The organism is Komagataeibacter ossonobensis (assembly GCF_057359305.1).
In genome coordinates this window covers 56,018-99,889 of record NZ_JBXAYQ010000007.1, presented here as the reverse complement: position 1 = coordinate 99,889, position 43,872 = coordinate 56,018, and the positions used below count along the sequence as shown (strand labels likewise).

The 43,872-nt window shown below is 63.0% G+C and carries 50 protein-coding genes and 1 tRNA gene (1 of these 51 running past the window's edge); 21 read left to right on the top strand and 30 right to left on the bottom strand.

Annotated features, from left to right (window positions below):
- Positions 1-66 precede the first annotated feature (66 nt).
- From AC1RQ9_RS07300 to AC1RQ9_RS07290, 3 genes are all read right to left on the bottom strand, one after another.
- Positions 67-579, bottom strand: coding sequence for a DUF192 domain-containing protein (locus AC1RQ9_RS07300; RefSeq protein WP_485986192.1), 513 nt, complete (start codon positions 577-579; stop codon positions 67-69).
- A 38-nt stretch (positions 580-617) separates the two neighbouring features.
- A complete protein-coding gene (locus AC1RQ9_RS07295; RefSeq protein ID WP_485986191.1) occupies positions 618-1,277 on the bottom strand; it encodes an MBL fold metallo-hydrolase in 660 nt (219 codons plus the stop codon).
- Positions 1,278-1,346: 69 nt separating this feature from the next.
- A complete protein-coding gene (locus AC1RQ9_RS07290; protein WP_193733442.1) occupies positions 1,347-1,727 on the bottom strand; it encodes a baeRF12 domain-containing protein in 381 nt (126 codons plus the stop codon).
- A gap of 127 nt (positions 1,728-1,854) precedes the next feature.
- On the opposite strand from AC1RQ9_RS07290, the gene AC1RQ9_RS07285 reads away from it, so the two are divergent.
- The 4 genes from AC1RQ9_RS07285 to AC1RQ9_RS07270 all read left to right on the top strand — a co-directional run bounded on the left by AC1RQ9_RS07285 (position 1,855) and on the right by AC1RQ9_RS07270 (position 5,085).
- On the top strand, positions 1,855-2,937 hold the full coding sequence (locus AC1RQ9_RS07285) for an XdhC family protein (protein WP_485986190.1): 1,083 nt from the start codon (positions 1,855-1,857) through the stop codon (positions 2,935-2,937).
- Positions 2,934-3,572, top strand: coding sequence for a nucleotidyltransferase family protein (locus tag AC1RQ9_RS07280; protein WP_485986189.1), 639 nt, complete (start codon positions 2,934-2,936; stop codon positions 3,570-3,572). Before AC1RQ9_RS07285 ends, AC1RQ9_RS07280 begins: the two co-directional genes overlap by 4 nt.
- Positions 3,573-3,652: 80 nt before the next feature.
- On the top strand, positions 3,653-4,003 hold the full coding sequence (locus tag AC1RQ9_RS07275) for a RidA family protein (RefSeq protein ID WP_025439552.1): 351 nt from the start codon (positions 3,653-3,655) through the stop codon (positions 4,001-4,003).
- A gap of 335 nt (positions 4,004-4,338) precedes the next feature.
- Positions 4,339-5,085 (top strand): CHAP domain-containing protein, encoded by a 747-nt coding sequence (locus AC1RQ9_RS07270; protein WP_485986188.1) that lies wholly within the window; start codon positions 4,339-4,341, stop codon positions 5,083-5,085.
- A 28-nt stretch (positions 5,086-5,113) separates the two neighbouring features.
- Here the strand turns inward: AC1RQ9_RS07270 and AC1RQ9_RS07265 are convergent, their stop codons facing one another.
- From AC1RQ9_RS07265 to rfaD, 14 genes are all read right to left on the bottom strand, one after another.
- A complete protein-coding gene (locus AC1RQ9_RS07265) occupies positions 5,114-5,572 on the bottom strand; it encodes a 23S rRNA (pseudouridine(1915)-N(3))-methyltransferase RlmH (protein WP_193733438.1) in 459 nt (152 codons plus the stop codon).
- Positions 5,573-5,575: 3 nt separating this feature from the next.
- Positions 5,576-6,025 carry a ribosome silencing factor gene (gene rsfS / locus AC1RQ9_RS07260; RefSeq protein ID WP_485986187.1) on the bottom strand — a complete coding sequence of 150 codons (450 nt, stop codon included), beginning with the start codon at positions 6,023-6,025 and terminating at the stop codon, positions 5,576-5,578.
- Between the two features lie 95 nt (positions 6,026-6,120).
- Positions 6,121-6,762, bottom strand: a complete 642-nt coding sequence (locus tag AC1RQ9_RS07255; RefSeq protein ID WP_485986186.1) for a nicotinate-nucleotide adenylyltransferase — start codon at positions 6,760-6,762, stop codon at positions 6,121-6,123.
- 6 nt (positions 6,763-6,768) lie between these two features.
- A complete protein-coding gene (locus AC1RQ9_RS07250) occupies positions 6,769-8,052 on the bottom strand; it encodes a glutamate-5-semialdehyde dehydrogenase (protein WP_193733435.1) in 1,284 nt (427 codons plus the stop codon).
- 47 nt (positions 8,053-8,099) lie between these two features.
- A complete protein-coding gene (ychF, locus tag AC1RQ9_RS07245; protein WP_193733434.1) occupies positions 8,100-9,194 on the bottom strand; it encodes a redox-regulated ATPase YchF in 1,095 nt (364 codons plus the stop codon).
- Between the two features lie 6 nt (positions 9,195-9,200).
- The gene (gene pth / locus AC1RQ9_RS07240) at positions 9,201-9,773 is read right to left on the bottom strand and encodes an aminoacyl-tRNA hydrolase (RefSeq protein WP_193733433.1); all 573 of its coding nucleotides are present in this window, start codon (positions 9,771-9,773) and stop codon (positions 9,201-9,203) included.
- Between the two features lie 40 nt (positions 9,774-9,813).
- Positions 9,814-10,434: a 50S ribosomal protein L25/general stress protein Ctc gene (locus AC1RQ9_RS07235; RefSeq protein ID WP_485986185.1), complete on the bottom strand. Its 621-nt coding sequence runs from the start codon at positions 10,432-10,434 to the stop codon at positions 9,814-9,816.
- A 114-nt stretch (positions 10,435-10,548) separates the two neighbouring features.
- Entirely contained in the window at positions 10,549-11,139 is a 591-nt protein-coding gene (locus AC1RQ9_RS07230) for a histidine phosphatase family protein (protein WP_193733431.1), read from the bottom strand.
- Positions 11,140-11,209: 70 nt separating this feature from the next.
- Complete coding sequence (locus AC1RQ9_RS07225) at positions 11,210-12,199, bottom strand: ribose-phosphate pyrophosphokinase (RefSeq protein ID WP_025439562.1); 990 nt, start codon at positions 12,197-12,199, stop codon at positions 11,210-11,212.
- A gap of 153 nt (positions 12,200-12,352) precedes the next feature.
- The gene (locus tag AC1RQ9_RS07220; protein ID WP_485986184.1) at positions 12,353-13,771 is read right to left on the bottom strand and encodes a hypothetical protein; all 1,419 of its coding nucleotides are present in this window, start codon (positions 13,769-13,771) and stop codon (positions 12,353-12,355) included.
- Between the two features lie 89 nt (positions 13,772-13,860).
- The gene (gene pgeF, locus AC1RQ9_RS07215; RefSeq protein ID WP_485986183.1) at positions 13,861-14,655 is read right to left on the bottom strand and encodes a peptidoglycan editing factor PgeF; all 795 of its coding nucleotides are present in this window, start codon (positions 14,653-14,655) and stop codon (positions 13,861-13,863) included.
- On the bottom strand, positions 14,652-15,701 hold the full coding sequence (locus AC1RQ9_RS07210) for a class I SAM-dependent methyltransferase (protein ID WP_485986182.1): 1,050 nt from the start codon (positions 15,699-15,701) through the stop codon (positions 14,652-14,654). Before AC1RQ9_RS07210 ends, pgeF begins: the two co-directional genes overlap by 4 nt.
- Entirely contained in the window at positions 15,698-16,561 is an 864-nt protein-coding gene (gene lgt / locus AC1RQ9_RS07205) for a prolipoprotein diacylglyceryl transferase (RefSeq protein ID WP_485986181.1), read from the bottom strand. Before lgt ends, AC1RQ9_RS07210 begins: the two co-directional genes overlap by 4 nt.
- A gap of 41 nt (positions 16,562-16,602) precedes the next feature.
- Entirely contained in the window at positions 16,603-17,583 is a 981-nt protein-coding gene (gene rfaD, locus AC1RQ9_RS07200) for an ADP-glyceromanno-heptose 6-epimerase (RefSeq protein ID WP_485986180.1), read from the bottom strand.
- 165 nt (positions 17,584-17,748) lie between these two features.
- Here rfaD and AC1RQ9_RS07195 point away from each other — a divergent pair, with 165 nt between their 5' ends.
- The 5 genes from AC1RQ9_RS07195 (at position 17,749) to AC1RQ9_RS07175 (ending at position 20,399) form a co-directional block, all read left to right on the top strand.
- The gene (locus AC1RQ9_RS07195) at positions 17,749-18,036 is read left to right on the top strand and encodes an accessory factor UbiK family protein (protein WP_010508799.1); all 288 of its coding nucleotides are present in this window, start codon (positions 17,749-17,751) and stop codon (positions 18,034-18,036) included.
- Between the two features lie 151 nt (positions 18,037-18,187).
- Positions 18,188-18,691: a type III secretion system chaperone family protein gene (locus AC1RQ9_RS07190; protein ID WP_026019653.1), complete on the top strand. Its 504-nt coding sequence runs from the start codon at positions 18,188-18,190 to the stop codon at positions 18,689-18,691.
- On the top strand, positions 18,691-19,527 hold the full coding sequence (proC, locus tag AC1RQ9_RS07185) for a pyrroline-5-carboxylate reductase (RefSeq protein WP_485986179.1): 837 nt from the start codon (positions 18,691-18,693) through the stop codon (positions 19,525-19,527). Before AC1RQ9_RS07190 ends, proC begins: the two co-directional genes overlap by 1 nt.
- 57 nt (positions 19,528-19,584) lie before the next feature.
- The gene (locus tag AC1RQ9_RS07180) at positions 19,585-20,226 is read left to right on the top strand and encodes a TetR family transcriptional regulator (RefSeq protein ID WP_485986177.1); all 642 of its coding nucleotides are present in this window, start codon (positions 19,585-19,587) and stop codon (positions 20,224-20,226) included.
- 98 nt (positions 20,227-20,324) lie between these two features.
- Positions 20,325-20,399: transfer RNA gene (locus AC1RQ9_RS07175), tRNA-Gln, on the top strand.
- Between the two features lie 172 nt (positions 20,400-20,571).
- Here AC1RQ9_RS07175 and AC1RQ9_RS07170 read toward each other — a convergent pair.
- Together AC1RQ9_RS07170 and AC1RQ9_RS07165 are read right to left on the bottom strand one after the other, a co-directional pair.
- Positions 20,572-21,627: an alpha-E domain-containing protein gene (locus tag AC1RQ9_RS07170; RefSeq protein ID WP_485986176.1), complete on the bottom strand. Its 1,056-nt coding sequence runs from the start codon at positions 21,625-21,627 to the stop codon at positions 20,572-20,574.
- On the bottom strand, positions 21,609-23,075 hold the full coding sequence (locus AC1RQ9_RS07165; protein ID WP_485986175.1) for a circularly permuted type 2 ATP-grasp protein: 1,467 nt from the start codon (positions 23,073-23,075) through the stop codon (positions 21,609-21,611). Before AC1RQ9_RS07165 ends, AC1RQ9_RS07170 begins: the two co-directional genes overlap by 19 nt.
- Positions 23,076-23,120: 45 nt before the next feature.
- Between AC1RQ9_RS07165 and AC1RQ9_RS07160 the strand changes: the two genes are divergently transcribed.
- Genes AC1RQ9_RS07160 through AC1RQ9_RS07150 form a run of 3 tightly spaced genes read left to right on the top strand, consistent with a single transcriptional unit; the run spans position 23,121 to position 25,356 of the window.
- Positions 23,121-23,354, top strand: a complete 234-nt coding sequence (locus AC1RQ9_RS07160; RefSeq protein ID WP_193733421.1) for a hypothetical protein — start codon at positions 23,121-23,123, stop codon at positions 23,352-23,354.
- 5 nt (positions 23,355-23,359) lie between these two features.
- Positions 23,360-24,277 carry a transglutaminase family protein gene (locus AC1RQ9_RS07155; protein WP_485986174.1) on the top strand — a complete coding sequence of 306 codons (918 nt, stop codon included), beginning with the start codon at positions 23,360-23,362 and terminating at the stop codon, positions 24,275-24,277.
- Positions 24,274-25,356, top strand: coding sequence for a zinc-binding metallopeptidase family protein (locus AC1RQ9_RS07150; protein ID WP_485986172.1), 1,083 nt, complete (start codon positions 24,274-24,276; stop codon positions 25,354-25,356). The genes AC1RQ9_RS07155 and AC1RQ9_RS07150 overlap by 4 nt, the downstream gene beginning before the upstream one ends.
- A 90-nt stretch (positions 25,357-25,446) precedes the next feature.
- Here AC1RQ9_RS07150 and AC1RQ9_RS07145 read toward each other — a convergent pair whose 3' ends face one another.
- Complete coding sequence (locus AC1RQ9_RS07145; RefSeq protein ID WP_485986170.1) at positions 25,447-26,394, bottom strand: LysR family transcriptional regulator; 948 nt, start codon at positions 26,392-26,394, stop codon at positions 25,447-25,449.
- 106 nt (positions 26,395-26,500) lie between these two features.
- On the opposite strand from AC1RQ9_RS07145, the gene AC1RQ9_RS07140 reads away from it, so the two are divergent.
- The 3 genes from AC1RQ9_RS07140 to AC1RQ9_RS07130 are packed head-to-tail and all read left to right on the top strand — an operon-like array spanning position 26,501 to position 29,237.
- A complete protein-coding gene (locus AC1RQ9_RS07140; protein ID WP_193733417.1) occupies positions 26,501-27,244 on the top strand; it encodes a (Fe-S)-binding protein in 744 nt (247 codons plus the stop codon).
- Positions 27,241-28,653 carry a lactate utilization protein B gene (locus AC1RQ9_RS07135; RefSeq protein WP_193733416.1) on the top strand — a complete coding sequence of 471 codons (1,413 nt, stop codon included), beginning with the start codon at positions 27,241-27,243 and terminating at the stop codon, positions 28,651-28,653. Before AC1RQ9_RS07140 ends, AC1RQ9_RS07135 begins: the two co-directional genes overlap by 4 nt.
- Entirely contained in the window at positions 28,650-29,237 is a 588-nt protein-coding gene (locus AC1RQ9_RS07130) for a LutC/YkgG family protein (protein ID WP_485986169.1), read from the top strand. Before AC1RQ9_RS07135 ends, AC1RQ9_RS07130 begins: the two co-directional genes overlap by 4 nt.
- A 57-nt stretch (positions 29,238-29,294) precedes the next feature.
- On the opposite strand, the gene AC1RQ9_RS07125 is transcribed toward AC1RQ9_RS07130, so the two are convergent.
- The 3 genes from AC1RQ9_RS07125 to AC1RQ9_RS07115 all read right to left on the bottom strand — a co-directional run bounded on the left by AC1RQ9_RS07125 (position 29,295) and on the right by AC1RQ9_RS07115 (position 33,824).
- Positions 29,295-29,564 (bottom strand): HU family DNA-binding protein, encoded by a 270-nt coding sequence (locus tag AC1RQ9_RS07125; RefSeq protein WP_010508825.1) that lies wholly within the window; start codon positions 29,562-29,564, stop codon positions 29,295-29,297.
- 345 nt (positions 29,565-29,909) lie between these two features.
- Positions 29,910-31,598, bottom strand: coding sequence for a hypothetical protein (locus AC1RQ9_RS07120; RefSeq protein WP_485986168.1), 1,689 nt, complete (start codon positions 31,596-31,598; stop codon positions 29,910-29,912).
- 165 nt (positions 31,599-31,763) lie between these two features.
- The gene (locus AC1RQ9_RS07115; RefSeq protein WP_485986167.1) at positions 31,764-33,824 is read right to left on the bottom strand and encodes an NAD(+) synthase; all 2,061 of its coding nucleotides are present in this window, start codon (positions 33,822-33,824) and stop codon (positions 31,764-31,766) included.
- A gap of 125 nt (positions 33,825-33,949) precedes the next feature.
- Here AC1RQ9_RS07115 and AC1RQ9_RS07110 point away from each other — a divergent pair, with 125 nt between their 5' ends.
- The gene (locus AC1RQ9_RS07110) at positions 33,950-34,126 is read left to right on the top strand and encodes a DUF1328 domain-containing protein (protein ID WP_010508831.1); all 177 of its coding nucleotides are present in this window, start codon (positions 33,950-33,952) and stop codon (positions 34,124-34,126) included.
- Here the strand turns inward: AC1RQ9_RS07110 and AC1RQ9_RS07105 are convergent.
- The 7 genes from AC1RQ9_RS07105 to AC1RQ9_RS07075 form a co-directional block, all read right to left on the bottom strand.
- Positions 34,080-34,589 carry a disulfide bond formation protein B gene (locus AC1RQ9_RS07105; RefSeq protein ID WP_485986166.1) on the bottom strand — a complete coding sequence of 170 codons (510 nt, stop codon included), beginning with the start codon at positions 34,587-34,589 and terminating at the stop codon, positions 34,080-34,082. The two genes, AC1RQ9_RS07110 and AC1RQ9_RS07105, sit on opposite strands and share 47 nt — an antisense overlap.
- A 6-nt stretch (positions 34,590-34,595) precedes the next feature.
- Entirely contained in the window at positions 34,596-35,948 is a 1,353-nt protein-coding gene (locus AC1RQ9_RS07100; protein ID WP_485986165.1) for an alpha,alpha-trehalose-phosphate synthase (UDP-forming), read from the bottom strand.
- Entirely contained in the window at positions 35,936-36,691 is a 756-nt protein-coding gene (otsB, locus tag AC1RQ9_RS07095; protein ID WP_485986164.1) for a trehalose-phosphatase, read from the bottom strand. The genes AC1RQ9_RS07100 and otsB overlap by 13 nt, the downstream gene beginning before the upstream one ends.
- A 96-nt stretch (positions 36,692-36,787) precedes the next feature.
- Positions 36,788-37,438: a DUF2155 domain-containing protein gene (locus tag AC1RQ9_RS07090; protein WP_485986163.1), complete on the bottom strand. Its 651-nt coding sequence runs from the start codon at positions 37,436-37,438 to the stop codon at positions 36,788-36,790.
- Positions 37,435-37,665 carry a hypothetical protein gene (locus AC1RQ9_RS07085; protein WP_485986162.1) on the bottom strand — a complete coding sequence of 77 codons (231 nt, stop codon included), beginning with the start codon at positions 37,663-37,665 and terminating at the stop codon, positions 37,435-37,437. The genes AC1RQ9_RS07090 and AC1RQ9_RS07085 overlap by 4 nt, the downstream gene beginning before the upstream one ends.
- A complete protein-coding gene (gene mlaD / locus AC1RQ9_RS07080; protein WP_193733408.1) occupies positions 37,662-38,207 on the bottom strand; it encodes an outer membrane lipid asymmetry maintenance protein MlaD in 546 nt (181 codons plus the stop codon). The genes AC1RQ9_RS07085 and mlaD overlap by 4 nt, the downstream gene beginning before the upstream one ends.
- A 59-nt stretch (positions 38,208-38,266) precedes the next feature.
- On the bottom strand, positions 38,267-38,635 hold the full coding sequence (locus tag AC1RQ9_RS07075; protein ID WP_485986160.1) for an NADH-ubiquinone oxidoreductase subunit NDUFA12 family protein: 369 nt from the start codon (positions 38,633-38,635) through the stop codon (positions 38,267-38,269).
- 327 nt (positions 38,636-38,962) lie between these two features.
- Between AC1RQ9_RS07075 and AC1RQ9_RS07070 the strand changes: the two genes are divergently transcribed.
- From AC1RQ9_RS07070 to AC1RQ9_RS07050, 5 genes are all read left to right on the top strand, one after another.
- The gene (locus tag AC1RQ9_RS07070) at positions 38,963-40,558 is read left to right on the top strand and encodes a TSCPD domain-containing protein (protein ID WP_485986159.1); all 1,596 of its coding nucleotides are present in this window, start codon (positions 38,963-38,965) and stop codon (positions 40,556-40,558) included.
- A 45-nt stretch (positions 40,559-40,603) separates the two neighbouring features.
- Positions 40,604-41,071, top strand: a complete 468-nt coding sequence (locus AC1RQ9_RS07065) for a RidA family protein (protein WP_019086492.1) — start codon at positions 40,604-40,606, stop codon at positions 41,069-41,071.
- 78 nt (positions 41,072-41,149) lie between these two features.
- The gene (locus AC1RQ9_RS07060) at positions 41,150-42,304 is read left to right on the top strand and encodes a GNAT family N-acetyltransferase (RefSeq protein ID WP_485986158.1); all 1,155 of its coding nucleotides are present in this window, start codon (positions 41,150-41,152) and stop codon (positions 42,302-42,304) included.
- Positions 42,305-42,410: 106 nt separating this feature from the next.
- The gene (locus AC1RQ9_RS07055) at positions 42,411-43,397 is read left to right on the top strand and encodes a zinc-dependent alcohol dehydrogenase family protein (RefSeq protein WP_193733397.1); all 987 of its coding nucleotides are present in this window, start codon (positions 42,411-42,413) and stop codon (positions 43,395-43,397) included.
- Between the two features lie 318 nt (positions 43,398-43,715).
- Positions 43,716-43,872 carry the beginning of a DEAD/DEAH box helicase gene (locus AC1RQ9_RS07050; protein WP_485986157.1) on the top strand. It continues 1,619 nt past the right edge of the window, so only the first 157 of its 1,776 coding nucleotides appear in the window; it begins with the start codon at positions 43,716-43,718; its stop codon lies off the right edge, out of view.

Here is a 43,872-nt window from a genome sequence, read left to right as displayed (position 1 = left end):
TCACAAAAAAATGGAAACTTTCATCCGGAAAATAAAAAAATCCCGGAAAACCGGGATATTATAGAATCACTTGGCTGATGGGCCAGCATTCAGCACAGCCGAATCAACGCGATCACCCACGACGATTCCCAATTTTTCGGTAATCCCGGCCTGCAATTCCAACGTAGCGCGAACCGGACCATGACTGCTGATCCGCGCCAGGCTAAGCGGCACGGCATTTTCCACGATGGAAGACACGCGATTATCCGCACCGATAAAGACGATATCGAGTGGCGCCTGCGTATGCTGCATCCACATGTCGCTCTGGCGGGGGTAGGACCAGACAAAGATCATGCCGCCATCGGCGGGCACTGACGGGCGGAACATTTCGCCCACCTGCTGCTCCCGCGGGGTCATGGCCTTTTCCACGGTAAAGGCATGCTTGACGCCATCGGCAGATGTAATGGTCAGCGGCACCGTTGGCAGTGCGGGCTGGGCGCGGGTCGGCTCACCCGTTTCTTCCGCCGCCATGGCCGGAACGGATACAGCCGCCATGCATGCGGCCAGCGCCAGCCACCGGCCTGCCTTGAAGGACATCATAAGCAAATTCTCTCCTGCACCCTTACTTTATCTATCTGTCAGTTCAGGAAGGGATTGCCCTTCCGCTCCGCGCCGATTGTCGTCGCGGGACCATGACCGGGCAGGATCGTGACATCATCGCCCAGCGGAAGCAATTCCCGCCGTATGGCATCAATCAGCTGGTCATGATCACCATAGGGGAAGTCAGTGCGCCCCACCCCGCCACGGAACAGGGTATCGCCCACGAAGGCAAAGCGGGATTCGGGATCATGAAAGATGACATGGCCGGGGGTATGGCCGGGCACATGACGGACCTCGAAACGATGCCCGAGCGCATTCAGCGTCTCACCATGCTTTACAAACCTGTCCGGGGTTACGTTTTCCAGCCCGCTCAGCCCAAACAGGGCAGCCTGCTGGGTAATGGAGGACAGCAGCGCATCATCCGCCCGGTCCGGTCCGATAACCTGCACCGGGGTCCCCTGCCGTGTGGACAGTTCCTGCCGCAGCGCATCCGCCCCACCGGCATGGTCCAGATGGCCATGGGTCAGCCAGATGGCGTCAACCGACAGCCCCTCCTGCGTGATGAACGCCATGATACGCGGCACATCGCCACCCGGATCGACCACGACGGCATGACGGGTGTCGGGATTCCATAATATGGAACAGTTCTGGCCAAAGGCGGTGACGGGCACGATTTCAAGGGAAAGAGGTGTCGGCATGCGCGGGACCCTACATATAAAAAAAGCGCCCCACGTTACCGCGGGGCGCAACAGGCGACCAGTAGCCGATCAGCCCGCGTTGGACAGGGGCCAGCCGGTGGCCGGAATGTCGAAATGCTTGGCCAGGTCGTGGTCGGGGGTGTTGGTCAGGTCACGCTCCAGTTCCTTGACCACCAGCGGGCGGGTATGCACGTCCAGATGCGCGCGAATCTGGTGCATGACATCACCGGGGGCTGCAATCGCGATGGCCGGTACCTTCTTCTGGCGCACGACCGTGTTCAGGAATTCCGCGATCACCTTGCCATAGGCACCGTTACGCGGGGCATCCATGCCTTTTGCATCGTCACTTTTGAGATGCTCGAACGTCGCAAGGCCATGTTCGCCATGCTTCAGGATACGGGCATGAATGTTATCGGCAACAACATACCAGGCAGGATCGACATAACTCATTTATATTACTCCATTCATGCGCGCCCCACGTCGGGGTGGCGTTATGTTATTGCAATATATGGGATGCCTGTTCGTACATGTCCACCGGGTGGTGCGCGTGTATGCGTGCTGATAGAGTAGTCCTGCTATGACACAGGTTTCATCCACGCGGGATCCCCTGGATCTCCTGATCGAATGGGCGCGGGCGGGTCTGCCCTGCGCGCTGGCGACCGTTACATCGACCTGGGGCAGCTCCCCCCGGCCAGCTGGCAGCATGATGGCGGTCTGCGCCAATGGCCGCATCGAGGGATCGGTCAGTGGCGGCTGCGTGGAGGGCGCGGTGATCGAGGAAGCCGGGAGCGTCATGACCACCGGCCATCCCGCCGCCCTGTCCTATGGTGTATCCAGCGATGATGCATGGGCGGTCGGCCTGGCCTGTGGCGGCCTGCTGGATGTGTATGTCGCTGCCGTGCGCACGCCCACGCATCCGCAGGGCACGCTGGATCTGACCATGCTGGAAACCGTGGCGAAAAAACGCCGTGCCCGCATTCCGGTCATCGTGGCGACCGAACTGGCGACGGGGGCATCGCGCCTGCTGTACCAGACGGATGCCGCATCCGGTGCGTCGTCCGATCCGGATGCACGGCTTGCCGCCCGCGCGCGGGACGTATTCGAAACCGGCCGCAGCCTGCGGCTGGAAGATGAAGAGGGGCAGGCCCTGTGGTTCCTGCACCTTATTCCCATGCCGCCCCGTCTGCTGATCGCGGGTGCCGTGCATATCGCGCAGGTACTGGCCCCCATGGCGCAGACCACCGGTTTCAGCGTGACGGTCATCGACCCCCGCACGCAACTGGCGACTGCCGAACGTTTCCCCGGCATCACGCTGGAAACAGACTGGCCGGATGAAACGCTGGCGCGTCTGGGGGTGGATAACCAGACCGCCATCGTGACATTGACGCATGATGCCAAGCTGGATGATCCCACCCTGCAGTACGCGCTGAATGGCGACGCCTTCTATATTGGCGCGCTGGGATCGCGCAAAACACAGGCATCGCGTGTTGAACGGTTGCGCGAGGCCGGTTTTTCCGCCGAGCAGATCGCCCGCATCCATGGTCCCGTCGGCCTGGCCATCGGGGCTGTGGGGGCGGCTGAAATCGCCCTGTCCATTCTGGCTGAAATCGTGGCCGTGCGTCATAACAGACCGCTGGGGCGGATATCGGGCTGGGCATGATGCAGGCCGGGCCGCGCATCGCGGCCATCGTGCTGGCGGCGGGCAGTTCCAGCCGTACAACCCCCCTGCACAAGCTACTGATGCCCGATGCCACGGGGCTGCCCATGATCGCCCGCACCCTGCGCGCCATTACCGCAAGCCGGGCCAATCCGGTAATTGTCGTGCTGGGACACCGAGCAGCTGAAATCCGGGCCGCCGCGTCCATGGACAGGCAGGCGGAAAATTCTCCCCGATTCATTACAGCCCCCAACCATGCATGCGGCCTGTCCCGCACACTGGCGGCAGGCATCCGCGCCGCCAGCGCCTATCCGGGTGTCGCAGGTGCGCTGGTCTGCCTGGGGGACATGCCGCTGATCGGCACGGACCTGATCGACCGCATGATCGCGACTTTTCTGGCCCATACCGACCGGTCCGGCGTGGTGCCGGTGCATGAAGGCAGGCGCGGCAACCCGGTCCTGTGGAGCCGTACCTTATTCCCTGCCCTGCTGACCCTGACGGGGGATCAGGGTGCGCGCGCGCTCCTGCGCCAGCATGAAACCGACATGACGCGCGTTGCGGCCGGAGCGGAAATTACGGCGGACTTCGATACGCCGGCCCGGCTGGCCGATTTCGCGCGCTGTTTTGCAGACGGTTGACCTGAGCCTGCACCGGCGCAAAGAGAGAAGGCACGCCCTGCGGTCCACCGCAGGGCGTGACAACCAACCAGGATCAAGACATGAGCAAGATTATCCGCACCGAACCCAACGCCATCCTGTCCAAGGTGGTGGAATACCATGGCTTCCTGTTCACACAGGGATTCGTCGCCCGTGACCTGTCCGCCGACATCACCGCGCAGACCAAGGACATTCTGGCCCAGATTGACGAGGCGCTGGAACTGCACGGCACCGACAACACCCGCCTGCTTCAGGCCCAGATCTGGCTGAAGGACATCAATGACCGTGACGCGCTGAACGCGGTATGGGGCCCGTGGCTGCCCAAGGATGGCGCGCCCGCGCGTGCCTGCGTCGAAGCCAAGATGGCCCACCCCGACGTACTGGTCGAGATCATGGTGATCGCCACCAAGTAAGACGGATGGGGTGCGGGAAAGTCAGCTGATAAACATGTCACATTTTTGCAACTTTCCCGCCTCCCAAGAATCATTCCACTTATGTTCTCCCCTTTGATTTCTCACACATAAGCGCCTGAAAAACAGGCAATAAATGGTCCGATTAAAGAATATATTCCTATTTTTTGTTTGAAATGAAGTTTTTGGGTGAAATATGCAGTGTTGCTGTTCATCCTTCACAGCGCAGGCTTGTCAGACTTGCAATGGGCTTGCTACTCGATGAACACGATGTGAGCGGGTTATCAAAGAATCACCCCAATGCGGTGGAGAGATTGCGGAAAATGTGGATCAGAAACATGAAGCGTGGCGTTTTGCTGTCCGTTCTTGGTGCCACGTTCGGATTCATGTTTTCGGAACAGGGACATGCAAGGCCGGTCCGGCATGTTCATCCTGTCGCGGCGCACCCTGCCGCCACGCATCATTCCCTGCACCACGCCAGCTATCATCGCACCGTGCATACCACGCATGAACGCGGGCATGTGATCCAGTGCGTAGCCTTCGCCAAATCGGCATCGGATGTTGAAATCCGCGGCAATGCGGTTGACTGGTGGTATAACGCCGCCGGGCGCTATGCCCGCGGCAGTGCGCCGGAAGAAGGCAGTGTCCTGAACTTCCGCGGCACCCGCCGCATGCCGCTGGGCCATGTGGCCGTGGTGCGCCAGGTGGTCAACAGCCGTACCATTGTCATTGACCAGTCCCACTGGGGCCAGCGCGGGATCAGCCGTGACGTTCCGGTGATTGACGTATCGCCCAACAATGACTGGTCCGCCGTGCGCGTGGCGCTGAACAGTGGCAACGGTGCATTTGGCAGCATTTATCCGACCTACGGCTTCATCTATGCCCGTCCGGATACAACATCCAACATGATGCTGAGTACCTACCAGAAGGCCATGCGCAACCCGGCTACCATGGCGCGGACAACCGGTCATGCAGTGGCACGCCACAACAGCACGGAAGTAGCTGAAGCGCCCGAGGGAATTGCCGGTCACGTCTCTTCATCCCTGGCCTATACGGATGACGCGCCGAATCGTTCCGTCCGGTAATCAAATAAAAGTCGTTGTGGCCCTGTAATCAGGGCCGTCCGGCCCGGTGATACGGATGACCTGATGAGATGGCGCGGGCACGATAAAGCTGTTCCGCCAGCATGCCGCGCACCAGCATGTGTGGCCATGTCATCTTGCCCAGTGAAAGCGTATGGTCGGCACGCTGTATGACTGTCGCATCCAGCCCTTCCGCCCCACCAATGACAAAACACAGCGGGCGTGGCGTTTCGACCCATTGTTCCACCGCGCGTGAAAAAGCCAGACTGTCATATGTCCGGCCACCTTCATCCATGGCTACCACAATGGCGCGGTCAGGCAATGCGGCCAGGATCGCCTGCCCTTCCCTACGCTTGATTTCATTGGGTGCGCCGCGCCCTTCAGCCAGTTCAACCAGCTTGATGCGCGGCGAAAGCCGGTTGGCATAACGATCAAACAGGTCGCGTTCCACCCGGTCCTTCATGCGGCCCACCGCAATCAGATGGAACACCGGTCAGTCCACCGGTGTCGCTGGCGCCTCCGGCGGGACATCCAGATCCGCACCCCACATCCGTTCCAGACCGTACAGCGCACGTGCCTCCGGCTTGAACAGATGCACGACAATATCCCCCGCATCCAGCAGCACCCAGTCGGAACCCGAGGCCCCTTCGGTCCGCACGCGCTTGTGCCCGACCTCACCCAGCTTGCGATCGATATGGGCCGCCATGGCCGCGATCTGCCGGTCCGCCAGACCCGTCGCGATCACCATCCGGTCGGCAAAGGATGCGCGGCCCGTCAGATCAATGACCACGATATCCTCGGCCTTGTCATCTTCCAGGCTGGTGGTGATGATTTCCAGAAACTGTTCCACGCGCGGGTCGGCCTCACGCATGTCAGTGGACACCGGGCCAGCCACGGCGGCCTTCTTGCGCGGCGTGCCCGGCACCTGCACGGCACTGCCCAATGACGCCGCGTTGACGCGTGGCTGTCCCGCGGAAAGGGTGCTGCCGGTCCGGCGCTTGGCGCCATTCTCGGCTGAAGGCTTCCTGGTTATGACTGTTACTCCCGTCCGTGGCCTGAATTGGCCTGCGATGCACGTATTTGTGTTGCTGATATAGCGTTCTGCGGCGCGGGAAGAAAGACCCATGCCGGTGGCCTGCATGTGGCCAGTATGCCTGCCTGTCGTGCCGGCCGCCGCCAGCGCGCAAGCCTGCGGGCAATCTGACCGTGCAATGCGGCAGGATTATAGCCAGGTCGTGGTAGAATCGCGAGTGGAACCATACGCACGATGTCCTGCCACCGCCGCCACCGCCCCATATGCGCCAGTCCGTCCGCCCCCATCAACCAGACAAAATGCACATGCGGGAAAAGCTGTTTCAGGCGGTGCAGTGTATCAACGGTGTACCGTGTGCCGATCCGGCTTTCGATATCGGTAGCCAGCAATCCGCGCCCCCGCAGGCCCTGGATACGCGCACGCACCATTGCCAGCCGCTGCGACATGGGCGCCATGCCCGCCACCGGCTTGAGCGGATTGCCCGGCGAGACAAGGAACCACACCTGATCCAGCTTCAGCTGCCGCAGCGCCCGGCAGGCAAGCTGGATGTGACCGTCATGCACCGGATTGAACGAACCGCCCAGCAGGCCGACACGCATATGCCGCCCGTCGCCACAGGCCGGCAGGACATCACCCACGCCCGTCAACAAGGATCAGGGCCGGACCTGTCCGGTGCCGATCACCTCGTACCGATAGGTTGTCAGCTGCTCCAGCCCGACGGGGCCACGGGCATGGAAACGCCCGGTGGCAATGCCGATTTCGGCACCGAACCCGAATTCCCCCCCATCGCAGAACTGGGTGGAGGCATTCCACATGACCACGGCACTATCCGTCCCGTTCAGGAAGGTGGTCGCGGCCACCTCGTCCTCGGTCACGATCGCTTCGGTATGGGCGCTGCCGTAACGCGCGATATGGGCCAGCGCATCTTCCACGCCATCCACCACCCCGACGGACAGGACCGCATCCAGCCATTCGGTGGCGAAATCATCCTCTGTCGCGGCGGGCAGGTCAGGCACGATCTCACGCGCACGGGCATCTGCGCGGAACGTGCAGCCACGGGTGGCCAGGTCCTCGATCAGGCCGGGCAGGATCTTGGGCGCAATCGCCTGATCCACCAGCAGCGTTTCAGTCGCGCCACAGATGCCCGGACGGCGCAGCTTGGCGTTCAGCACGATCCGCCGCGCCATTTCCAGATCGGCGGCGGCATGGACATAGGTGTGGCACAGCCCTTCGGCATGGGCCAGAACGGGCACGCGGGCCTCGGCACAGACACGCTCGACCAGTGACTTGCCGCCACGGGGAATGATCAGGTCAATCAGGCCAGCAGCCCCCAGCATGGACGCGACATGCGCGCGGTCGGCATCGGGCGGGATCTGCACGCATGCCACCGGCAGGCCAGCAGCCGCAAGCCCCGCCTGCATGGCAGCATGAATGACGCGCGCGCTGTTCAGGCTGTCCGATCCGCCGCGCAGGATCACGGCATTGCCGGACTTGATGCACAGGGCGGCGGCGTCGGCCCCCACATTGGGACGGCTTTCGTAAATCATGCCGATCACGCCCACCGGGGTCGCAACGCGACGGATGCGCAGGCCGTTGGGCCGGTCCCATTCCGCCATGACATGGCCAACCGGGTCGGGCAGGCTGGCGACCTGCTCCAGCCCCTTCGCCATCGCCTCGACCCGTTCGGGGTTGAGGGTCAGCCGGTCACGGAATGCAGCCGCCCCGGTAAAGGCCGCCACGTCACGCGCATTGGCCGCCAGCAGTTCAGTCTGACTGGCACGCAGGGCATCAGCCGCCGCCATCAGGGCCCGGTTCCGGGTTTCGGTCGTGCTGCGCGCCAGCACGCGGCCTGCGGCGCGGGCGGTAATGGCCATGGTGCGGATCACATCCGGCTGCGGTGCGTCAGCCCGCATGGGGGTTGCAACAGCCTGGTCCATGATCCGTCACTCCTTCAGTTCATTCCTGAACGGGCAATATGCCCGTATCAGACGTTAAAGCGGAACAGCAGGACATCACCATCCTGCACCACGTAATCCCGCCCTTCGATCCGCAGCTTGCCCGCTTCACGCGCGCCCGCTTCACCATTGCAGGCAATGTAATCATCATACGCGATGGTTTCGCAGGCAATGAAGCCACGTTCAAAATCGTTGTGGATGACAGCAGCGGCCTGCGGGGCCTTGGTGCCTTCGGTAATGGTCCAGGCCCGCGTTTCCTTCGGCCCCACGGTAAAGTAGGTACTCAGGCCCAGCAGGCGGTAGCCGGCGGCGATCACGCGGTCCAGCCCGCTATCCTTCAGGCCAAGCCCTTCGAGGAACTCCGCCCGGTCTTCCGCGCCAAGCTGGCTGACCTCGGCCTCGATCGCGGCGGAAACCACGACCATGGCGGCCCCTTCCTCCTCCGCGCGGGCACGGACGCGTTCGGAAAATTCATTACCCGTCGCAGCCGAGCCTTCGTCCACGTTGCACACATACAGCACGGGCTTCGACGTCATGAGCTGGAGGCGGCGCACCGCTTCCTCCTGTCCTGCCGGGATGGCCTTGCGTGCGGGCTTTCCTTCACGCAGCGCCTCGATCAGCGGTTCCATCAGTTCGACCTGGGCCGCAGCTTCGCGGTCATTGCCACGTGCCTTCTTCTGCAACGCCACGATCCGCTTTTCCAGCGATTCGAGGTCGGCCAGCATCAGTTCGGTCTCGATGATTTCCGCATCACGGATGGGGTCGACACCACCCTCGACATGCGTGATGTCGTCATCTTCAAAACAGCGCAGGACGTGGATGATCGCATCCACCTCACGGATATTGGCCAGGAACTGGTTGCCCAGCCCTTCCCCGCGCGATGCACCGCGGACCAGGCCCGCGATATCGACGAATTCAAGGCTGGTGGGCAGGATCTTCTGCGACTTGCCGATACGCGCCAGATTGGCCAGCCGCTCATCCGGCACGGCGACACGGCCCACATTCGGCTCGATGGTGCAGAACGGATAGTTCGCGGCCTGCGCCGACGCCGTTTCCGTCAGGGCGTTGAACAGCGTGGATTTACCCACATTCGGCAGGCCCACGATGCCACAGTTAAAGCCCATACGCCCTTACTCCCCGGCCTGCGCGGCCATTCTTGTCATGAACAGTTCCGGCTTCCCGTCCGCCAGCAGCACGGCCTCATCAGCCAGCGTATCAAGCATCGGGTCCAGCCACTCGCGGTCCGTGCGGGAGAAGTCACCCAGCACATGGCCTGTCACGCGTTCACGGCTGCCGGGATGCCCGATGCCCAGCCGCACGCGCCAGTATTCTTTCGTACCCAGCATACGGTCCATCGACCGCAGGCCGTTATGCCCTGCCGCCCCGCCGCCACGCTTTACGCGGATGCGTCCGGGTTCAAGGTCCAGTTCATCATGGAATGCCGTAATGGCATCGGCTGGCAGCTTGTAGAAAGCGGCTGCCTGCTGAACGCTCTCACCCGAGAGGTTCATATACGTCATGGGCTTGAGCAGCAGCACCTTGTGCCGCCCGATCATCCCTTCCGCAACTTCACCGCGAAAGCGCTTCCGCCACGGGGCGAACCCGTGGCGGTCGGCAATCCGGTCCACCGCCATGAACCCGACATTGTGACGATTCCGGCTCATCCCCGTCTCGGGGTTACCAAGACCGGTCCAGAGCAGCATCGTTCATTCTCCTGTCAGGTCAGCACGGCGGTGGGAGGGATCAGCCCTCGGCTTCGCCTTCGGCGGCTTCGGCAGCTTCGGCATCTTCGTCAACACTCGGCGGTGCGACGTTGGCGATCACGAAGTTGTTGTCCTGCAGCACCGGGGTCACATGTTCCGTGCCCTTCAGGTCTTCCCAGCGCACGTTGTCGTGGAAGTCGAGCTTGGACAGGTCGGCGGTGAAGAATTCCGGAATGTTGGCCGGATCAACCACCACGTCCACCGTGTGGCGGACGATGTTCATCACGCCACCGCGCTTGACACCGGGGGAGACTTCTTCACCCGTGAAGCGGACTTCCACTTCCACGTGCACCTTGTGGCCGGCGGCCAGGCGCTGGTAGTCAACATGCAGCGGCGCATCGGTCACCGGGTGCAGCTGGATCTCACGCAGCAGGGCGTGCACGGATGCGCCCCCTTCAACGGAGATGTCATAGATGCGCGAACGCCAGCCGGACTTGTGCAGTTCACGGTGCACGATACGGGGGTCAAGCGCGATCAGGGTGGGTTCCTGGCCGCCGCCATAGATAACGCCGGGCACGTGGCCGGCACGCCTCGTTGCACGCGCTGCCCCCTTACCAGCCTTCGCGCGCGAAGAGACTTCGATCTTGGTGAATTTGGTCACTTGTTTGCTCCTGAAACACAAGCGCGCGGGCCTCCAGGGGTGCCAGCGCGTGCGCGGCGTTTAACGGAAAACCGCGCCTGATGCAATCACCCAAGGGGGAACGCGCCCGGTTTTTCAGGAAAGCGCGGTCAGGTTCCACACCGGCGTCGGTCCCGGCTCGGCCCACATCGGCGTCGCATTGGGCAGGCGTACATTGGGCTTGAGGTGCATGGCCGCGCGCAGGGCACGGAACATCGCGCCATGGCAGACGATCAGCGGCACGCCATCCTTTTCCAGCGCCCGGTTCACGGCCGATACGGCACGTTCACGCAGGTCGGCAAAGCTTTCGCCATTGGGCGGCGTGTAATCGCCCGCAATCCAGCTGTCGTACCATGTTCCCATGGGCTTGCCTTCCTCGTCACCGAAGCAGACTTCCTTCAGCCCGTCATCCAGCGCGATCTCCAGCCGGGGGGCGCCGTTGGCCGCCAGCTGGTCGGCCACGATTTCCGCCGTCCGGCGCGCGCGGACCAGCGGTGACGACACGATCCGCACGATCGGCGCATGGTCATGCCAGTGCTTCGCCAGCAGCAGGCCTGCCGCCTCGGCCTGCCTTATGCCGGTCTGGTTCAGCGGGATATCGGTCCGCCCCTGCGAACGCCCCTGTGCATTCCAGTCCGTTTCCCCATGGCGCAGATACCAGTATGGCCGGGCAATCAGGTCAGTCATGGGGTCGTTCCTTGCTTGTTACACCCCTGTGGGGGTAACGCCGGGACGGCTGGGCGGTCAATCCCGTCCTTCAGTCGAACAGCGACGAGACCGAGCTTTCGTCCGATATGGCCTGCATGGCGCGCGAGATCAGGGCCGCCGTGCTGATCTGGCGGATATTGGCCGATTCCTTCACTGCCTCGGTCGCCTTGATGCTGTCGGTCAGCGTCAGCATGCCCAGCGGTGACTGGCCAATGCGGCTGACCGCGCTGCCAGTCAGGACGCCGTGGGTCACATATGCCTCGACCGCTGCCGCGCCATGCTTCATCAGCGCTTCCGCCGCGTTGCACAGCGAACCGCCGCTATCGACAATATCATCCACCAGAATGCAGTAACGGCCCCGCACGTCACCGATCACGTTCATGACTTCGGACACGCCCGCGCGCTCACGCCGCTTGTCGATGATGGCCAGGTCCACGTTCAGGCGCTGCGCCAGCTGGCGGGCACGCACCACGCCGCCCACGTCGGGGGACACGATCATAAGGTTATGGGGGCCACCGGGAATGTCCATCGGCGGGGCGTCATAGGGCAGCGGCGGCTCACCATCAAGCTTCATGCGGCCACGGATGTCACGGGTAAACAGCGGGGCCGCGTACAGGTTGTCCACCGGGATATCGAAGAAGCCCTGGATCTGCATGGCGTGCAGGTCCATGGTCAGGACACGGTTGGCCCCGGCCTCGACCAGGATATTGGCCACCAGCTTGGCGCTGATCGGCGTGCGGGGACCGGATTTGCGATCCTGCCGGGCGTAGCCGAAATACGGCATGACCGCCGTAATGCGCCGTGCCGACCCGCGACGCAGGGCGTCAAGCATGATCAGCAGTTCCATGAGGTTGTCATTCGTGGGGGAGCAGGTGCTCTGGATGACGAACACATCCTCGCCGCGCACGTTTTCATGGATCTCGACAAAGATTTCCATGTCGGCGAAACGCCGCACGGTCGCATTACAAAGCGGCAGTCCCAGCTCCGCTGCTACTTTTTCGGCAAGGGGCAGGTTGCTGTTACAGGCGACAATCTTCATCGTGTGACGCTCCCGGGCGGCGGTGCAGGCGATCAGGGCAGCTTTGTGGTGCCACCCCCGTTGTTTATGTGCGGGGTTCTAACAACCGACATACCCCCTGTCACCTGTCTAAGGATGGCGAAACCTGCACGCCTGCCCTTCGTGGCCGATCCGTCACACCGGGCGACGGGGGGGCAATGTTACGCCAGGAAAGGGCCGGGCCGGTGTGGGGGGCGTGACAGGCACGGGTTTGCCGGTGATTTCGGTCGGTGCGGGCGCCTCCGCCGGCATCGCCTTGGGCATGGGCGGCCATTCGGTGGCTTTCGGCGCAACCGGGGCCGCGGGGCGGGATGCCGCCACGGGCTGGGCTACGGATACCGGGGCCGATGCATGGGCTACCGGCGCGGGCGACGCAGCGGGTGCGGCGGCCGGAACAGCCGCATGCACAACCGGCGCGACGGGTACCACGGATACGGCTGGTGCGACAGGCGGCGGGGACGGCGCGGCGGCATGCGCGGATACACCTGAAACCGGCGCGGGCGATGCAACAGGCGCGACCACGGGCGTCGTGGCTGCAGGCGCGGCATCCGCCATAACGGGGACAGGTGTAGCGGGCGTGGCGATCACTTTCGGCGCTGGCGTGTCTGTGCGAACGCCCTTGCCACCGATGACCGGCACAGGCGCGGCGGTATCCGCCACCGCATCCGCTGCCGTGCTGGCTGTCGCGGGCGGTGTGGCGGGAACTGATGACTGTGCAGGCAGCACGCCATCCGCCGCCAGCGGAACGTTGGCCCGACCGGAATAGCGCGTAATGATCTGGCGTGCGGCACCCGCCGCCTCATCCGCCGCCGCCACGGCGACATCCCCCCACTTCGTATCCAGTGAATGGGCGGCGATGTCATGGATCTGGGTGGCGGCACCTGCTTCCTTGCCCTGCGCATCCAGCACCTGCCATGTCAGTACGATATGCTGCTGCTTCGTGGTGGATGTCGTGGTGACCGCGTCATTGAGCACGACCGTGCAGCGCACCGTGTAATCCGCCCCGGTGGCGGTATGGCGGATATCCTCATGCGCATCGGGGAACGCCGCGATAAAGGCCCGCGCCAGCGCACGGTCCCCGTCACCCGGCGCGCCCTGCACGCCCGCAAAATAGACATGGGCGGGACGGTTCTTGAGACTGTTGGGGTCCTTCTGCATCTGGGCGGCCTGTATGCCGGTCAGCAGTTCGGCCACGGCGGGGGCGGCGTTCTGTGCCGCACGGGTGACAGCCTGCCCATCCACCGCCTGCCACTGCTGCACGGGCACGGGCGCGCCATCCATGTGGCCGCGTTCCTCACCCTTGGGGGTGATGACGGCATAGGTCGGGACAATCGCGCCATTACGGGCATCCGCCGTCATTTTCAGCCACCAGTCACCCGGACGGACCGGCTGGCCCATTGCGGGCACCGACTGCGCCAGCAGGGCATTGACCATGGCGCGCTGCCAGCCCTGCGCCCCGGCCTGATCCGTGCCCGACTCCGTGGAAACCGGCACGGCCAGCCGGGCCGTTGGCGCCTGGGCTGTCTCTGCCCCATGGCGGAAGGGATGCGGCATGCTGACACACCCCCCAAGCATACAGAGTACTGCAATGACTGACCCCGTAAGCAGCCGCCGGGCAAAAACTTCTGACATCATGCCCCTATCTATATCGCCGGGCAGGCAATAACGGAAATCTGGTGCCCGATTACCCCGCCACCAGCCAGCGTACGGCGGCGATGGCTGAAGAAACGGGTTTCATCATGCAGGGTATCGAGGCCCAGCGCCACAGCCTGTCCCACACCGCAGCGCCGCAGCCGCATGACGCCGTATCCCGGCAGGTCAAACATGTAATGCCCCGCCCGCGCCGCAGGGGTGAAAAATGCTTCCGCCGCCACGTCATGCGCCAGCGCCGCATCGCGCATGTCCGGGCCGACCTCGTAACTGCCCGGCGCGATACAGGGGCCGATCACGGCATGGATGTCACCGGGCGTACAGCCCAGCGCGCCCATGGCCGCCACCACCGACTCCAGAATCCCGCCACAGGCGCCACGCCAGCCTGCATGTGCCGCCCCCACGACCGTGCCCCGTGCATTGCTGAACAGCACCGGAGCGCAGTCCGCCGTAATCACGCCCAGTGCAAGGCCGGGACGGTCGGTCACCATGCCGTCGCCCTCCGGCCCACGGCCGGTTTCCCATGGCGTCGTGACCGTAATGGTGCGATTTCCATGCACCTGCGTCAGGCCCAGCAGATGATCGGGGCGCACGCCGACATATTGCGCCACCCGGCGGCGGTTTTCATGCAGGGCGGCGGGATCATCCGCCGAACGGGTCGAACAGTTCAGGCTGGCGTACGGCCCGGTTGACACGCCCCCCTGACGGGTAAAGAACCCATGCCGCATCCCGCCGAAAACCGGGCTGCGCACTACCTGCGCATCTGTAATCACGCTGTCGGTCGTCATGGCGTTTCTCCCCTGACTATTCCATCGCCTGCGCGCCTGCCCGCGAAGCCCGGCAGGTCACCTGCAAGGCCGGATGAAAGCCCCATTACACGAAAAAGCTGTCCCATGCGGTCCGGTGCGGCCAGCCGCATGGCCGCCGCGCGGATTTCATCCGCCTGCGCGGGGGCGGCACGGGCAAGCTGTTCGGTGCGCGCGGCAAGCCCCAGCGCGGACAGGAACGCCCCCTGGGTCATGCTGCCCCACACATCCACCCCACCGGGGACATGATCGGCAATCGCCCGGAAATCAACATGCGCCGTAAGGTCCGCGCTGCCCGCATCCAGCAGGGGATCAGCCGGACGGCCATTGCGCAATGCCTGCAGGCTGTCCCCCCAGGCAGGGGTATCATACCCATAGTCGATCAGCACCGCCGCCCCCGGCCAGCGCAGCAGGCGCATGCCCAGCGCATGAATGAAATCCAGCGCGGGCTGGCAGGTTTCCAGCACGTCCCCTTCGGGCACCGGGCGCAGGCGGGCGGGATGGCCCGCCGGGACATCACTGGCGGCCTGCATGAATGCGCCATCATGCACGAAGCGCTCTTCCCAGCCCTGCCCGCGCCTGACGAACTGCCGGATGGGCAGGGCATCAAGGAATTCATTGGCCAGCAGCACCATCGGCCCATCGGGCACACCATCCAGCCCGTCATGCCAGCATACCGGCACGGCCGCGGCGTCACGCAGGGCACGCGCCTGCACACCACGCAGGCGGGGCGATGTCTCGATCAGGTGTACGCGCATGGCCTCATGGCAGGCCGGGGCGACGCGGCGCAGCAACCGCAGGGCATCGGCCATGAGGGTTCCACGCCCCGGCCCGGCTTCCACCAGCATGAAGGGATCGGGACGGCCCAGCTGGTCCCACACCACCGCCACCCACGCGCCCAGCAGTTCACCAAACACCTGCGATATCTCAGGCGCGGTAATGAAATCGGCAAACGGATCGCACCCTGCGTAATAGGCGGCATTCGCCCGGGCCATGAAATGGTCCAGGCGTTCGCCGGGTCCGCTCACCGGGTCGCCTCTTCATCACCAGCGGGGCCGGCTGGCTCCTCCGCCATGACGGATGTACGCGCGGGCCGCATATAGGCGTTGAGCATAAGCCCCGCCCCCCCGATCGCCATGGGCACGCACAATACCTGCCCCATTGTCACGCCAAAGGGCAGGAAGCCGATAAAGGCGTCCGGTTCGCGAAAGCATTCGCATACCGTCCGCGCCACCGCATAACCGAACAGGAACAGCCCCGCGATGAAACCGGGGTGCTGGCGCACGCGCAGGCTGCGCGATACGCACCACAGCAGGGTGAACAGCAGCAGCCCCTCCGCAAAGGCTTCATACAGTTCGGATGGATGGCGCGGTTCCGGCCCCGCATCGGGAAAGATCATGGCCCATGGCAGCGAGGACGGGGCCGGCCGCCCCCACAGTTCCCCATTGATGAAATTGGCGAGCCGCCCCAGCCCAAGCCCGATGGGCACGACCGTGGTGATGCGATCGGAAAAGGCAAAGAAACTTAATCCGTTCAGGCGCGTGAACACGATCAGCGCGATAATCACCCCCGCCGCCCCGCCATGGAACGACATGCCACCCCGCCAGACCTGCAGGATCGCCAGTGGGTGGGTCAGGTAAAAACCCGGCTGGTAGAACAGGATGTAGCCCAGCCGCCCGCCCAGCACCACGCCCAGCGTCGCCCATGTCAGGAAGTCATCCACCTGCAGCGCGGTCGCGGCCCGTGGGGCCAGCGCCACAAGGTGGCGCGCGATGCGCCACCCCGCCACAAGCGCCACGATATAAGCCATGGCATACCAGCGGATGGCGAACGGCCCGAAATGGACCATTACCGGATCGAACTGCGGGAAGATCAGGACAGGCAGCATCGGCCCACTTTCATTGTCATGGTTGTGGCGGCGGCAGGCGGTTACAGATAGGGATCGGGGGCCGCAAGGTAGTCGTGGACGTAACGGTGTACCCCGTCCTCCAGCGTGGTGAAGGGCCGGGCATAGCCTGCCGCCCGCAACCTGCGCATGTCGGCACAGGTAAAGGACTGGTACTGCCCGCGCAGCGCATCAGGCATGTCGATGAATTCGATCCGGCGCGGCACGTTCGCCGCATCGCATACCGCATGGGCCAGGTCGATATAGCTCCGCGCGACCCCGGTGCCGCAGTTGAACAGCCCGCACACGGTGCCATGGTCCAGCAGCCACAGCATGACATCGACCACATCCCCCACCCAGATGAAGTCGCGCGCCTGCGCCCCATCCGCCAGTCCCGGCACGTCGGAACGGAACAGGCGCAGCGGCTGGCCGGCGCGGGCCTCGTCATACTTGACCTTCACCACCGAGATCATGCGTCCCTTGTGGTATTCATTGGGGCCATAGACATTGAAGAACTTCAGCCCCGCCCATGACAGGCCGGACATCGCCCCACCCGCCACCCGGCGCAGCACCGAACGGTCGAATGCCTGCTTGGACCAGCCATACAGGTTGAGCGGCTTCAGGTGGTCCAGCAGGGCGGGATCGTCACTGAACTGCTCGGCTTTGTCCGCCGCCCCGTATGTCGCGGCGGAGGAGGCATAGATGAACCGCACCCCTTCATGCGCGCACCATGACAGCAGCCGTTCGGACAAATCCACATTGGTGCGCCATACCAGGTCACCATCGGTGGCCGTCGTCTCACTGATCGCGCCCAGATGGATCACGGCCGATATGTCGGGACGGGTTTCAAGCCACGTGTCCAGTGCCTCGGGGGCGATGATGCGCGTGGGCGTGTGATGGCGCAGGTTACGCCACTTGCCTTCATTGCCCAGCCAGTCCACCACGACCGTATCGATCCCGCGCGCATGCAGCGCCTGCTGCATGCATGACCCGATAAAGCCCGCCCCCCCGGTAATAACGATCACTGTCGCGCACCCCGCCCTGTTGCATGGAAGTCGATATTGCGGCGTCGCCACGGCCACTGCAATCGTGCGGATAGCCCTGAGCCGCCAATGTGTCTATAGTGGCTGCTTTCATCTCGCGCGTGGACTGGCACAGGACGCGGCGCGGAACGTCATGGAGTACCCACTATGTCCGACAGGCCCCGCATTTTTGATGACCTAGCCGGTGTGGCCGGTGGCGCGTTCTCGGCGCTGGCTGGCGTGCGTGAGGAAATCGGCGCGATCGTACGCGCCCGCGTGGATGAAACACTGGGCAGCCTGAACCTTGTCCGCCGCGATGAATTCGAGGTCGTGCGCGAAGTCGCGACCCGTGCGCGCCTGGCGCAGGGCGAACTGGAAAACCGGATCAGCCGGCTGGAAGAACGCGTCTCCGACCTGGAGGCCAGCCTGACCGCGCCCACGCGCCCGGGACTGTAAGCACAACGCTTGCAGCGCGTGCCGGTGGGCCATAGTGTAACAGGACGGTCCGCGCCCGGATTCCCCGCAACAGGCCACGGACCGGATGCAGAGATACGCGGAATCCGGCGCATGCCCGGATTTCCTCCACGACGGCTTCGGGGAGTGCCACATGCCAGCTCTGACTGAAACAGCGATCCCACGCAATACGAATCCACTCGATCTGATGGAACGGATCGTGGGCGGATATGACTGGAATTTCGAACGCCGCAACGATTCGGAAATGGCGGCCGAAGCACCGGGAAAATGGTGCGATTACGGCCTGTTCTTCTGCTGGTCGGAAGAAGTGAACGCCATGCATTTCACCTGCACGTTTGACCTCAAGGTTCCCGCGGACCAGCGGCGCAACCTGTTCGAACTCCTTGCGCTGGCCAACGAACGGCTGTGGATCGGCCATTTCAGCATGGACCCCGACCATGGCACGCCGGTCTTCCGCCATGCGGTCCTGCTGCGCGGGTCACGCGGGGCATCGGTGGAAAGCCTGGAAGACATGATCGACATCGCCCTGACCGAATGTGAACGTTTCTACCCCGCCTTCCAGTTCGTGCTGTGGGGCGGCAAGAAACCGGCGGATGCGCTGGAAGCCGCGATGCTTGACTGCGTGGGGATGGCCTGATGCCCGAAACCCTTCCCCCCCTTCTTCTGGTCGGTTGCGGCAAAATGGGCGGTGCGATGCTGGATGGCTGGCTGAAGGAAGGGCTGGCCCCGTCTTTCATCGTCGATCGCCACCGCGAATCCGTGCCTGCCCCGCACCACCTTGTCCGTAGCCTTGATGATGTCCCGGCCGATTTCCGGCCGGGCATGATCATACTGGCCACCAAACCGCAGAAGGTGGACGCCGTCATGTCCGCGGTCGCGCCCTTCACCGTGCATGCGCCGGTCATATCGGTGCTGGCGGGCCGCACGGTGAAAAACCTGACGGATGCGCTGGCGGCCCACCTGCCACCCGGCAGCCCCACACCCATCGTGATCCGCACCATGCCCAATACGCCCAGCGCCATCGGGCAGGGCATGACGGTCTGCTACGCGCCCCCCATCGCAACACCCGCACAGCGCAAACTGTGCACGCGCCTGCTGCGCGCGGTGGGGGAAGTGGCGTGGGTCGAACACGAAGACCAGATCGATATCGTCACATCCATTTCCGGCAGCGGACCGGCCTATGTCTTCCTGCTGGCGGAACTGCTGGAACAGCTGGGCGTGGCCGACGGCCTGCCGCCCGACCTTGCCCGTCTGATCGCACGCCAGACGGTATCGGGTGCGGGCGCGCTGATGCAGCACAGCGGCATCGACGCCGCCACCCTGCGTCGCAACGTGACCAGTCCCAACGGCACGACGCAGAAGGCGCTGGAAGTGCTGATGGCGGATGGTGCATGGCCCGCAACCCTTGCCGCTGCCCTGAAGGCAGGGACAAAACGGGCGCGTGAACTGTCAGGCCCGCAACCCGTTTCATGACCATGTGGCGCCGTGTGCCCACCACCGATACCCTTAACCCGGAAGATTATGCCCTCCATGGATAACGACCTGTTTGACGCCACCCTTCTCCGCTCAACGTTGGAACGTGCCGCTTCGCACGGCTGGCGACGCGTGACGGTCGTTGACGCGGCGCGGGATGCCGGGCTGAGTCTGGAGACCGCGCGCAGGCGTGCGCCGTGCAAGGCGATGCTGCTGCTGACACTGGGTCGGCTGGCGGATGAGGCTGCGCTGGTGGAAGATGAATCCGAAGGCAGCGTGCGTGAAAAGCTGTTCGACATGCTCATGCGCCGCCTGGACGTGTTCCAGCAGTACCGCGAAGGCGTGCGCAGCGTGCTGCGTGCCCTGCCCATGGACCCACCACTGGCCATCATGCTGGGGGGCGCCACACTGGAAAGCATGAAGTGGATCGCCAATGCAGCGGGCATGGAAACCAATGGCCTGGCCGGTGGCCTGCGCCTGCAGGCCCTGCTGGGCGTATGGACCATGACCCTGCGGGCATGGGACAAGGATGACAGTCAGGACATGGGCACCACCATGGCAGCGCTGGATCAGGCGCTGGATCGTGCCGCGCGCTTTACCGGCCTGGCCCCGGCGGCACCGCAGGCCCCCATGCCTGGTGGCGGGTATGATGCGGACACCGATCCGCTGGTGGACCTGCCGCTGGAACCTTCGGCCTGAATAAACCCGATCGGGCCATCCTCCCCCCCTTTACGGGACGGCCCTTTAGACATTAGAAGATCACCGTATCGCGCGAATCGCACGGTTACCGGACTTATTGGGGCGTAGCCAAGTGGTAAGGCAGCGGATTTTGATTCCGCCATGCGGAGGTTCGAACCCTCCCGCCCCAGCCAGTCATTCCTGAAATCGTAATGTATCCGGGCCGTCCGGTCCTGCGATATCCCGGAAATCCAAAAGAAGTTTTTTGGCGAAGCTTTTTTCAGAAAGCTTCAAGGCATGCCGCCTGTTTGAAAAAAGGCGGCACCCAAGAACTTTTATTACTTCTTGATCAATACATTACCTTTTCTAATCCTGAATCTGTTCCATCCGCCCCGGCCCGATGGGCTGAACCGATACGGCAGGCGGCCAGAAGGCATGGGCGATTTCGTTCTGGATCTGCCGCAGTTCACGCTGGATCCAGTCCATGTATTCATGTAGGCCCCGCAGGATGATGTCTTCCACCGTCTGCTCAGCCAGTGTGACGCGCAGTTCCTCCACCCGTTCAATGATCGGGGCGCAGTGCCGCAGGCGGTACTCACCCGCCAGCGACCCCAGCACGCTATAGACACTGCGCAGGCTGGTGGACAGCGAACGGGGAAAACCGTCATTCTTCAGCAGGAAACCCACGATATTGGCGGGCGTCATCCCTTCGGGCAGGACGCGACGGAAGGCATGGTACGCCGCAGCCGACCGCAGCACGGACGTCCACTGGCTCATGTCGATATCAGAACCGACACCAACGCCACTGGGCAGCAGGGTATGGTATTTTATGTCAATCAGCCGTGTGATCTGGTCCGCGCGTTCAAGGTGCTTGCCAAGGATATAGAACAACCATGCCTGGTCGCGGTACAGCGTGCCCTCGGTTATGCCAAAATGGGTCTGGCAGTCCTGTTTCAGTCGCGTGCACAGGCCGGACAGATAGCCCGCGCCCACATCATTGGGTCCCAGTTCCATGACCCAGCGCGTAAAGACATTCAGATGCATCCACATCTCGGTCGAGATCAGGGGACGCAGTACCCGCGCATTTTCCCGCGCATAACGGGCCATGGACACGATGGAGTCCGGATTGTTGGCATCAATGATGTAAAAGGCCACAACACTGCGTTCGGTCGCGGCTTCATGATGCTGGAAGAACAGGCCTTCATCCGCGTTGATGCGGATGACGCTGTCCCATCCCGCATCCAGGTTGGTGGCTGAAACCGATGTGCTGGTCACCTCGATCAGGCGGGCAAGGTTTTCAATACGCTCCATATAACGCGACAGCCACATCGTGCTTTCGGCATAGCGTGAAAGCAGGTTGCGCAGCCCCGGCATGACCGGGGCGGGAAAGACCGAAACCTGTGTCATGATGCCAGCACCCATGTATCCTTTGACCCACCACCCTGCGATGAATTGACCACAAGCGACCCCTTGCGCAGGGCCACACGCGACAGACCGCCGGGCAGCACCCATGTATCGCGCCCGGTCACGGCAAAGGGGCGCAGGTCCACATGCCGTGCCTCAACCCCGGTGGGGCATAACGTGGGCGAAACCGACAGGTTTATGACCGGCTGGCTTATGTAATTCGCCGGGTTGGCGCGCAGCAGGGCACGGAATTCATCCAGTTCCGACTGTGTCGCATGGGGACCGATCAGCAGCCCGTAGCCGCCGGATTCGCCCACCGGCTTGACCACCAGCCGTTCGATGTTGGCCAGCGTGTAGTCCAGCCCCTCGCGCTCGGCGCAGATATGGGTTTCAACGTTGGTCAGGATCGGCTCCTCATCCAGGTAATAGCGGATGATGCGTGGCATGTAGGCATAGACCGCCTTGTCATCCGCAACGCCCGTGCCAATGGCGTTGGCCAGCGTCACGTTGCCCCTGCGGTAGGCATCCACCAGTCCCGGCACACCCAGCATGCTGTCGGGATTGAACACCTGCGGGTCAAGGAAATCGTCATTCAGCCGCCGGTAGATGGAATGGACCGGGCGGGGACCGGCCACGGTGCGCATGTAGACACGCCCGTCCTCCACCATCAGGTCACGTCCCTCGACCAGCGGGATGCCCATTTCACGCGCAAGGAACACATGCTCGAAATACGCGGCATTATAGATGCCGGGCGATAGCAGGACCACCTGCGGGTTATCCACGCCAATGGGTGCGACCTCCGCCAGCGCGCGGTGCAGGCGGGGACCGTATTCATCTACCGGGCGGATGTTCAGCCCCCGTGCCAGATCGGGCATGAGACGCAGCATCATCTGCCGGTCTTCCAGCACGTATGACACGCCCGAGGGCGTGCGGGCATTATCTTCCAGCACCAGGAAGCGGCCATCGCGGTCACGCACAAGGTCGGTGCCATTGATATGCACGTAAACCCCGCCGGGCACATCCAGCCCGACCATGGCCTGACAGTAATTGGCGTTTCCCAGCACCAGATCGCGCGGCACCACACCGTCATTGAGGATATGCCGGTCGTGGTAAATGTCATGCAGGAACAGGTTGATGGCGCGCACGCGCTGCTGCACGCCGCGTTCGACATGGTCCCATTCCATGGCAGTCAGCACGCGCGGAATGACATCAAACGGCAGGACGCGATCAATCGCCTCGCGGTCGGAATAGACGGTAAACGTTATGCCAAGGCGGTAGAACTGCGCTTCCACCGCGGTCGCCCTGCGCCGCAGTTCCGCCAGGTCGAAGTGCGCCAGGCGGTCACGCACCAGTTTCAGGTCGGGCGGCGGGATATCCCCGCGATTGAGCAGTTCACAGAAAAAATCCGGAATGTCGTACGTCGCGAACAGCCCGGCGGCCTGTGCTGCCATTTTCATATCATTCATGTCCTACCCCCGCTGGCGTGGAGGTGGATCAGGCGCGAAGGAATCATGTCCGCCCACCTGCAATTTCGTTTCGATCCGTTTCTAGCGGAGCAAGAAAATCGTCTCTTGCCAAGAACGAATCTGCATTCCCTTCCCATTCGGGCCAAAATGCCGGAAAAATACGATATTGCCGCCGCCACCAATCCTGATAGCGTGGACGGTGACAGACAAACCACGTCCGAACCGCACCATCGCCGGATCACGATGGCAGGCATGCGGGACAGTTTTCCGGGGCTCTAGATTACATGAACGCGCATGCCATGCTGGTCCACCACACACGGTACCGATACGACCGGCCTGTTCACCTTGGCCCGCAGACCATCCGCCTGCATCCCCTGCCGGGTTGCCGCAATGTCCTGTCCCACAACATGGATATCGCGCCCCAGCCCTGTACGCGCGTCTGGGGACAGGACGCGTCCGGCAACCGGATCGCCCGCGTCACGTTCCCCGAACGGGTCACGCATTTCGATATCACCGTCCGCCTTGCAACCGACCTGACGCCCATCAACCCGTTCCACTTCACCCTTGCCCCATCCGCCCGCCACTGGCCTGCCGACGGGACATGCGACGCCCCTGCCCTTGCCCCCTACAGGCTGAACGCAGACGACGGCGCGGACGGGTCGCCTACCCCGCTGCTTGATGCCTTTGTGGCGGAATGGCACGCCAGGCTGCCCTGTCCCACACTGGACCTGCTGGTGGACCTGAACCGGGCCATTGCAACACACATCACCTACCGCATCCGGCCCGAAGCGGGCGTGTGGTCGCCGGAGGAAACCCTGTGTCACGCCGCCGGTTCGTGCCGCGACAGCGCGTGGCTGCTGATCGCCGTGCTGCGCAGGCTGGGCTTTGCCGCCCGGTTTGTATCGGGCTACCTGTTCCAGCCGGACCTGAATGCTCCGGACCGGCTGGGTTGCGACCTGCATGCATGGACGCAGGTGCATGTGCCCGGCGCCGGCTGGATCGGGCTGGATACGACATCGGGCCTGCTGGCGGCACAGGGGCATGTCCCGCTGGCGGTCGCCACGACCCCGCAGCATGCCGCCCCGGTCAGCGGCCTGCTGGACTACTGCGTCGCCACATTTGAAGCCGTGATGGAAACCACGCCCATGCCCCCGGTCGCGGATATGGCATCCACCCCGCGTCGGGCTATACACCCCTCATGAAACTGTTTTTCTGCCAGTCATGCCAGCAGGTCCTGTTTTTCGAGAATACGGCATGCGAACGCTGCGGCCATACGCTGGGTTATGTGCCGGAACGGACCGTCCTGTCCGCGCTGGACGCCATGGGGGACGGGTTGTGGCAACCGCTGTCAACGCCCGATGCCCCGCCGCGCGCGCTATGCGCCAACAACGCTTACAGCGCATGCAACTGGCTGGCGGAACCGGGGCAGCCCTTCTGCATCGCATGCAGTTTCAACCGCACCATTCCCAACCTGTCGGTACCCGGCAATATCGCGCGGTGGCAGAAGGTGGAGGTGGCCAAGCACCGCCTGTTCTACAGCCTGCTGCGCCTTGGCCTGCCCCTGCGTAACCGGCGGCAGGATCCCGAAGGCGGGCTGGCGTTCGATTTCCTCGACAGCCTGCCCGATGGCACGCCCGCCATGACGGGCCACATGAACGGCGTCATCACCATCGCCCTGAACGAGACGGATGATGCGCGACGTGAACAGCTACGGCAGGAAATGGGGGAATACTACCGCACCCTGCTGGGCCATTTCCGCCATGAAATCGGGCATTACTACTGGAACGTGCTGATCCGGGACGCGGGGCCGGAGCGGCTGGCTGCCTGCCGGGCGGTGTTTGGGGATGACCGGCGCGATTACGCCGACAGCCTGAAGGCCCATTACGCAGCCCCGGCCAGTGACGCATGGCGCGGCCAGTATGTCAGCCACTACGCCACGTCCCACCCGTGGGAGGACTTTGCCGAGACATGGGCGCATTACCTGCACATCATCTCGACCCTTGAAACCGCATGGGCCTATGGCATGTCGATTGACGCGACGGGCGCCCATGCGCCACCGCTGCGCACCAGCGTCCGGCGCGACCCCTATACCGAAATGTCATTTACCGAAATCACGGATGGATGGTTGCCCCTGACCTATGCGGTCAACAGCCTCAACCGTTCCATGGGCCTGCCGGATTTCTATCCGTTTGTGCTGACGCCGGATATCCTGCGCAAGCTGTCCTTCATCCATGAACTGATCCGCGACAGCCGCACGGACCAGACGACCATTGATGAATAATAAAAGTTTCCGGGTGTCGCCTTTTTTCAAAAAGGCGACATTTCCCAGCGTATTCTGAAAAAATCATCGCCAGAAACTGCCATGTGATTTTCAGACCGTTTCTTCCACCCCCTCCAGAACGGGGGCCACGGAAATAGCGCTGTCATTCATGTCCCGACAGCATGCGCGCAGGGTGGAAATGAAATTGGCCAGCAGCGGCACATGCTGTCCCGCCCGCATGGCGATGGCCAGTTCCGCGCGCGGCGCCTTCGCCCCCAGCGAGTGGTAGGTCACGCCGCCGGAATGGATCTGGTGCAGCGAACGCGGCACGACCGATACCCCAAGCCCTGCAGCCACCAGCGGCACGGTGGAGGCGATCTGCGGGGCCTGCTGGCCCATGCGCGGCGTGAAGCCTGCATTGTGGCAGGCGGACAGAATGGCGTCATGGAACCCCGGCCCGAGTTCACGCGGGAAGATGATGAAGGGTTCATCCACCAGCATTTCCAGTTCAAGATGGGGGTGGATGGCCAGCGGGTGCCCCTTGGGCAGGGCCACGACCGTTTCCTCCTCCAGCAGGGGGGACACCAGCAGGCCCGCCCCGTCGGGCACCGGCGGGCGGACAATGGCAATGTCTATGGCCCGGTCGTGCAGGCTCTTGCGCAGGGCGGGAGTATTGCTTTCCTCCAGGTAGATGGTGACATCGGGCCAGAGTTCCCGGAAACGCCGCACCGTCAGCGGGATCATGGGCAGCAGCGAGACCGCCCCCGCCAGCCCCACGCGGATATGCCCCTTCTCACCCCGCGCCAGTCCCTGCGCCGTGGCAAGAAACTGCTGCTGCATGCCCAGTAGGGCACGGGCCTGATCCAGCAGGACCATCCCGACATCCGTCAGCCTGACCCCGCGCGTCAGCCGCTGGAACAACAGGACACCCAGCTCGTTTTCCAACTGCTTGATCTGCTGGCTCAGAGGTGGCTGTTCTATGCCTAGCTGCTCTGCGGCACGGGTAAAGCTACCATTGTCGGCAACGGCTACAAAATAACGTAAATGCCTTAGATCCATATTCCATATAAATTATATATGGGAATGTCTTTCAATATATATTTGACGAAATAACATGGCTTGCGCCACGTTTCGCGCCAATCGTGCTGAGGATGAGTATCCCATAATGAAGATCGGCCTGTTCATTCCGTGTTATATCGACGCGTTCTACCCTGAAGCGGGGATCGCCACGCTGGAACTGCTGGAAAAACTGGGACAGGATGTCGAATATCCGCTGGACCAGACCTGCTGCGGCCAGCCCATGGGCAATTCCGGTTGCAATTCGGACGCCGCCGCGGCGGAAGCCCTGTTTGTTCGCAATTTCGCGAAATACGACAAGATCGTCATGCCATCAGGCAGCTGCACGCATCATGTCCGCGACAATTTTGATGCGATCCCGCAGACCGACGAAGTGCGCCACGTGCGCGAAAACACTTACGAACTGGTCGAATTCCTGCATGACATCCTGAAGGTGGATGCCTTCCCGTGGGCTGAATTCAACCATACCGTAGGCCTGCACAACAGTTGCGGCACGCTGCGCGCCCTGCGTACGGCCAGCATGTCCGAACTGGGTGAAAAGCCGTTTTCCAAGCCGATGGACCTGCTGAAGAAGGTCAAGGGAATCCGCTTTGTCACCCCCAAGCGCCCCGATGAATGCTGCGGCTTCGGCGGCACCTTCTCGGTCACGGAAGAAGCCGTGTCGGCCAAGATGGGCGTGGACAAGGTGCGTGACCATTACCAGGCGGGGGCGGATTACATCGTCTCGGCCGATTCTTCATGCGTGATGCACCAGCAGGGCTGCGCTGAACGCGCGGGGGTACCCATCCGCTTCATTCATATCGCGCAGATCCTTAACGGAGCAGCTCAATGAGCAACAAGCCCGTCAACCACGCCCGGGCGGCGGAGCATTTCCTTGAGGACGCCCCCCACCTGCAGTTCCATGACGAACGCCTGTGGGACATGCGCCAGAAGCGTGACGCCCAGATGCACATCCTGCCGGAATGGCAGGAACTGCGCGAGGAAGCGTCGCGCATCAAGGAACACACGCTCTCCCGCCTGCCCGAATACCTTGAGCAGTTCGAGGAAAACGCGAAAAAGAACGGCATTCACGTCCACTGGGCGCGCGACGGGGCGGAACATAACCGCATCGTGGGCGAAATCCTGAAGAGCCATAACGCGCGCAACCTGATCAAGAGCAAGTCCATGGTCACCGAAGAGTGTGACATGCGGCCCTATCTTGCAAAACAGGGTGTCACCGTAACCGAAACCGACCTTGGCGAACGCATCCAGCAGCTTGATGACCAGTTGCCCAGCCACATCGTGGTGCCGGCGGTGCACAAGCTGACATCAGACGTGGCGAAAATCTTCGCCAAGGATTACCACACCGACCCCAACATCCGTGACCCGCACCTTCTGGCCGAAGCACAGCGCCAGGCAGCCCGTCCGGTTATCCTGCATGCCGATGCGGGCATGACCGGCGGCAACTTCGTGGTGGCAGAAACCGGCACGTTCGTGGTCTGCACCAACGAAGGCAATGCCGACCTGAGTGCGACGGTGCCCAACCTGCATATCGCAACCATCGGCATCGAACGCCTTGTCCCGCGCATGGCCGACCTTGGCGTATTCATACGCCTGCTGTCGCGCAGTGCGCTGGGATCACCGATCACACAGTACACCACCCATTTCCGTGGCCCGCAGAAGGGTGGCGAGATGCACGTGGTGCTGGTCGATAACGGGCGTTCCGCACGTCTGGGCATGGAAGATTTCTGGACGTCGCTCAAATGTATCCGCTGTGGCGCGTGCATGAACACCTGCCCGGTGTACCGCCGTTCGGGTGGGCTGTCCTATGGTGCGGTGTATTCCGGCCCGATCGGTGCGATCATCGACCCGACCTTCAACGAACGCAAATACAGCACGCTTCCCTATGCCTCGACGCTGAACGGAAGCTGCACCAATGTCTGCCCGGTCAAGATCAACATTCACGAACAGCTGTACAAATGGCGTCGCGTGCTGGTGCAGCACCATGAAATGCCCTTCGTCAAGCGTGAGATCATGCACATGGCGGGCAAGCTCATGGGTCAGCCCAGGATGTACCGCGCCGCCATCAAGGCGACCGAGGTCTCGCTGGGCACCATGCCGCGCTTCGTGCTGTATAACTGGCTGAATCCGTGGGGCAAGCACCGCGAAAATCCCCATCCGGTCAAGCAGACATTCAATGACTGGTATCGCAAGAACCGCGAGAAGGCCAAGCCTGCCGCCGCACCGGAGACCAAGAAATGAACCCCGCACGCGACGAGATCCTGCAGGCCCTGCGTAACAACCGCCCCACGCCGGAAAACCATCCGCTGCCGCCGGTCAGGACGCTGGGCGACCTGGACGCCAGCCGTGAACGTTTTATCGCCAGCCTGAAGATACTGGGCGGTGATGTGCTGGAACCCGTGGAAGGGGAAACGCTGGATCAGGCCATCATGCGCCGTCACCCGGATGCGAAGGTGATCTGCTCCACCGTGCCTGAAGCGCACGGCACGCTGCCGGTCGAGAAGGTGAAGACCCCGCAGGACGCGGCAACCATTGACGTGACCGTGGTGCGCGCGCCGTTCGGCATTGCGGAAATGGGGTCGATCTTCCTCAGCGAATCACAGCTGCCGATCAATTCCTTCGCCCATCTGGGGCAGCACATCGTGGTGGTAATGTCCCCCGCCACCATTACGGCGAACATGCATACCGCGTATCAGGAACGGCCGGAATTCAGGACCGCCAATTATGGCGTGTTGATGAGCGGCCCCTCCGCCACGGCGGATATCCAGGGCGTGCTGATCCGGGGCGCACAGGGTGTGCGCTCCCTTTCGGTCTGGTTTGCCTGAACCCCGCGGACAGTCCCTTCGCGCCATTTTTCTGAAATGGCGCGAAGCTGTCTGATATCAGACAGCTTTCTTCAGGTTGGGGCTGGCCTTGAACCGAACGGTCTTGCCGGCCTTGACCTTGACCTGTTCCCCCGTGCGGGGGTTAAGCGCCTGACGGGCCTTGGTTTTCTTGACCGTAAACGTGCCGAAAGACGGCAGGGTAAAGCCACCCTCGCGCTTCAGTTCCTTGACAATTGCCGCGATCAGGTCAGAGGCAGCCTGATTGGCCGCGACACCCGTGCAATCAATCGAATCCTGTATAACTGCTGCAATAAAGGCTTTACTCATCGTAACGGCCTGCTCCCTTCTGGCTGAAAATTGATGTCGTGAATATCCTGCTTCCGTAATCAAATGGGGCGATCACCACCATCTGGACCGGACGGTCGCGGCTTTTACCCTGATGATTGGGGTTACACCAGCAATTTTTTGTTATCACATGAAAATTTCTGCTGTCGTAGTCAGCAAGAACCGCAACTGTTTTACAAACGGCAGTTATATCGGCTACCTTCTGCGATAACAGATTGTTTATATCGAAATCGTATCATTGTCGTCAAAAAAATAACCTGGATAAAATGTCACCATTGCCAGAGATGCCCCTCGGTCGGGGGGCATCTCTGGCACAGGCCCTGCAGGTCAGCTTTTGAAATTCTGTACCTTCAGGTCTGTTACGCCAACAAAGGTAATCCGGGTATCATCCGTCAGGCTGACAGTCGTATTCCCACCAGCGATGGTGGCATTATCCAGCATGGACTGGATAGAAGATGATTTTGCGTCATAACCGGCCAGCTTGACGATATTGCCTGCCGATTTACCGAAATCCTGAATGATGTCGTTACCGCCGGCCTTGCCCTTAACAAACTCGAATTCCGTCTTGGCACTCCCTGCAGTGAACAGGTCATCGCCCGTCCCGGCCCGCAGGGTATCCTGCCCGCTGCCGCCAATCAGGGTATCATTGCCGCTGCCCGCCCGGGCATACAACTTGCCTGTTGACAGGCCACCATCCAGTGTTTCGTTTCCGCTACAGGCATAATAGGTGGCGGTTGTCTGCGTATTCGCCGTCAGGTCCAGTCCCGCCGTGCCATAAATAGTGGCATGGCTGCCGGTCACGGTGTCGGAAATACCATTGCTGCCATCAATGAAGGTCAGGCTGCCATGCACGCTGACCGAAATCGTACTGGCATCCACGTCATCAAGATGGGAGGAATGACTGGCGGAAATCGTATCGTTGCTGCCACCACTCACGGTCAGTTTCGTATGCGCCTGGATGGTGCTGTCACTGACCGAATCGGCAAGCAGACTACCGTTGCCATAGATGGTGTCGGACGCACCGCCATCTACGGTCAGTTTCGCATGTCCGTGGATATTGCTGCCACTGACCGAATCGGCAAGCAGATTACCGTTGCCATAAATGATGTCGGACGCACCGCCATCCACGGTCACTTTCGCATGTCCGTAGATATTGCTGCTACTGACCGAATCCACAAGCAGGCTGCTGTTGCTATAGATGGTGTCGGATACCCCCCCATCCACGGTCAGTTTCGCATGTCCATGGATATTGCTGTCATTGACCGAATTAACGACCAGATTATTGCTGCCATAGATGGAGTCGGACACGCCACCGTCGATAGTGTTGGTATAGCGTGCGGGATTATGTTCCCCGAAGTAATCGTCATCCGCATAACCGCTGATGGTGGAATTGCTGACATCCTGTACCGTCACGCCGTCAATGACCCGCAATTGCACGCTGCCACCGTTAAACCGTGCTGCATCGGGCGCATTCCAGTCACCGGTTACGGTCGGGTGTCCATCAGCGCCATAAATGGTGTCGGCCCCACCCAGGACATGGATGGTGTCCAGTCCCTTGCCGCTGACGAAATCCGTGTTGCCGCCAGCGGCGTAATAATTCACGTCACCCGATTTCGCGACAAAATCCACCTTGCCCATGTCACCATCCATGATGGTGGTGGCCTGCTTGCCACCGGTCAGGATGATCTTGCTGTCCAGCGGGGTGGAGGTGGTGCTGCCGATCTCGACCTCGGTGCCGGTCACGGTGTGTTTGCCAGCAGTCGTGACCTGCTGGTTCACGCCGCCAGACTGCTCCATCACGGTATCGATCCCGGCCACGCCAAACATGCGCACGGCCAGTGCCGGGATATCATTGCCATAGGCCTGCTGCAGGGCCGAAACCTCTGCACTGGAAACGTTGGCGAGCGACCGCAGGACCGTGACCTCGCTCACCCTGTTCAGTCCCCATATGATATCACTATTATCCGGGTTGATGCCCAGCGTCAGGCCAGTGGCCCCGGTTACGGTCACTCCCATGCATTCCGTTCCTTTTCACGCATCGCGGGAACATGCATGTCTCCCGACCTCGCTACAGATATCCGCTACCCGCGCCGCATGATCGCCACGACAGGGGAGGAGATGCTTTCACGACGGTAATTGACAGCAATGGGTTAAGAAATTCGGAATCAGGGTCAGATTGGTTCAGTTTAATGGAACACGTTTTTCCAGTTCCTCCAGCCAGATGCGGGCATTGCCGTCAGATGGCGCCCGCCAGTCCCCGCGCGGCGACAGCGCGCCGCCGGCCACGACCTTCGGCCCGTTGGGCATGGCCGAACGCTTGAACTGGCTGAAGCCAAAGAAACGGTTCAGGAAAACCCCCAGCCAGTGCCGGATTTCGGACAGGGAATAGGCCCGCCTGCTGTCGGCGGGGAACCCCGGTGGCCAGTTCCCCCGCGTGGTGTCGCCCCACGCATGCAGCGCCATGAACGCGATCTTCGCGGGACGGAAGCCATAGCGCAGCACATGGAACAGGGTAAAATCCTGCAATGCGTATGGCCCGATCAGTGACTCCGTGCTCTGCACCGCCTGCGTGGCCGTAGCGGGCACCAGTTCGGGCGAGATCTCGGTGGACAGGATGGCATCCAGCACCGCACAGGTCCGTGCCTGCTCCTGCCCATTGGCCATGACCCAACGGATCAGATGCTGGATCAGTGTTTTCGGCAGGCCGGAATTGACGTTGTAATGCGCCATCTGGTCACCCACGCCATAGGTACACCACCCCAGCGCCAGTTCCGACAGGTCTCCCGTGCCGATCACGATCCCACCCGACTGGTTGGCCAGCCGGAACAGGAAGTCCGTCCTGAGCCCGGCCTGCACATTTTCAAACGTGACATCATACACGTCCTTCCCCGCGGCGAAGGGGTGCCCCATCTGTTCCAGCATAAGCTTTGCCGCGGGACGAATATCGATCTCTCGCGCCTGTATGCCCAGCGCCGCCATCAGTTCATGCGCATTGCCACGCGTGTCGCTGCTGGTGCCAAAACCGGGCATGGTGTAGCCCAGCACCGCCTGCCGTCCCAGCCCGCTTTCATCCGCCGCCCGTGCCGCCACCAGCAGGGCATGGGTGGAATCCAGACCACCCGAGACGCCAATGACCAGCGTTTTCGCCCGTGACGCCAGCAACCGTCGCTTCAGGGCCGTGACCTGTATGGTAAAGGCCTCGTAACAGTCCTGATCCAGTACGGCTGGATCACTGGGCACGAAGGGAAAACGGGGAATGGCGCGCCGCAGGCCGATATCGTCGGCCGGTGGCGTCAGGGCAAGGTCGATCCAGCGCCAGTCCTGCGCCCCTGCATGGGCGCGGTTATCGGCAAAGCTGCCCATGCGCAGGCGTTCCTGCCGCAGCAGGTCAAGGTCCACATCCGCCGTCAGCGTGACCAGACCGGACGGGAAACGCGCACTTTCCGCCAGGATCGCACCATTTTCGAAAATGGAGGTCTGTCCGTCCCATGCCACATCGGTGGTTGATTCCCCCTCTCCCGCCGCAGCATAGACATAGGCACATATACACCGCGCGGAATGAGACTGGCACAGCAGCGTACGCGTACGCGCCTTGCCCACGGTGATATTGGATGCCGACAGGTTGGCGATGACCGTAGCCCCGGCAAGGGCCGCCTGAATGCCCGGTGACTGGGGCACCCACATGTCCTCACAGATTTCGGCGGCTACAACCAGACCCGGTACGGCGCGGGCACGAAACAGCAGGTCGGTGCCAAATGGCACGTCATGGCCACCAAGCGTGACATGACCTCCCCGCAGTCCGGCGCCCGCGCTAAACTGCCGGGCTTCGTAAAATTCCCGGTAATTGGGTAGATAGGATTTCGGAATGACGCCGACAATCCGCCCATCATGCAGGGCTATGGCGCAGTTATACAGCGCATTCCCCCATACGACCGGCGCGCCCACCAGCACCAGCGGCCGCAGGCCCGCCGTCTGCGCGGCAAGCCACGTGATGGCATCCCCCACGCGGTCCAGCAGCACATCCTGCTGGCGCAGGTCCTCGATCGCATAACCGGACAGCCCCAGTTCAGGAAAAACCGCGACCACTGCCCCCGCGTCATGACAGGCACGGATACCGTCATGCGTGCGGCGCGCGTTTTCCATGGGATCAGCCAGCACGACCGGCAGCGTACACGCGGCCACACGTGCGAACCCATGGGTGTACAAAGCGTAAAATCCGGCCGTGCCACTGGCTGCTGTCATATCCTGTATCCCTGTCGCCAAAGCCAAAATCACGACCCCGGTGAACCGGTTGCCATCTGGCGCATTGTTATAGAGCGGATGGCATGCCCGCGTCTGTCACAACAACGATTGGAAGGAACCGAATCATGGACCTGTTACGCTGGACCATCACATTCCTTGTCCTGGCCCTGATCGCCGCGGTCTTTGGCTTCGGCGGCATATCTGACACCTTTGCCTATTTTGGCAAGGTGCTGTTCTTCGTCTTTATCGTCCTGTTCATCCTTGGATTGTTTTTCGGCCGCGGCCGCGGAACTTCGCCCTGATCCGCAATCCCCCGCGCACGAGCGGGATCAGCGCAAGGGCATAGATCCCGTCCATCATGGCCATGGATACTGGCACGCCGGGCACCAGATAGGTTGCCGCGTCGCACGGCTTGGCCGGGCGGCGCGGCATGGAGGCCAGGCGTTCGGCAAAACTGCCGCCATGGAATGTCGGCGCACGACATTCAGGCAGCGGGCTGGCCCACCAGCCCTGCTCCACCCCTACATGCACCGCCGACAGCCCGAACGCGCACAGCAGCACAGGCATGCACAGCCACAGCATGCCGCGTGCCATATCACGCGGCAGAATGGCGGCCAGCCCCCCCAGCACGATCAGGATACGATAAGGCCAGCGTTCCCACAGGCATAGCCCGCAGGGTACGTGACCAAGTGTGTTTTGGCTCCACCACGCCACACCAAGTGCCGCAAGACCTGCCAGCACCATCAATAAAGCAGTTGAACGCATGGCTGGTTACGATCGGTCCACAACGGGTGCGGTCTGCAGCGCATGCATGAAATCAGCGGCCCAGCTTACGGCTGTCGTGCTGCTGACTTCCCGTTCAAGGGCCTGCCAGCGCGTGCGCCGTTCCGCAAGGCCCATTGTCAGTGCTTCATGCAGGGCGTCGGCAATCTCGTCAGGGTCATACGGATTGACCAGGATCCCTTCGTCCATTTCCGGCGCGGCCCCCGCGAAATGCGACAGGATCAGCACCCCCGGATCAGCCGGGTCCTGCGCCGCAACATATTCCTTGGCCACAAGGTTCATGCCATCGCGCAGGGGCGTAATCAGCGCGGCTTCCGCCCGGCGGTAGAACCCGGCCAGGACCTCCCGCGGCAGCGGGCGGGTGATGTAGCGGATGGGCGTCCAGTCAAATTCGGAATAGGCCCCGTTGATCCGTCCGGTCAGTTCATCCAGCTGGCGACGCAGCTGGCGATATTCCTCGACACTACCGCGCGAAATCGGGGCGACCTGCAGGAACGTCACCTTGCCCCGGTGTTCAGGGTAGCGGGCCAGCAGTGCCTCATACCCGCGAAAGCGTTCGGGCAGGCCCTTGGAATAATCCAGCCGGTCCACGCCCAGAACCAGTTTCGCACCCCGCAGGCTGCCTTCCAGCCGCTCGATCTCCGGCCCCTGCATGCTTTTTTCAGCCTGCGCGCGGAATTCATCGGGATCAATGCCAATGGGAAACGCCTGCCCACGCGGCGGCAGGCCGTTGACCTTTAGCGAATGATTCAGGTTCTCGGCATCCTCGGGGGTCTGCACACCCACCAGATCGTAGCTCTGCATGTCTTCCAGCAGCAGTTCCGCGCCGGGCAGTGAGCGCACCAGGCTCCATGGTGGAAAGGGAATATGCAGGAAGAAACCGATCCGGCACTTCACCCCCAGATCCCGCAGCGCCTGCCCCAGCGGGAACAGGTGATAATCATGCACCCATATCACATCATCGGGCCGCAGCAGCGGCAGCAGCGTGCGTGCGAACATGGCGTTGACCGCAAGGTAGGTTTCCCAGTCCGTGCGGGAATAATTCATCAATCCCACGCGGTAATGGAACAGCGGCCACAGGATACCGTTGGAGAAATTCTGGTAAAACCCCTCGTACTGCAGCGGGGTCAGGTCAATGGTGGCGTAGGTTACGTTATCAACCTGATCCAGCCGGGGCACGGGGTCGCCACCATGAAGCTGCACCTGCTTGCCTGACCAGCCGAACCACAGCGATTCCCCTTCGCGCAGCGCATCTTTCAGGCCAACGGCCAGGCCACCGGCGGGCTGGCTGCGTTCACGCGGGGACGGGACGCGGTTGGAAACAATAATCAGTCGCCCCATGCGTCCCTGCCTCCCTGTGCCAGTTGCGCAAGCCAGCCGCGAAAGGCGGCGGGATCGGGGAAATCGGCAGGAATGCGGAACCCGACCCCACCCAGATGTACCGCCATGCGGATGCCATCCTCATCCGTAACATCATCGCCAACGAAAATGGGGGACCGCCCGGCAAAGGGCGCGCTTTGCATGAGCACTTCCACCGCATGCCCCTTGTCTATGCCCGCAGGGCGGATTTCCCATGCCATCTTGGCGGCCTGCACATGAAAGGCACCGCCTGTTGCGCCAACCCAGCCATCCGCCACCTTGCCCAATGCTTCCCCTGCGTCGGGCGCGCCGCGGTAATGCAGCACCAGCCCTGCCTTCTTGCGTTCGATCCGTACGCCGGGATGGGCCTGCGCCAGCCGGTCGGCCTGTTCCAGCCATGCAGCGGGCACCGGCGGCAGGGGGGCACGTTCAATGGCCTGGCCCGGCGCGTGCCGGATGGCGATGCCATGTTCACCCGCCACGGCATAGGGCACATCCCCCAGAAAATGGTCAATCTGGTCAATGGGTCGCCCCGAAATCACGGCCAGCGCATTCCCGCATTTGTCACGCAGGCGCTTCAGCGTATCAAGCAGGCCGGGCACCACCACAACGGATTCAGGCGTAGGCGCGATATCAACCAGTGTCCCATCGAAATCCAGCAGGAATGCCGCGCGGGCAGGCGGGGGCAGCCGATCGAGCGAAGGAAGGGAAGGTATCTTGCTCATGGTGAATCTAGCCTCCGGCAAAGCTGGGGAATACGCAAGCCCGGAACCGCACCGGACAGGCCGACAGCATTGATACGATACAAATTAAACTATTATCTAATGCAGCATTAGCGGGGCTGCCCCCTCATCCGCAGGATCAGCAGGCGGTCGGGCCGGCAGTGGCGGGGATACCGGGGCAACTGCCGTTGTGGGGGCCTGCGTGGGGGAAAGGGACTGTGGCGCGTCAGTGCCGCCCGTAGCAGGCATGAGCGACGGGATGGGCCCGGCCACCGGGACCGGACTGCCATCCGCACCGGGCTGCGGCACGGCGGCAACCGCCAGCGGCGGTGGCACGGGGGCGACCGCATCCCCGCTGCAACCGGCAAGCTGCACGTCATACAGCGGATTCTGGAACACGCCATTCGCGGGTTCGGCTACGGCCATCCAGCCCTGAAAGGGCGCCATGCCTTCATGCGCATCATGCACCTCCAGCCAGGCGGCGCTGTCCGCAGGCAGGGTGGGCGGGCGCTGCAGGCATGACGTGGCATGCAGCGTCAGGCTTTTATACGATACGTCCTGCCCGGTAGGGATATCGAGCATCTGGATATGGGCATCGAGCTTGTCCAGCACCCGTACCGTGGCAATAGTACGCCCCTGCCACGTATCGGGGGGATACATAGCGGGCGGGGCCAGCCATTCCGCCGCATGGGCACAGGCGGGCAGGCTGGCAAGCAGGGCGGCGGGCAGGCACCGCAGCAGGCGCCTCATGCTTTCGGGCTCCGCAGGCTGCCCACAAGATCGAGCAGGATCCGGCGCATCGCCGCCTCATCCACGCCCATCAGGATTGCGTCCTCGAACGCATCACGGAGAATACCCTGCAATTCAGTATAATTTTCCTGCAATATCAGTAATTTGTCACGACATGACACTGGCGTGCCATCGGGTTGCGGCCAGACCGCCGGCATGCCCGTACTGGCGTTTCCGTCATGGGTCATGGGGTTTCTCCACCCACGGGGGCCGGAGCAGCAGGCTGGGACGCCTGGGCCTTGTCCTGCCGGGCCTTGGTCAGCGTATCGGTCACGGAGAAGATGAACTTGCTCAGCAACTGTTCCAGACTGATCGCACCCTGTGTCTCACCGATCGTGCCGCCGGGGGCCAGCATCTTTTCATCCCCACCGGGGGACAGGGCGATGTACTTGCCCCCCAGCAGGCTGTCGCTGGTAATGATCGCCGCCGTATCATCGGGCAACTTAATGTCGGGCCGCACGGTAAAGGTGACCTGGGCTGCAAAGGTTTTCGGGTCAACATGCTCATCGACCACCTGCCCGACCGTGATACCGGCCAGCCTGACATCCGAACCCACGGACAGACCGTCGATATGGGCAAAACCCGCGTTCAGGCGATAACCGGATTCATGCGGCCGCCCCTTGTCCAGCACGGCATAGGCCAGAAGCCCCGCCAGCACGGCCAGCACGGCAAATCCGGCAAGGAGTTCCGCGGGCTGGCGGACCGCCCGGCCTGAAACAGCAGCAACCATGTTGGCAAAGCTTCCCCAATATCCAATGGCGCGTACCCTAGCAGGTTACGCCACCGGTTTCATCCCTCGGGGTACCATGCCTCATAATCGCTGGTAGTTGAAGCCCGCTGCCCACCGCGCAGGTCGCTGCCGGGGGGGTGATATGCCGCTACGGTCCCGGTCTGGTTGGGCTGCCACGGCTGCTGCCATGGCTGGCGCGCGCTTTCGGGCAGGGGCGCATCCTCCATATGATGCAGCCAGCCCCACCATTCGGGCGGAACGGCGGATGCATCCTCCCCCTTACGATAGATGACCCAGCGTTCATGCCGCTTTTCCCCGCCACCGGTACGGTTGGGAGTCCGGGCCTCATAATAGGATCGGCCATCAGCGTCCCTGCCGACCAGCCGCCCCCTGAAATGCGTATAGATACGGGTGCCTAAATTTGCCATGACCGAAGCCTAGTCCGCCCGCACGCGCGCGGTCCACGCGCATATGCGCGACCAACCGTCACATCTGCGGGATCAGGGCGGGCGGGCATGGCGGCGGCACTTCGCGCCCGCGCGCGTACCGGCCTTCCGGACCTTCCGGGCCGGGACAACACCACCCGGTGACGGGACTCGACCGCCGCCGCACGCCGCATGCATGGCACGATCCGCACCCGGTTCGGGAGGGTGCGTACTTATCCCCCATATCCACGGTATCCAGTGGAATGTATAGTTGCGACTCCGGTCCAGACGGGTTCCGCCAGCCCTGCCCGTGCCGGTAAAACGGAAGGCATGACAGCACGAAGCCACTGGAACGGCGTGCGCATGCGGACCGTAGAGGCCGCAGCGGATCCCGACGACGCGCCACGTTCCGTTACCCTGCCCGCCGACTGGGATGACACGGCAGCCGAGGCCCTGGCCCAGCTGACGCCCGGCCATGGTCCCGCCAGCCTGCCGGTCGAGGCGGCGCGATGGATAGACGACCTGTGTACGGGCGAGGTGGCCGGCCCCACGGTCCGCCCCATCGCGCGCACGCTGTCGTGCCTGCTGCTTATGCGGCAGGCGGCCCCTGCGGAAAGCCTGTGGCATGGCCACCATGACCGCAGGCCCGCCTTCGTGGTCAACCTTGCGGCCTTTGTCGAAGCTGATAACGGTTTCATGGCCACCGATTTTGTCGCGGCCCTGCGCCTGCTGGCCCGCGTACTGCGCGCGGTGGCACGGCAGAAGATGCATATGCGCAATGGCGAACTGCCGCTGCCCGACCCATCAGGGCAGGCCATGCCACACCTGCGGGCCGTCCCTGCCCCCGCCGCGGTCGAACCCCGCGAACGTCCACCCATGGCGGGCGCCATCCTGCTGACCAACCTCGATGCCTGCCTTGCGGGGCTGGGGCTGGATTATGACAGCGAGGCTGGGCGCGACGCGGCATGCAGTATCGTGGCGCTGGCCACCCTTGTCGCCCATTCCGGCGAGGGGGCGGACGCCATGCCCCTGCCGCCCGTGCGCAGCATCCTGCCCGGTGTCAGCCAGATCGCGCGTGCGGTATGGCAGGAAGCCGCGGTCGAGACTGATCACCCCGCCGCCCGCGTCGAAACCGGATTTTCCACGCCCGGCCCGATCGATGCATTGCTGGGGGTGGAATCATGCGGGCTGGCCCCGGTCTTTTCCCCGTTGCGCGCCGACGGGCGGCTGGCCACCAGCACGCTGGCACGCCTTGCCTGCCGGGGGCTGACGCTGGAAGCGGCCTTTGCCGCGACACTGGCGGGGGACACCGTGCTGCCGCTGCCGGGCGCTGCATCCCATCAGGCCATGCATCGCGCGCTGAGCGGCTTCGTGGATCGCGTGCCCGCCCGTCCCGACGCCACGCGCGACACGCTGGCCACCCGCGCGGGACTGGAACGTGGCGCACGCCGTCCCCTGCCCGCGCGCCATGGCGGCTTTACCCAGAAGGCCAGCGTGGGCGGCCACCGCCTGTTCCTGCGCACGGGGGAATATGCCGACGGGTCACTGGGCGAAATCAGCCTGACGCCCACGCGCGAAAGCCCGATGGTACGCGGCCTTATGGATACGCTGGGACAGGCGGTCAGCATCGGCCTGCAGTACGGCGCACCGCTGGAAAGCTATGTCGAGGCATTTGCCTACACCCATTTCGGCCCTGCCGGCACGGTGGAGGGCGACCCGGTTGCATCATACGCGACATCCATGCTGGACTATGCCTTCCGGGCGCTGTCCGACGCCTATCTGGGCCGCAGGCTGCCCGACGCCCCGCATGAGGACATGATGGCGGACAGTCCCGCCCCCATGCTGCCGCTGGACCTGCCGGAATCCGGCAATGACGATGGCGATGACACACCCCCCCGGCGGCGCAGGCTGCGGCTGGTCGGATAACGCGACGGCCCTGCTTTCCCGCCCCTGATGACAGAGGATGACCCGATGCCCGACACCACTCCCGAACAGCGTCTAAAGCAGCTTGGCATTGTCCTGCCCACCCCGGCCGCGCCGGTGGCGAATTACGTCGCGGCCGTCATCAGCGGCTCCTCGCTGGTGGTATCGGGACAGCTGCCGCTGGTCGATGGCAAGCTGCTGACCACGGGCAAGCTGGGTGACAGCGTTGCCGTGGAACTGGCGGTCGAGGCCGCACGCTACAGCATGGTCAACGTGATCGCGCAGGTGAAGGCCGCGATTGGCGACCTGTCGCGCGTGAAGCGCGTTGTCCGTCTGGGCGGCTTCATTGCCTGCACGCCGGACTTCACGCAGCATGCCGCCGTCATGAATGGCGCATCCGACCTGGCGGTGGCTGTATTTGGTGACGCGGGCCGTCATGCGCGCTCCACCGTGGGCGTGCCGTCGCTGCCACTCGATTCGGCGGTTGAAGTGGAAGGCCTGTTCGAAATAGGCTGAGGCAAAGCCCCACCACAGAAAAAGGGAGCCTGTCATGACCCCAACGCCCCACGCGGTTTTTCCACTGGCGCGCCCGTCATGACCGGCACCACCATGATCCTGCACCGCAGGATTGCCGAAATCCCGCCCCATGAATGGGATGACTGCGCGGGTGATGACAACCCGTTTGTCAGCCATGCCTTCCTGTCCGCGCTGGAGGATAGCGGGTCCACCGGGCCACAGACCGGCTGGATGCCCCAGCACCTTGCCCTGCGCGATGACACCGGCCGCCTGCTGGCGGCAGCCCCCCTGTATGCCAAGGGCCATTCCTACGGCGAATACGTGTTCGACCAGCAATGGGCGCAGGCCTTCATGCAGGCGGGCGGGCAGTACTATCCCAAATTGCAGGTGGCGGTCCCGTTCTCCCCCGTGCCGGGGCCGCGCCTACTGGTGCACCGGGACGCGCCGGATGCCGATGTGCTGCGCCAGCTTGCAGGCCGCGCGCTGCGGCAGGCCTGTGGGGAACTGGACCTGTCATCGGTCCATGTCACGTTCTGCACGCAGCATGAATATGACCTGCTGGGGCAGACCGGCTGGCTGCAGCGCCTTGGGGTGCAGTACCACTGGGACAACTGCGATTACACCAGTTTCGATGATTTTCTGGACACCCTCGCCTCACGCAAGCGCAAGGCCATCCGCCGCGAACGGCGTGACGCCAATGCCTGCGGCCTGACCTTCCATACCTATCGCGGCAGCGAGATCACCGACGCGCTGTGGCATGACTTCCATCAGTTCTACCTATCCACCGTGGACCGCAAATGGGGCAGTGCCTATCTGCAGCCCGGTTTTTTCCCACTGCTATCACAACGGCTGGGGGATCGGGTGGTGCTTATGGTTGCAAAACGCGACGGCGTGCCGGTGGCGGGCGCGCTCAACCTCATGGGGCGTGATACGCTGTATGGCCGCAACTGGGGACGGCTGGAGGGGGACTGGCCCTTCCTGCATTTCGAGCTGTGCTATTACCGCGCCATCGACTTCGCCATTGCCCACGGGCTGAAACGGGTGGAGGCGGGCGCGCAGGGCGAACACAAGCTGCAACGCGGCTATCGCCCCTGCCGGACCCATTCCGTCCACTGGATCAGCCATCCCGGCCTGCGTGAGGCCGTGGCGGAGTTCCTGCATCATGAACGCGCCGCCATCATGGCGGAACTGCCCGCACTGGACGCCATGACCCCCTACCGCGCCGGGTCGTGATCGGCATGATGATACATGTCATGCCGTGCGGGCACCCGGACATGGTAGCGTAGCATGATGACTGGCGGCCCGCAGGCCGCAGCCTGACAGCCAAGGAGCGGACCCCATGTACGCAATGCGACTGCTTGCCCCCCATACCCCCCTGCAATGGACCGAACTGCCCGATCCCACGCCGGGACCGGGACAGATCCGCGTCAAGGTGGGGGCCTGTGGCGTATGCCGCACCGACCTGCATGTGGTGGATGCCGACCTGCCCTTTCCCGGCCATCCGCTGACGCCGGGACACGAAATCGTGGGCCGGATCGACGCGATCGGCCCAAATGTGGAAGGGCTGCACATGGGCCAGCGCGTGGGCATCCCGTGGCTGGGCCATACCTGCGGCTGCTGCCATTACTGCGAAACGGACCACGAAAACCTGTGTGACCACCCGCTGTTCACCGGCTACACGCGCGATGGCGGCTATGCCACCATGGCGGTGGCGGATGCGCATTTCACCTTTCCCCTGCCCGATGGCGATGACGACGTGGCGACTGCCCCGCTGCTGTGCGCGGGGCTGATCGGCTGGCGGTCTCTGGTCATGGCGGGCAAGGAGGCGCGCAGCATCGGGCTGTACGGTTTCGGGGCGGCGGCCCACATCATAGCCCAGGTGGCGGTGTGGCAGGGACGGTCGGTCTATGCCTTCACCCGTCCCGGAGACACGAAAACGCAGGACTTCGCCCGCTCGCTGGGCTGCGTCTGGGCTGGCGGGTCGGATGAAGCGCCACCCGAACAGCTGGACGCCACCATTATCTTCGCCCCCGTGGGCGCGCTGGTGCCCGCGGCGCTGAAAGCCGTGCACAAGGCGGGGCGCGTGGTCTGCGCGGGCATCCACATGAGTGAAATCCCGGCCTTTTCCTATGACCTGCTGTGGGAGGAACGCCAGATCGTCTCGGTCGCGAACCTCACAAGGCAGGACGGCATCGACTTCCTTGAACTGGTGCCCCGCGTGGGCATACGCACCACGACCACCCCGTACCCGCTGAAAGAGGCGAACAGGGCGCTGGATGACCTGCGCCATGGCCGCTTTGAAGGGGCCGCAGTCCTGGTGCCCTGACCATGCCTGGCCCAGGGTGGGGATGACGGCCACAGGTGCGTATGCTACTGATGTCATGACTGCCTGCATGTCCTGACCCGCCTTACGGCAACCGCCGAAAGGGCACGGCCCTCCATGCAGGTGGAAAATGCCCCCGATCCCCACCGGAAGGGTATTCACGACCGCTGCAAAAATGCCCCGGCCATTATTAATTCTGGCTTTTGGGGCAATCATTCTTTATGCACCGGCCTTCTCCCTGACGCATGAACACGGGCCGGCGGCCAGTTTCCTTCCTGCGTCGCCCATGTTCTTCATGTTTTTGTCCGGATTGCCCGATACATGCCGTTTCCCGAAACCCACCCCGCCCTGCAACGCGCGCTGGACGAGCGTGGGTACGATAACCCCACCCCCGTCCAGACAGCCGTGCTGGATGTCGCCGCCGAAGGGCGCGACCTGCTTGTTTCCGCCCAGACCGGGTCGGGCAAGACCGTCGCCT

What these genes read in the sequence shown, in the direction of transcription:
- AC1RQ9_RS07300 (WP_485986192.1), bottom strand. Translation starts at nt 579, where the DNA reads ATGATGTCCTTCAAGGCAGGCCGGTGGCTGGCGCTGGCCGCATGCATG.
- AC1RQ9_RS07295 (WP_485986191.1), bottom strand. Translation starts at nt 1,277, where the DNA reads ATGCCGACACCTCTTTCCCTTGAAATCGTGCCCGTCACCGCCTTTGGC.
- AC1RQ9_RS07290 (WP_193733442.1), bottom strand. Translation starts at nt 1,727, where the DNA reads ATGAGTTATGTCGATCCTGCCTGGTATGTTGTTGCCGATAACATTCAT.
- AC1RQ9_RS07285 (WP_485986190.1), top strand. Translation starts at nt 1,855, where the DNA reads ATGACACAGGTTTCATCCACGCGGGATCCCCTGGATCTCCTGATCGAA.
- AC1RQ9_RS07280 (WP_485986189.1), top strand. Translation starts at nt 2,934, where the DNA reads ATGATGCAGGCCGGGCCGCGCATCGCGGCCATCGTGCTGGCGGCGGGC.
- AC1RQ9_RS07275 (WP_025439552.1), top strand. Translation starts at nt 3,653, where the DNA reads ATGAGCAAGATTATCCGCACCGAACCCAACGCCATCCTGTCCAAGGTG.
- AC1RQ9_RS07270 (WP_485986188.1), top strand. Translation starts at nt 4,339, where the DNA reads ATGAAGCGTGGCGTTTTGCTGTCCGTTCTTGGTGCCACGTTCGGATTC.
- AC1RQ9_RS07250 (WP_193733435.1), bottom strand. Translation starts at nt 8,052, where the DNA reads ATGGACCAGGCTGTTGCAACCCCCATGCGGGCTGACGCACCGCAGCCG.
- ychF (WP_193733434.1), bottom strand. Translation starts at nt 9,194, where the DNA reads ATGGGCTTTAACTGTGGCATCGTGGGCCTGCCGAATGTGGGTAAATCC.
- pth (WP_193733433.1), bottom strand. Translation starts at nt 9,773, where the DNA reads ATGCTGCTCTGGACCGGTCTTGGTAACCCCGAGACGGGGATGAGCCGG.
- AC1RQ9_RS07230 (WP_193733431.1), bottom strand. Translation starts at nt 11,139, where the DNA reads ATGACTGACCTGATTGCCCGGCCATACTGGTATCTGCGCCATGGGGAA.
- AC1RQ9_RS07225 (WP_025439562.1), bottom strand. Translation starts at nt 12,199, where the DNA reads ATGAAGATTGTCGCCTGTAACAGCAACCTGCCCCTTGCCGAAAAAGTA.
- AC1RQ9_RS07220 (WP_485986184.1), bottom strand. Translation starts at nt 13,771, where the DNA reads ATGCCGCATCCCTTCCGCCATGGGGCAGAGACAGCCCAGGCGCCAACG.
- pgeF (WP_485986183.1), bottom strand. Translation starts at nt 14,655, where the DNA reads ATGACGACCGACAGCGTGATTACAGATGCGCAGGTAGTGCGCAGCCCG.
- lgt (WP_485986181.1), bottom strand. Translation starts at nt 16,561, where the DNA reads ATGCTGCCTGTCCTGATCTTCCCGCAGTTCGATCCGGTAATGGTCCAT.
- AC1RQ9_RS07195 (WP_010508799.1), top strand. Translation starts at nt 17,749, where the DNA reads ATGTCCGACAGGCCCCGCATTTTTGATGACCTAGCCGGTGTGGCCGGT.
- AC1RQ9_RS07190 (WP_026019653.1), top strand. Translation starts at nt 18,188, where the DNA reads ATGCCAGCTCTGACTGAAACAGCGATCCCACGCAATACGAATCCACTC.
- proC (WP_485986179.1), top strand. Translation starts at nt 18,691, where the DNA reads ATGCCCGAAACCCTTCCCCCCCTTCTTCTGGTCGGTTGCGGCAAAATG.
- AC1RQ9_RS07180 (WP_485986177.1), top strand. Translation starts at nt 19,585, where the DNA reads ATGGATAACGACCTGTTTGACGCCACCCTTCTCCGCTCAACGTTGGAA.
- AC1RQ9_RS07170 (WP_485986176.1), bottom strand. Translation starts at nt 21,627, where the DNA reads ATGGGTGCTGGCATCATGACACAGGTTTCGGTCTTTCCCGCCCCGGTC.
- AC1RQ9_RS07165 (WP_485986175.1), bottom strand. Translation starts at nt 23,075, where the DNA reads ATGAATGATATGAAAATGGCAGCACAGGCCGCCGGGCTGTTCGCGACG.
- AC1RQ9_RS07160 (WP_193733421.1), top strand. Translation starts at nt 23,121, where the DNA reads ATGTCCGCCCACCTGCAATTTCGTTTCGATCCGTTTCTAGCGGAGCAA.
- AC1RQ9_RS07155 (WP_485986174.1), top strand. Translation starts at nt 23,360, where the DNA reads ATGAACGCGCATGCCATGCTGGTCCACCACACACGGTACCGATACGAC.
- AC1RQ9_RS07150 (WP_485986172.1), top strand. Translation starts at nt 24,274, where the DNA reads ATGAAACTGTTTTTCTGCCAGTCATGCCAGCAGGTCCTGTTTTTCGAG.
- AC1RQ9_RS07145 (WP_485986170.1), bottom strand. Translation starts at nt 26,394, where the DNA reads ATGGATCTAAGGCATTTACGTTATTTTGTAGCCGTTGCCGACAATGGT.
- AC1RQ9_RS07140 (WP_193733417.1), top strand. Translation starts at nt 26,501, where the DNA reads ATGAAGATCGGCCTGTTCATTCCGTGTTATATCGACGCGTTCTACCCT.
- AC1RQ9_RS07135 (WP_193733416.1), top strand. Translation starts at nt 27,241, where the DNA reads ATGAGCAACAAGCCCGTCAACCACGCCCGGGCGGCGGAGCATTTCCTT.
- AC1RQ9_RS07130 (WP_485986169.1), top strand. Translation starts at nt 28,650, where the DNA reads ATGAACCCCGCACGCGACGAGATCCTGCAGGCCCTGCGTAACAACCGC.
- AC1RQ9_RS07125 (WP_010508825.1), bottom strand. Translation starts at nt 29,564, where the DNA reads ATGAGTAAAGCCTTTATTGCAGCAGTTATACAGGATTCGATTGATTGC.
- AC1RQ9_RS07120 (WP_485986168.1), bottom strand. Translation starts at nt 31,598, where the DNA reads ATGGGAGTGACCGTAACCGGGGCCACTGGCCTGACGCTGGGCATCAAC.
- AC1RQ9_RS07115 (WP_485986167.1), bottom strand. Translation starts at nt 33,824, where the DNA reads ATGACAGCAGCCAGTGGCACGGCCGGATTTTACGCTTTGTACACCCAT.
- AC1RQ9_RS07110 (WP_010508831.1), top strand. Translation starts at nt 33,950, where the DNA reads ATGGACCTGTTACGCTGGACCATCACATTCCTTGTCCTGGCCCTGATC.
- AC1RQ9_RS07105 (WP_485986166.1), bottom strand. Translation starts at nt 34,589, where the DNA reads ATGCGTTCAACTGCTTTATTGATGGTGCTGGCAGGTCTTGCGGCACTT.
- AC1RQ9_RS07100 (WP_485986165.1), bottom strand. Translation starts at nt 35,948, where the DNA reads ATGGGGCGACTGATTATTGTTTCCAACCGCGTCCCGTCCCCGCGTGAA.
- otsB (WP_485986164.1), bottom strand. Translation starts at nt 36,691, where the DNA reads ATGAGCAAGATACCTTCCCTTCCTTCGCTCGATCGGCTGCCCCCGCCT.
- AC1RQ9_RS07090 (WP_485986163.1), bottom strand. Translation starts at nt 37,438, where the DNA reads ATGAGGCGCCTGCTGCGGTGCCTGCCCGCCGCCCTGCTTGCCAGCCTG.
- AC1RQ9_RS07085 (WP_485986162.1), bottom strand. Translation starts at nt 37,665, where the DNA reads ATGACCCATGACGGAAACGCCAGTACGGGCATGCCGGCGGTCTGGCCG.
- mlaD (WP_193733408.1), bottom strand. Translation starts at nt 38,207, where the DNA reads ATGGTTGCTGCTGTTTCAGGCCGGGCGGTCCGCCAGCCCGCGGAACTC.
- AC1RQ9_RS07075 (WP_485986160.1), bottom strand. Translation starts at nt 38,635, where the DNA reads ATGGCAAATTTAGGCACCCGTATCTATACGCATTTCAGGGGGCGGCTG.
- AC1RQ9_RS07070 (WP_485986159.1), top strand. Translation starts at nt 38,963, where the DNA reads ATGACAGCACGAAGCCACTGGAACGGCGTGCGCATGCGGACCGTAGAG.
- AC1RQ9_RS07065 (WP_019086492.1), top strand. Translation starts at nt 40,604, where the DNA reads ATGCCCGACACCACTCCCGAACAGCGTCTAAAGCAGCTTGGCATTGTC.
- AC1RQ9_RS07060 (WP_485986158.1), top strand. Translation starts at nt 41,150, where the DNA reads ATGACCGGCACCACCATGATCCTGCACCGCAGGATTGCCGAAATCCCG.
- AC1RQ9_RS07055 (WP_193733397.1), top strand. Translation starts at nt 42,411, where the DNA reads ATGTACGCAATGCGACTGCTTGCCCCCCATACCCCCCTGCAATGGACC.